We start from the raw sequence: 54,128 nt of genomic DNA, 5'->3' as shown, positions 1-54,128 counted from the left end.
CGGGTGGGTCAGGTCGAGTCCCATTCCTGGCTGGACTTCCAGCTGATTCGCAATGTGCCGACCCGGGTTACCCTGATCTTCCAGCAAAGTAACAACAAAATGAGCAGAACCCCGGCCATCAAGCTGGTATTTCGTGATGGCAACAATGACCCGCTGACCCTTAAGTTCAGCGACGTGACCATGCAGTAAATCGACCTCGACCAACCAGCCGGTGCCTGAACACTCGATAAATCAGGAACCGTCAGCGGAGCCCCGGATGAATACCTCGCACCTGGACACCTTGCGTCGCACCATCGCTCAATGCCCCATCAGCCCGCCTCCGGAACCTTGGAAGCTGGTCACTGAGCGAGCCGCGGGCAGCCTGCTGGAAGTCGGTTTCGATCGTGAGTCTGAGCTGTTGCTGGTGACCTCCAGTTCAGGACGAAGTGTCATCGACTGCCTGACGGGTGAAAAAATTGCCCGGGACTATACGCAGGACGTCGAAAGCAACCGTTACCTCGAGGCCCAGGGGATTGGGCCTCTAGCGGGCAAGTCCATTGCCATGTCGGGTATCAATGGCGGCAGTCTGCCCCTGGGTAGCAACGACGGCTGGCAGGTCGAGAGCGTCTCCCTGGCATGGCCCGAACATCACCTGCTGCTAGTGGAGCCTGGATCTTGGCTGTATGGCACCCAGATCAATCGACCGGTGGTTTTCCACAAGCTGGCCATTGAAGCCGGATACAGAGCTTTTGGCTTTTCCTACAGCGGCCGCACGCTGATTATTGCGTCGTCCTGCGATCTGAGGGTGTATCAGCGCAATGCCTTCTAAGCGCTACTGACAATTGCCAACCTAGCGCGACACTTGCAGTCCCAAAACCGCCCAGACGCAGCCTGGAAATTTTGGCTTACAGCCTGGTGCTGCCCCCTATAGAATCGAACCCCCTTTTTCTGCAAGACGAGTCCGAACCATGGATGCTCACTCGATATTGACCTACACCCTGGTGGCGGCAATCGCCATCGCCAGCCCCGGCCCTGCCACCCTGGTGGCGCTGCACAACAGTGTGGCCTACGGTGCCAAATCGACCCTGTGGTCATCCCTGGGCAATATCAGCGGGCTGTTCTGCATGTCTGCCGCGGCCATGCTCGGCCTGGGTGCGCTGATCGCCAGTTCCGAGTGGGTCTTCAACGCGGTGAAAATCGTCGGCGCCGGCTATCTGTTCTACCTCGGTGCCAAGCAGCTGTTCAGTAAAAGCCAGCTACTGAGCGCGAGCAGCACCGACAACGGCAAGCTTGCGCCCCCGCCGCGTCTGAAGTTGTTCAAGTCGGCCTTCCTGACCGCCGCCACCAACCCCAAGGCGACGATCTTCTTCACCGCGCTGTTCCCGCAGTTCATCGACCAGCACGCGGCGCTGCTGCCGCAGTTCTTCATCCTGACCCTGATCTTCATGGCCCTGTCGCTGATCTCCCTCAGCGTCTATGCCGTGCTCGCTTCCCGGGCCAAGGGCGTACTGACCCGGCCGGCACTGTCCAAATGGGTCAATCGCGTGGTGGGTTCCACATTCATCTTCTTCGGCACCACCATCCTGGCGATGCGTCGGCAAACGGTCTGATCAAGCGTCTGACCTGCCTTGCGGGGAGTGTAGCGGTCCTCAGCCCTTCTTTTTCTGCAAGGCCTTGAGCCGCGCACTGGCCCGCTGCACGGCGGCCATTTTTTCCGGGCGCTTCATGCGCTTCCATTTGCGGATGTCCTCCTTGGTCCGTCCGCAACTCACGCACAGGTCGCCGCTGAGCTGGCACAGGGCGATGCAGGGATTGTCGATTTCCTTGGCCATGGCTCAACCCCGTCCCGGACGCAGGCGCTTGAGGCGTTGCCCCCAGTCTCCGGCGCTGACCCTGCGGCACTGCTCCTCGCTGTCGAAGAACACATGGGCGGCCAATGAGTCCAGGCACACCTGGGCCTCGTTCAACGCCCGGGCCGTCAACTCGATCATCAGCGTGCCCTGGCCCGCGGCCAGAGCACGCTCCTTGTGCGCCTGGGTGTCGAAGACCCAGACCACCACCAGGCTGGCGGGAAAGGCCGCGTAATCCGCCTCGTGGGTCAGCCAGGCAAACCCCTCGATCTGCGCCTTGGCGCTTTCGCAAGCCTCGGTCAGGGTGACGGCCAGCAGACGCTCCATGGCGGCCTGTTGGCGTTTGTTCAATGGCATGACGACCCTCGAGAGGCAAAAAAGGCCGCACACGATACCTCAAGCTTTTCGCTCAGGGCGCATCTTTGCGTCTAGGCTTGAGCCCTCCTCCATACCTTCAAGGAAGAAAGGTCATGTCACGACCCTCACTCACGCTGCTCCTGGCCGCCATCCAGCTCGCCTGCGGCACCGCCATGGCCGCCACAGGCGCCCCGGAGGCGGATGCCATCTGGTTCAACGGCCCGATCATCACCCTCGACGACAAACACCCCAATGCCCAGGCCGTAGCGGTGAAGGACGGCAAGATCCTCGCCGTGGGCGAGCGCAAACAGATACTGCAGAACCAGGGCCCGACCACGCAGATGCTCGACCTCAAGGGCTCCACCCTGCTGCCGGGCTTTATCGACCCCCACGGCCATGTATCGATGGTGGGTTTCCAGGCCGCCAGCGCCAACCTGCTGCCACCGCCGGACGGTGCCAACAACACCATTCCCAAGCTTCAGGAAACCCTGCGCAACTTTGAACAGCAGTCGCCGATCCCCAAGCAGTTCGGCGTGCTGTTCGGTTTTGGCTATGACGACTCCCAACTCCAGGAGCAGCGTCACCCGACCAAGGACGACCTGGACGCCGTGTCCAGGGACGTGCCCATTGCCATCGTCCACCAGTCCTCGCACCTGGGGGTGCTCAACAGCAAGGCCCTGGAACTGGCGAAGATCGACGCCTCGACCCCCAACCCGGAAGGCGGGGTGATCCGCCGGGTCGAGGGCAGCCAGGAGCCCAACGGCGTGCTGGAGGAAAACGCCTTCTTCAACGCCTTGATCAAGATCTTCCCCAAGCTCACGGCCGACCAGGCGGTGGACATGCTCAGCGCCGGGCAACAGCTGTACATCAGCTATGGCTACACCACCCTGCAGGACGGCCGCTCCTCGCCGGACCAGGTCAGGACCGCGATCAAGGCCGCCGGCGACGGCAAGCTACTGGCGGATATCGTTTCCTACCCCGACATCCTCACCCCGGGCACCAAGGAACTGCTGGTCGCGCCCTGGTATCACCCGAGCAACCAGCCGGTGAGCTACGACCGGCACTTTCGCATCGGCGGGGTCAAGCTGACTCTGGACGGCTCGCCCCAGGGCAAGACCGCCTGGCTCAGCCAACCCTACTTCAAGCCGCCCCAAGGCCAGGATGCCAGCTATGCCGGCTACGGCGTGGTCAAGGACGACCAGGCACTGGCCATTTACAAGGAGGCCCTGGCCAATCGCTGGCAAATCCTCTCCCATACCAACGGCGACCGGGCCATCGACCAGTTACTGACCTCGATGCGCGCCGCAGAAAAAGCCTACCCCGGGGTCGATGTACGTCCGGTGATGATCCATGGCCAGACCCTGCGCCAGGATCAGGTGGCCGAGCTCAAGCAGTTGAAGATCTTCCCCTCGCTGTTCCCCATGCACACCTACTACTGGGGCGACTGGCACCGCCAATCGGTGCTGGGCCCGCAGCGTGCAGAAAACATCTCACCCACTCAATGGGTGCTCAAGGCCGGTCTGAAGTTCACCACCCACCACGATGCCCCGGTGGCGCTGCCGGACTCCATGCGGGTGCTGGCGGCCACGGTCAATCGCACCACGCGCAGCGACTATGTGCTGGGGCCGGATCAGCGAGTGACGCCTCTGCAAGCGCTCAAGGCCATGACCCTGTGGTCGGCGTACCAGCACTTCGAGGAGGACCGCAAAGGCTCCATCACCCTCGGCAAACTGGCGGACTTCGCCGTGCTCTCGGCCAACCCGCTGACCGAAGCGCCGGAAACCCTGAGCGAAATCAAGGTGCTGAAGACGGTCAAGGAAGGCCGGGTGATCTATGAGCGGCCGGCCAAGGTGGCGCTATTGCCGCCGCCGCTGGGCATGCATGGCGATCCGTCGCTGCCGGTGCCCCAGGGCATCAAGGCGGTCGCCCAGGGTGATGGCGACCTTGGACCGGCACTGGATGTGATCTACGACCAGCTGGCACCCGCGCAGCCTTGAAGCCACTGCGAGACGGCCCCTTGTAGGCACACGCGTGCTCGAGGAGCTGCGCGTGCCGGTTGAATCCACTGCTCTCGGGTTCATCGCGAGCAAGCTCGCTCCTACAGGAGCTTGCTGCCCAGGGCGCTGGACAGGACTTCGTCGTGTCCATAGATATCCGGCGCATAGAGCAGCTGCCCATGGCTGTCGGCCTGCACCGTCCAGTAGCTGAGCAGGATCGGCACCGGCCTGGCCAGGCGGAATTCATGGGTCAGGCCGGTGGCCAGCAAGTCGTTGGTGCGCAACCGCTCCGCCGGGCTCAGCAACCAGTCCCGCAGTTGCAGCGCCTGTTCGACCCGCACGCAGCCGGAACTGAAGGCGCGAGGCCCCTTGCTGAACAGCGCCTGGCTCGGCGTGTCGTGCAGATACACGGAGAACGGATTGGGAAAGCGGATGGCGATGCGCCCCAAGGGGTTGCGCGGGCCCGCCCCCTGGCGCAGGAGGATATTGCCCGGGCGCTCCCAGTCGACGTCCTCGGGCGCCAGGGGCTGGCCATTGGCATCCAGCACCTGCAGGTTCTGCCGATTGAGGAAGCCCTGGTCACGGCGGATTTCCGGCAGTTTGTCTTCCTTGAGAATGGTCGGCGGCACGGTCCAGGTGGGGTTCAGGGTCAGGCGCGTGACCTGGGACTTCAACAACGGCGTCTGGCGCTCGGCACGCCCGACCTGGGTGCGGGTCTGCCACACCACCGCATCGTCCTGATAGAAGGTCAGTTGCGCGGCCGCGACGTTCACCAACACGATGTTGGGTTCGAAATCCTGGGCCAGCCAGCGCAGGCGCTCGAGGTTGATGCGCAGTTGCTCGCGGCGCTGGGCCGGACTGATGTTCAGCTCCTTGAGGGTGCCCGCGCCAATCACGCCATCAGCCTGCAGGGAATGACTGAGCTGGAAATTTTTCACCGCGCTCACCAGGTCACTGCTGTAGGTATTATCGGCACTGACCTCGGGGTTTGGCAGAAAGCCGCCCAGGTACAGGCGCTGGGCCAGCTCCGGAACTCGCTTGTCCTGCATGTCCGGACGCAGCAGCGGGCCACCGGCCACCGCCTGCCAACTGGGTAATGGCTGCTGGCGTTCCCGGACATACACCTGGCGCAGGTTGCGGTATTGCTCAAGGTTCGGACGGGCCTGATCGAAAGCGCCGGCGAGATTTTCCAGCCCGGGGACGGCCATCGCCAGCAACGCCGCCTGGCGATCGTCCGCCAGCGGCTGGGCTCGCCACAAGGGCTCGAAGCGGCTCTGTGACAAGCGACCGTAGTGCAGGTCCTGCAGGGCTTGCAGGTACTGATGACTGATCGCGATATCGGTGCACAGCCCATCCCCTGCGGTGCTGCTCACCGGCAGCCGGTAGCGCCCCGGGTCCAGGCCGTCATCGATCACTTGGGCCAACTGCGCCTGCAGGCCGGCCAGCCGGTGCTCGGCAGACCACACTGGCTGTTCGCCGGTCTGGCGGTAGAACGCCTGCAACAGCAGTTGCGCGGAAGCATCCAGGCGCGGACTCAGTGCCGGGCAAGCCACCGCCAACTGGGTCAGCGTCAGTTGCATCGGACTGGCCGTCGCCAGCGCAGGGTCCTCGGCCAGCGCGACCAATGGCGCAGCGAGCAGGCACAGGCTCAAGTAACATGCGGTTTTTTTGAACAACTGCTTTACTCCAATCCGTGGCCTTCAGTGCGTTGGCCAACCGTTACGGCAGATGGGGAACAATCAGGCCTGGGATCTAAACATATAGACCAGACTGCCGGGGGAACGACAGGACGTCAGGAGCCAAAGTGATCATGGGGACGCTTTATACATGTTGAACTTCTTGTGCCGACTCTGCCTGGCGACTATCGCTCTGGGCGCCCTTTGCAGTCCTTCCTTCGCCGCCAGCAAACCCGCCCCCGCGCTGTACAGCAGCCTCGCTCACGCCGCACCGGAACTCAATCCCCAAGCCTTGAAAAGTGCCCTGAATGCGATGCAATGCGCGGTCAACAGTGGCGCCCGGCAAGCCCGGCACCTGGCGGTGATCGACTACTCGCAACCGTCCACCGCCCGGCGCCTGTGGATCTTCGACCTGCGCAGCAAAAAACTGGTCCTGCGGGATCTGGTGGCCCACGGACAGAAGTCCGGGGAAAACTTCGCCACCCAGTTCTCCAATCGCCTGGGCAGCTATCAATCCAGCCTGGGCCTGTTCCGCACCCAGGAAAGCTACGAGGGCAGCCACGGCTACTCCTTGCGCATGGACGGCCTGGAGCCCGGCTTCAATGACCGGGCCCGGGACCGGGATATCGTGATCCATGCCGCCGACTACGTGAATCCCTTGTGGAGCCAGCGCCAGGGCCGCATCGGCCGCAGCCAGGGCTGCCCGGCGGTGCGTCCCCAGGTGGCGCGCCAGGTGATAGACAAGCTCAAGGATGGCCAGTTCATGTTTTCCTGGTATCCGGACCAGCGCTGGCTCAAATCCTCGGCCTACCTCAACTGCCAGCCGCGACAAGTGGCGAGCATCCTCGGCAGTAACGGCGGCTGAGGGCTCAAGGGCGGTGGTGCAATGCCGATCAGCGAGAGCGCCCGTAACCGGGTTAGACTCGCTGCTCGTCTCTCTACCACCTGAAGCCGCCCCATGACGCCACCCGCAATCGATCTATTCCCTGACTTCATCCCGGCCCCCGACGCCCTGTTCCATCACCTCAAGGACAGTGTGCTCTGGGATGAACGCATGCGCGCGCGCAAGACCGCCAGCTTCGGCGCGCCCTACGACTACTCGCAGATCACCTACCCGGCGGTGCCGATGCCCGAGGCCCTGGAACAACTGTGCGAGCCCATCGAGCAACGGCTGGGCTTTCGTCCCAACAACTGCCTGCTCAACTTCTATCCGGACGGTCAGTCCTCCATGGGTTTCCACTCCGATGCCAACGAGCAACTGGTGGAAGGCACCGGGGTGGTGATCGTCTCCCTGGGCCATCCGCGATCCATGGTCTTTCGTCATAAGGAAACCGGCGTCACCTTCGACTACAGCCTGGCCAGCGGCTCGCTGTTGCACATGTCGGACGAGTTGCAAAAGCACTGGCTGCACGCGATTCCAAAAGCTGCGGACGCCGGCGAAAGAATCAGCCTGTCGTTTCGACTGCTCAAGGTGCAATAGTGCTGGACGCGGTCAGGATCGACCCTTGACTCGCGTCCCGCCCCATCGACAATGCCCCCCTTGTGCTAATCGCTCTCCAAGAGGCCCCATGCAGTTGCTTCCCTGGTCCTACCCGTGCCCCGAAGGTTTTACCCTGCGCGGCCTGCGCTCCGAACCCTCGGGCAAACCGCTGCTGCACTTTCTCCACGGCAACGGTTTCTGCTCCATGGCCTATCGCCCCCTGCTGGTGTTGCTGGCCGACTCGTTCGACCTGTGGCTCAGCGACGTCCAGGGCCATGGCGACAGCGATCATGGCGGCCCGTTCCTGGGTTGGAACCGCACCGCGGAGCTGGCAGCCGAGGCCTTCGAGGCCGGGCTCAAGGCCTACGGTGACGTGCCCCGCTACGCCGTAGGCCACAGCTTTGGCGGCGTGCTCACCAGCCTGATCGTCGCCGAACGACCCCAGTTGTTTCGCAAGGCGGTGATGCTCGACCCGGTGATCTTCAGCCCGTCGATGATCAGCTCACTGAGGCTGCTCTCGGCCCTGGGCCTCAACCGTCGCCATACCCTGGCACGCAAAGCCGCTGCCCGCCGCCAGCATTGGCCGGACCGCGCATCGGCCAAGGCCGCCCTGGCCAATCGAGGCATCTTCAAGGGGTGGAGCGACGAGGCCCTGAGCGCCTACGTCGAGCACGGTCTGAAAGACGACGGCCAAGGCGTGGCGCTCAAATGCTCCCCGGAACGCGAGGTGGACATCTTCAGCACCTTCCCGCGGCGCCTGTGGCGATCCCTGCGCCGGGTGCAGACCCCGAGCCTGGTGATCCACGGCCGCGACAGCTACCCCTACGTGGCCCGGTCGATCAAGCGCTGGACGGCCATCAACCAGCATCTGAGCAGCCAGGTGATCGACGGCCAGCATTGCTTCATGCAGGTGGACCCTGCAGCCAGCGCACGCGCTATCCAGGGTTTTCTCCAGAACGAAAGCCGCTGAAACCCGGGTTCCTGCCGACCCGGTGACATGTCATCGTGCTATCATCGCCCGGTTTTCCAGACCGGGCCGTGCATCCCGTCACCTCTGGAAACCCTGGATAAGGCGCCGCCCAGACGCGCCTGCCACCCGCCTTGTGTGCAAAAGACCGTCGGCGCCCTGGAGCCCTGCTCCACTGTGCGCCGCACCGATGCAAACCGCGATGCCTGTCGCCGGTTGTACTTTTTGCCGCCACAAGGAACACAGTCATGCTCTTGAGAACGATGAACATTTCCCGCCGCGCAGGGTTCAGCTTTGCCCTGATCGCCCTGCTGGCACTGGGTCTGGGAGGCTTCTCCCTGCTGGAAATGCAACGCATGAACCAGCAATCCCTTGAGGTCGACCAGAACTGGCAGCCTTCGATCGTTGCCGCCAACGCCGTAGCCCTGACCAGCACCCAGATCCGTACCCTGACCCTGCGCATGCTGGTGGTACGTGATAGCAACGCCATCCAGGCGTTGCTATCGCGTATCACCGAGCTCGACGAACAACTCGACGCGCAACAGAAAGTCTATGAACAGCTGATCAACGTGGAGCAGGAACAGGCGGCCTACGAGCGTTTTGTCAGTGCCAAGGCGCTGTACATCAAGGACCAGCACCGGGTTGTCGAACTGATGCGCCAGGGTCACAAGGAAGCGGCGATCGACATCGTCGACGGCGGCCCGTTCCTGGCCAATGCCGACACCATGCTCAAAGAGCTGCTGACCATCATCGACGTCAACACCCGGGGTGGCATTGCCGCTGCGGCGCAAAGCAACCAGGTGTTCCAGGGCGCCGTGGGCATGGTCCTGCTGATCATGCTGATCGTGGTGGCCCTGACTATCGCCCTGGCCCTGCTGCTGACCCGCAGCATCGTGCGTCCCCTGGGCCAGGCCGTGGCCGTGGCGGAAACCATCGCCAGCGGCGACCTCGGCCAAAGCATCCAGGTCAGCGGCAAGGACGAACCGGCGCGCCTGCTGCAGGCCCTGCAAACCATGCAGGCCAGTCTGCGGGGCACCCTGCAGCGGATCGCCGACTCCTCCAACCAGCTGGCCTCCGCCGCCGAGGAACTGCATGCGGTCACCGAACACTCCAGCCAGACCCTGCACCAGCAAAGCAATGAAGTGGAACAGGCCGCCACGGCAGTCAACGAGATGACGGCCGCCGTGGAAGAAGTGGCGCGCAATGCGGTGAGCACCTCCGAAGCCTCCCAGGAAACCGACCGCACCGCCCATCACGGCCGCGAACAGGTGCAGCACACCGTGGACTCCATCGGCCAACTGGCGGCAGACGTGACCCAGACCTGCGAACGGGTCGAACACCTGGCAGTGGACGTGCGCAATATCGGCCAAGTGCTGGAAGTGATCCGCTCGATTGCCGAGCAGACCAACCTGCTGGCCCTGAACGCGGCCATCGAAGCGGCCCGGGCCGGGGATGCCGGACGGGGGTTTGCCGTGGTCGCCGACGAGGTGCGGGCCCTGGCCCATCGCACCCAGCAGTCGACCCAGGAAATCGAAAGCATGATCAACACCATCGAGGAAGGCACCGAGGGTGCCGTCAGCGCCATGCGCACCAGCAACGAGCGGGCGCACCTGACCCTGGAAGCCGCCCGCGCCTCGGGGCTGGCCCTGGACCAGATCACCCAGGCCATCACCGCGATCAACGAACGCAACCTGGTGATCGCCAGCGCCAGCGAGGAGCAGGCCCAGGTGGCTCGGGAAGTGGACCGCAACCTGATCAACATCCGCGACCTGTCGACCCAGACCTCGGCCGGGGCCAACCAGAGCAACGCCGCCAGTCAGGAACTGTCGCGGCTGGCGGTGGACCTGAACGGGCTGGTGACCCAGTTCAAGCTCTAAAAAAAGCAGCGGCAAGCTTCAAGTTCAAAGCTTGGAACTTGCGGCTTGCGGTTTGCGGCTTTAGAACGCGTAACGGCTAATCACTTGCCGGACCTTGGCCAACGCCTCGGGCAAATCGGCCAGGTCCACCGAACCCAGGGCCAGGCGAATGGCGTGGGGCACCGGCCCGGCGCAGACAAAGGGCTCGGCGGTGGACACCGAGACGTTCTCGCGCAGCAACGCCATGGCCACCTGATCGGCGCGCACTTCCTCGGGCAAAGGCAGCCAGAGGAAGTACGAGTTGGGGTGGCCGATATGCTCCAGTCCTGCCAACAGTTCCCGAGCCAGACGCTGACGGGCCTGGGCGTCCTGACGTTTTTCCTGCTCCAGGCGCGCCACGGTGCCGTCCTCGATCCAGGCACAAGCCATGGCGGTCATCACCCCGGGGGTGTTCCAGGTGGTGGCGCGGATCGCGCGTTCGAGCAAGGGCGCCCGGTCTGCGGCGGCCACCACGTAGCCGACCCGTAGCCCGGCGGCCACGCTCTTGGAAAACCCCGAGATATAGACCGTGCTTTCCGGAGCCAGGGCCGCCAGCGGCGGCGGTGGATCGTCCGCCAGATAGGCGTAGGCCGCGTCCTCGATGATCAGCAACCCATGCTGACGGGCCAGGGCCACCAGACGCTGGCGCCAGGCCAGATCAAGCACCCAGCCCATGGGGTTGTGCAAGGTCGGCATGGCGTACACCGCCCTCACCCGCCGGCGCTGGCACAAGCGCTCTAAGGCATCGAGGTCCGGGCCATCTGCCGTCAATGGGATGGCCAGCAACTCCAGTCCATGGGCATCCGCCACCACCTTGAACCCCGGGTAGGTCAGGGCATCGGTGGCCACCACGTCGCCGGGCTTGAGCAGGGCCATGACCGTGGTCGCCAGGCCGTGCTGGGCACCGCTGACGATCAGCACCTGTTCGCCCTTGACCGCCAGCCCGCGACCCGCCAGGTGCTGCGCCACCGTGGCCCGCTCATGGCTGCGGCCGGCGTGGGGCTGATAACGCAGCAGGGCCTCCAGGTCCCCGCAGGACGCCAGCTGACGCAAGGCTGCGCGCAGCAACTCTGCCTGCCCGGGCAAGGACGGGTAGTTGAAGTTCAGGTCCAGGGTTCCGGCCGCCGTGGCCTGCTGATCCACGCCCTGCCCGGGCGGTAGAGCGGTTTCCCGGACAAAGGTGCCACGCCCGGTTTCGCCGCTGATCAAGCCCATGGCTTCCAGCTCGGCATACACCCGCGAGGCGGTCACCAGCGCCAGCCCTTCGCTGGCCGCCAGCTCTCGATGAGTGGGCAGGCGCGTGCCTGGGGCCAGCACACCGCGACGGATATCGGCGGCAAAGACATCGACTAACTGCTTGTAGCGGGCGCGGGCCATTGACGCTGTATCCATGACAATTTTTTGATTGTGCTGATTTTCAATCCTAGGATGAGCTGGACGCAAGCCCCAGCCCGGGCCTGCCCCTGCCAACCGTAGTGAGCACTTGTTGAATGGAACGCACATCGCACCTGCAATCCCCGCCGCTGGAAAAAACCGCCGGCGGCTGGCTGAACGGCTTTATCGGGGTGCTGATCTTCAGTGGCTCGCTACCGGCGACCCGGGTCGCGGTGCTGGAGTTCGATCCGCTGTTCCTCACCTTTGCCCGCGCCACCATCGCCGCGGTCCTGGCCCTGTGCATCCTGCTGCTGTTCAAGGAGCGACGTCCGAGCAGGCAGCAATTGCTGCCCCTGACCATCGTCGCCCTGGGCGTGGTGCTGGGCTTTCCCTTGCTGACCGCCCTGGCCCTGCAGTACGTGACTTCGGCTCACTCCATCGTGTTTCTCGGCCTGCTGCCCCTGGCCACCGCGGTATTCGGCGTATTGCGCGGCGGTGAGCGACCGCGTCCGGTGTTCTGGCTGTTCTCGGTGCTGGGCAGCCTGCTGGTGGTGGGCTATGCCCTGTCCCAGGGTCTGTCGGCGTCGCCCAAGGGCGATCTGCTCATGCTCCTGGCGGTGCTGGTGTGCGGCCTGGGTTACGCCGAGGGCGCCCAACTGTCCCGAACCCTGGGGGGCTGGCAGGTGATCTCCTGGGCCCTGGTGCTGTCGTTGCCGGTCATGGCGCTCCTGACCCTGTTCAGCGCCCCGCCCTCCTTCAACGGCATCAGCCTGCCCGCCTGGTTCAGCCTGGGTTATGTCTCTTTGTTCAGCATGTTCATCGGTTTTGTCTTCTGGTACCGCGGGCTGGCCCAGGGCGGGATCGCCGCCGTCGGCCAACTGCAGTTATTACAGCCGTTCTTCGGCCTGGCCCTGGCCGCCGGCCTGCTGCATGAACAGGTCAGCCTGGGCATGCTCGGGGTCACAGTGGCGGTGATCCTGTGCGTGGCCGGGGCGAAGAAGTTTTCCAGATAGAAGCCAGGTATCAGTGGCAGTGGCTGAGCTGCCCTGCCACTGATGGCGAAGGGAAATGAAACCGGAGCCGCGAACGGCCCCGTTTATGTCGGAGAGATAGTGGCAAGCGCACCGATAGCGATGGTCAAGGCTAAAAATCCAAACAAGAAAAACGCCATCTTAGTCATCAGGCCTCCTGAACATTAGGTTTGCGGTGCAGCGGACCGGGTCTCCAGCCAGGAGACCAAGTGGGCGCGCCATTTTCGAACCTTGGCTGTTCTGATAACAGATGCAGATGAGCGAGAAAAATACGGATCAGAGCCTGCGCTCCCGTCGCGCAACACTCAGGCTTGAGCCTGTAACAGCCACTATCGACGGGCCAGTTTGTAGCGCACACAGTCGTCGTAAAAGCTTTTGCGCAAGGCTTCGGGCCGGATCCGCGATGAGCTGTCGTAGGTCTGTTCGGTGATCCCCAGGGCCAGCATGCGCATCCAGCCCTTGCTGAACTTGTAGGCCTGGATCTTCTGCCGCGCCGCGTACAGCGACACCCCGGACAACTTCAGCTCCTGAGCCCTGGCGGCGGTACCCGCGCCCCAGCTGCAGACATAACGGTCATTGGCCTGCAGCTTCCCGGCCTGGGCCATCCCGGCCCCGCCCAGCAGGGCGCAGGAAGTCAGCATTATCAACACATGGCGCATTTATCGGTCACCTAACCATCTGAAAATAAAGTGATTTTGCCGATACCTCGGCCAGTGCGGGGCCAGCAGATTGCCTTATCGATCAAGGCAAAGTGCCTGCCACTGCTGGCCAGTCATGCGGGACAGGCGCACCGCACTATGCCAGCGGCTCGCCGCTGGGGGGCGCACGCCCGGCTTCGGCCAGCAGCCACTGGCGCAACAGCGCGACATTGGGTCGCTCCAGGGCCGCTGCCGGATAGACCAGATAGTAAGCCAGATCACTGGCCACACCCTGGGCAAGCGGCGCCAGCAGGCAGCCCTCGGCCAGTTCCCGGCGCACCAGCGAGCGGCGCACCAGGGCAACCCCCAGACCCGCCTTGGCAGCTTCTATGGCGCCATTGCTGTCGACGAACACCCGGCCCCGGCTGCCGTCGATCTGCCCGGCTCCGGCCGCCGCCAGCCACAGCGGCCAGTCGTGACGATGCTCATCGTGCAACAACGGCAGCCCTGCCAGCTCGGCGACCGTCAGGCCGGCGTCCTGCCCCAGCAGCTGCGGGCTGCACACCGGGGTCAACTGGTCATCGAGCAAGCGTTCGCTGAGCAGCCCCTCATAGCGGCCAAAGCCGTGGCGCACCGCCAGATCGACGCCATCGCGGGCCAGGTCCACCTGGCGGTTGCAGGCGCTGATCCGTACATCCACCCCAGGTGCCTGCGCTTCGAATCCCGAGAGCCGCGGCACCAGCCACTGTGTAGCGAAACTCGGCGTGCAACTGAGCACCAGTACCTCCAGACGCCCACGCCCGACTATCTGCGCCGTGGCCTCGCGCATCATCCGAAAGGCCGTGCGCAAGGTCGCGAAGTACTCCTCACCGGCCGCGGTCAGGATCAAGCGCCGGGGGCGGCGCAAAAACAGCGCGAGCCCCAGCACCGCCTCCAGTTCCTTGACCTGCAAGCTGACAGCCCCCGGGGTGACATTCAGCTCCCTGGCCGCCAGGGTCACGCTCAGATGACGCGCTGTGGCTTCAAATGCGCGCAGTGCCGCAAGGGGCGGCAAGGCCATGCTCATGATTTAGCCCTCCTCAACCATGGAGCGAAAAACGCTCGTTTGTCCGCGGTCGCAACTCGCAGAATAATTCGACACGGCAGTCATTCAAATAGCCACGGCGTCCGTGCATCGACGAGCAGGACTCAATCATTGAAACACGCGGGAGTAAGCGGCATGACCAGGCAAAAAGTCATGGGAGTGATGGAATGGGGGCAATTGCTGGTGCTATCGATCCTCTGGGGTGGCTCGTTCTTTTTTGTCGCGATTGCCGTCAAGGAGCTGCCGCCACTGACCATCGTCATGCTGCGGGTGAGCCTGGCCGCCCTCGCCCTGCTGACGCTGATCCGTATCCTCGGCCTGTCACTGCCCCGGGACCGACGAGTGTGGCTGGCGTTCTTCGGCATGGGGCTGCTCAACAACCTGCTGCCCTTTTGCCTGATTGTCTGGGGCCAGACCCATATCGCCAGCAGCCTGGCCGCCATTCTCAATGCCACCACGCCCCTGTTCGCGGTACTGGTGGCCCACGCCCTGACCACCGATGAAAAAATCAGCGGCAACAAACTGGCAGGGGTACTGGTCGGCTTTGTCGGGGTGGCGATGATGATCGGCCCCGACGCCCTGGCGGGCCTCGGGGATCATCTCGGGGCACAGTTGGCGGTACTGGGTGCAGCACTGTCCTATGCCTTTGCCGGAGTCTTCGGCCGGCGCTTCAAGGCCATGGGCGTCGCCCCACTGCTCAGCGCCAGCGGTCAGATCTGCGCCTCCAGCCTGCTGCTGATCCCCCTGGCGCTGCTGCTGGAGCGGCCCTGGAACGTGCCACTACCGAGCCTGGCCACCTGGGGCGCGCTACTGGGAATCGCCCTGTTGTCCACCGCACTGGCCTATGTGCTGTTCTTTCGGATTCTCTCCAGCGCCGGCGCCACCAACTTGATGCTGGTGACCTTCCTGATTCCCATCAGCGCCATTGTCCTGGGCTGCCTGGTGCTGGGCGAGCAGTTGCACACCAGGCACCTGCTGGGCATGGGCATGATCGCCCTGGGCCTGGCAGCCATCGACGGCCGGCTGCTCAGGCGCTTTAGGGCACGCAAGCAGGCACCGTTGGACAGCGACAGTTTTCTCGGCAAGGACATTTGATAGCGGCCGGTATTCCGGCGAGGAATGCACGGATAAAAATCGCGCATTTTATTTATCGCCCGGGATCTCTTAGCGTGTGCACTCCCCTCCTGGAGATCCCACCGTGACCGCCTCCCCCCGCCCTCGCTTGTACGTCGATGCCCAGTTCACCAGCCCCTACGCCCTGTCAGTGTTCGTGGTGTTGCGGGAAAAGGGCATCGACTTCGAACTCATCCCCCTTGACCTCGATGCCTGTGAAAATCGCGCCCCGGACTATGCCCGGCTGTCCCAGACCCAGCGGGTGCCGACCCTGGTACATGACGGCTTTGCCCTGTCCGAATCCTCGGCCATTGCTGAATACCTGGAGGAGCTGTTCCCCCAGATACCCGTCTATCCCCACGACCGACAACAGCGAGCCAAGGCCCGCCAGGTCCAGGCCTGGCTGCGCAGTGATTTGCTGCCGATCCGCCAGGAGCGCTCGACCCTGGTGGTGTTCTATGGCTGCAAGGGCGAGCCCCTGTCGCCGTCCGCCGAAGCGGCGGTGGGCAAGCTGATCGATGCCGCGCAAGGGCTGTTGGCCGATGGCCGTGAATGTCTGTTCGGCCAATGGTCGATTGCCGATGTCGATCTGGCACTGATGCTCAACCGCCTGATCCTCAACGGTGACCCGATGCCCGCGAACCTGATGGAATATGCCCGGCGCCAATGGCAACGGCCGGCGGTCCAGGAGTGGCTGCAGTTGCTGCGGCCGGCGCGGTGACGTTCATTCCGGCTGACGCAGATAGGCAAACATGTGCTGGGCATAATCGGCCTTGCCCAAGGGCACGCCGTGATGCCGCAGGATGTTGTAGGCCGTGACCAGATGGAAATAGAACTGCGGCGTCGCCCAGTTGCGCGCGAATTCCTCGCCGGTCATATCGAAGGCGATGCCAGTGTGCAGCTCGATGGCCACGGCCCGTTGTCCGCTGCTGTCGATCAACTCACGATCCACTGCCGCCAGAAACGCCAGGGTGTCTTCGATCAGCGCCTTGGCCTCGGCCATGGTGGCCGGTGCCTGCAGCACGGTCACCGGTTGTCCGCCAAGGCGCTGCACCGCTTCCCGGGCCTGGGTGCAGGCGAAACGCACCTGGGCCGCCAGGTCATGCATGTCCGGGGCCAAGCGCGATTCCAGCAGGACCTGAGGATCGAAACCCAGCTCCCGAGCACGTTCCTCGCCCTTGGCCAGCAGACCGCTCAGCGCCCGCAGCATCTGGGCGAAACAGGGAACGGTGATGGTGTAGATCGACATGCAGCTTCCTCGCAGAGTAATGGGCCCCCAACGGCACCCCTGGCAAAACCGACTGAATCCTAGCAGATCGCCGCCCCGCCTCCGGGGCCGGACAACGCCAGAAAAGTACCCGTGCGCCGATCCGGCTGGTATGGTGCGCCCCTTGGAAATACACCGCCCGACCCTGAGGAACCTGACCTTGAGCAGTGAAGCAAAAATGACCGGTGACCTGTTCGAAGTCGACAAGCGCCTGGCCCTCAAGCCCATCGTCGACTTCAACAGTTACCTGCGCGCCGCCTTCGCCGACGGCCCCTGCACCTGTGGCCGCTGCGTCGCCAGCCAGGGTGACGAAACCGGCTACGCGTACCAGCACAGCTTCAACTTCGCCGGCCGGATCGCCCACCGCCGCTTCGCCTCCACCGCTGGCAGCGACGTGCTGCTAGCCCTGAAGAAGGCCTGGCTGTCCTACACCAAGGCCGAGCTGCAAACCAGCGGCAACCTGGACCTGGCGACCGTGAAGGAATTGGTCGAGCCCGAGCTGCACAAACTGCTGGTGCCGCTGTTCGTGGCCAGCGGCTTGACCCGTGACGTGGATGGCCAGTTGCAGATTCAGGCGCAAGTGGCCGCCTGAGCCTCGCGCCTTTGCGCTGATCGTCCACCACCGCCCTTGCGGCGATGGCGGACGTTACCCGTAAAACGCTCAGCACCTGGCTGCCAAGGGCTCATGGGCAAGGACGGTTCAAGCCCTCTGAACCCCTGCCCCGTTCGCCCCTGTTCCGTGCGGCTAACCCGGCGAATCCGCAGTATCGAGCGCCACCCGGCGCGGCCGACAAATGCGCAACGTACTGGCCAGGGTTCCAAACTGGGGACAGGCACTCCAGTCCTGAATGCTGCCAATCACATAGACCCGCGCCTTGGCACGGGTCAGCGCAACATTCAGCAAGTTGGGTTTCGACGATGCCCAGTGGCGACTGCCACCGCCTGCATCTCCTGGCGCAGACCCCAGGACAATCAGCACGATGTCCGCTTCCTTGCCCTGGAACCGATGCACGGTTCCCCAATCCACTGGCCAGTCTTTCTTGCTCATGTGAACACGCTTGAAGACACTGGCGCACTCTTGGGCGACTTTCTTGAAGGGTGAAATGACGAACACGCTGGCCAGCTTGCCATCGCCGTTGGTGGGCCAGTTGGCGCGCATCTTGAGCAGCACGGCCTCGAGAAAGTCCATTTCCTCGGCGACCACTTGCCCATCACTCGAGCTGCCCTGCACATCCAGCCAGGCACTGTCGCCCAACAGGCAATTGATCGATGCAGGATGTGTATTGGCCTGCACCATCTGCCCGGCGTAGGCGATATCGTTGGCGACCTTGAACATCGGATCGATACAGCGTCGGTGGGCCCTTAGGGGCAAGCCTGTCCAAACGGCTGTCTCCTGAGAATCGGGGCGACCGATCCAGGCGCCAAGGGCCATGGTTTGATCCGCCAGGGTCTGGGCCGACTCGGTGGCAGGCGACCACTTTACGTCCACCCCATGACGCCGACGCAGCTCGGCGACAATGGCACCGGGCACCGTCATGACCGGTTCGATTTGCAGCGGATCACCAATGATGACCGCGCGTTGACTGCGCCATAACGCCCCGGCTACCGATTGCACAGTGGCCTGCCCGGCCTCGTCGATCAACAGCCAGCCAATCGACTCTCGCCCAAACCCGGCGAACAGCCGATCAAAGGAAGCCAAGGTACTGGAGACCACTGGCACGGTAAAAAACAGGATGTTCCAGAGGATGCTCAATTGGTGTTCCTGAACCGGCTCCGGGGTCTCGCGCATGAGCATTTTCTTGAACGCTCGAAGGTTGGCAATGGCCTTGCCATGACTCGCCAACAAGGTGGTCTCGTGCAAACGCAGTGCGGCCAGAAACAGCTGGGCGCGCAGGGCATCGAATTCAGGGTTCACCCAGACACTGGCCAAGTGACGCGAAGCAGCGTCCTGCTTGAAGAACTCGCTATCAGGCACCTTGGCCCCGGTCGCCTTGAACTCACCAACCAAGCGCTCCAACTCATGCCGGCGCTGCTCGTATTGCCGGAGCTCCTGCTGCCATTGGGCCTGGGTACTCTCCAGAGTGGCACGCTCGCGTTCAAAGCCGGCGCGGCAGACCTCAAGCTGACACTGCGCCTGGATGAACGCCTGCTTGCAGCGTGCTGATTGCTCAATCGCGTCTTGCCATGCCTGCGCGGCATCAGCCCTGGCTGTGCGCAGGCGACGACTCGACTCGGCCCAGTCCCGACAACGCTGAGTGACGAAACCCAAGGCTCGCAAGCAGCGATCCCACAGAGGCAAGAGGCTGTCGCCCTGCTCCGCCTGCAAGCGATCATTGGCAATCTGCTCCTGCAAGCGTGCCCGCTGCTCCTGGTCCTCGGCCTGCTCCAGTCGGACACGAGACTGGGACAACCCGGCATCCGCTGTCGACAATCGCCCCTGCCATTGAGCCGGCAACTGCTGCAGACGCACCCGCCCCTCATCGATCTGGCGTTGCTTCGCCGCTTCCTGCTGACGCAGCATCGCCGAGTTGGCCAGCGCCTCCAGTACCTTGGAAAAGGTTGCCTGTTGCGCCTCGACCAGCCCACGCAACCGCAGGAACTCCTGCTTGGCCGCCCGCCACTGTTGCTCCGCATCGGCCGGTGGCGTCTCCAGCAGCGTCTTGATATCGGTGGGCTGGCCCGGCGTGTAAGGCTCCTTGTGATAGTCACGGAAAAAAGCATTGGCAAACTTGCGCCGGTTGTCACTGTTGCCCAACGCTGCAGCAACCAGCCCCCAGGCCTGTGTCTTGATGTCGGCCGCGGCGAATACCTGGGCCGCGACCTCCTGGAAGTACCCGGCGTCCAGGTGTTCATCCTTGGCCAGCTTGGACCGCGCAGGCAGCTCCCGGGTGATGTTCTCAACCGCCGTGTTGTTGTTGCTGGTCACCACGATTGCTGTGCCGTCGACAATCGATGGCAAGAGCGGGTAAACGCTCATGCCGCCAACGGTGGTTTTTTTCTCGAACGCGCTCCAGGGGTGATCGAGCCGGGCCAGCGCAGAAGCGCGCTGGACCACGATGTCCGCAACCACATCGCAAAGCAGGGTGGTCTTGCCGGTTCCCGGCGGGCCGTTGACCGCGATCAGTCCCCGGTCCTTGTGCAACTGAGCGCTGATCTGACCCACAGCCGCCTGCTGCGCCAACATCAGATGGTGCTGGCTGGAGGCAGGCCAGCGTCCCAAGGTCAGCTTGTCGGGGGTAATGCAACTGACCATCGCCCCATGCCGCGTCAGGATGTCCTGGCGCTGATCGCTTGCAGAGCAAGGCCCCAGATACTGGTTCAGGGTCTTCCCCAGGGACTGGCCGCTGTCGGCGGCTTTGATCAGGCGATCAAGATCGTTCAGGTAAAACGAATTGAGGAAGTCGATGTCGCTCTCTGCCTTGTCCGGCTCATTGCCCTTGCGCCGCCGACGCAAAGTCGACTTGATCACCACCTTCAGAGGAAAGTCCAGAGACACCGCCCTGAACAATGCCAATGCAAGGTTCAGTTCTTCGTTCAATTCGTCCCAGGCCAATGGCCGGGTCAAGGTTGCATCGCTGGCTGCACCGCCCGTATCGCCGCCCTGTACGCCCTCAATCTCTGGCTCGACAACCGCCACCGCCGTCACTTCCGGGCAACGTTCCTTGAAGGCTGCGGCCTGTTCCTGAATGTCGTCGTGCAAACCATCCAGTGTTTGCCGCCTCAGCAGACGACGCATACCCAGGGTGAAGCCCGCCGGCACATAGGAGTCCGCCAATCGTTGCCCCGAGCCATTGACCACAAAGGCGGCAATCCAGCCTTTGCCATTGAGTTGCTGAAGATCACCTTCACTGAGGCGAGTCTCGGGGGTCACTGCTTGCAACAGGACCCTGGCCCAGTCGCGCGCCTCTGCGACACCGAGAAAAACCGCATGACTCCACTCTTCACTGTCGCTGGACAGCAACGAGTCGCGGTGGCCCTGCTCCCAGGGCAGCCTTTGACCGGGCTGGAAATAGGCCACCTTGTTGCGGGGTTTGGACTCTCTGTCGGGAGGACTGGGAATATTGAAGATTTCCACGTCCCGCCAAAAACGCAGTACATCGATGGCACTGTTGTTACTCATTGCATTCCCTCGCACAGCTGTGCATTCCATTGTCTGTCTCATTCCTATCCGCTCGGGGAGCCTGGCGCTCTCCAACCGACACGCCCTGGCGCAGCGCCTCGCTATAGCCGGACGCCCTGATTGCCAGTGGGGAAGCGTGGGGAAATACGCCGGCGAAAATAAAGGCACAATAATATCATCTAGCGTCGCAACGGCTTTCGCCGATCAGCCAATGCCTCACCCGCCACTCCCCGCTTGAGCATCAGCGCGCATTTGTACATCCTCCAGGTTTCGACCTGATAGCCCAGCCCCCCTTGAGCACCCGACGGAACAGGCTGTCGCACCGCAGGCCCTGAAACTTTGGAAACCCTCACCATGCAAACTCCCTATCAAGGCAGCTGCCTGTGCGGCGCAGTCACTTACCGAGTGTCCAGCGCATTGAAAGCCGTCACCCACTGCCACTGCCGCAAATGCCAGAAAGGCCACGGCGCAGCCTTTGCCTCCTATGCCAGCGCGCCACATTCTTCGATCGATATCCACAACCCGGCAGCCAGCCTCAAAAGCTATGAGTCCTCTCCGGGCGTTCTGCGCCAGTTCTGCTCCCAGTGCGGCGCCTCATTGTTCTGGCGCGATACCCAGGGCGATTTTTCCGAGTGGATGTCGATTGCCATCGCCACCCTGGATACCCCCTTTACCGCGCCCAAACAGAAACACCTCTGCGTGGCCATGAAAGCCCCTTGGCACGAGATCTGCGATCAGTACCCGCAAGTGCCGTGACCGCTCGATCCACCACTAGCGCGCCGCCACATTCTTGGGTTTGTAAAACCTGAAGCTGCCGATCTCGGTGGTCTTGATGTAGGCCCTGGACCAATCCGGCGAGACGCTGCGATCGTGAAAGTACAGGGCGCCACCGGTACGGTCCTGGAGCTGCTGGTTCAACGCCTTGCGCGCGATCTCCTTGGCGATGGTGTAGCGCCCCTCCTCTTCCACTTGGTCCGGGCGACCGTCGCACCACCAGGAAAACTGGCATGGGCTCTTTTCCGAACCCTGCTTGACCACTTCACACACCGTCCCGGGAAAACCCTCATGGCCCAGACGGTTCAGGACTACATTGGCCACCGCTTCCATATCGGCAGACTCCCCTCCTTTGGCCTCCCAATAAATGGTTCGTGACAGGCAGGTAATGGCGTCGTCCACCGGGGCCTGGCCTGCGGGGTCCACCGCCTGGACTTCGGTTTTGGTGATGGGCGCGACCTGGGGCTCGGCCTTCGGACTCTCTTTGTCCGCAGCCTTCTGTTCCAGGACCTGGGCCTTGTCCTCGGCGGCGGCCTGGGCAGCAGGTTGCGGGTCGCCGGCCCAGGCCTGGGCGGCGCACAGTATCAAGGTGAAACAGATAACCCGTGCAATGAGGCGCATGATCGATCCTTCCAGCTAAATACAAAGGGCCCCCATACCAGCACTGCCCCTGGCCGAACGGCGCGGCGGCGCATTTCAATCATCTGACCGGGCCCGGTACGTTGACGCGTCGATGGGGGCGAACGGGTCATGGGGCCCATATTGAATCGACCATGGGCCATGGGAATCATTCCCTGTGGCCAGCCACGCCCGGAAAAGCGCCGATGAAGCCAGAATGGAAATGTGCTGGTAATGATAAGAATTCTCATTAGAATGCCCACCCATTCACGCTGAGCCGTATCAGGTAGTGGGGACAGTGGGCGATGGAAATCGGAGACGACCAGCAACAACTCAGCGCGCTGTTCATTGCGCAGCGCGGGGGGCTGATCCGCATGCTTGCGCGGGTGGTGGGGTGCGCCAACCTGGCGGAGGATCTGGCCCAGGAAACCTACCTGCGCGTGGCCAAGGCGCTCAAGGCCCGTCCCATCGAGCACTTGCAGCCGTTCCTCTACCAGACCGCCCAGTACCTGGCTTTCGATCACCTGCGCAGCCAGCGCAGCAAAAGGCGCTTCGAGTACCAGCCCACAGACGGCAGCCAGCTCAGTGAAGTGCCCACCGGCGCCCCCGGCCCGGAAAGCCACGTCCAGGGGCAACAGCAGTTGCACTTGCTGCAACAGGTACTGGCGACCCTGCCCAAGCGCCAGCAACAAATCCTGGTTTTGCATAAACTGCACGATCTTTCGCAAAGCGAGATTGCCCAGCGCTTGCAGGTTTCCCTGAGCACGGTGGAAAAAGACCTGCGCCATGCACTCAATGCCTGCATCAAAGCCACCGACCGGCAGAACCCTGATGACTGAACACCTCACAGCCCTTCCCGGCGACGCCGTACGCGAGCAGGCGAGCGACTGGTTCACCCAGCGTGAGGCCATGACCCACAACGTGCTGCTACGCCAGCGTTTCGAACAGTGGCGCAACGCCGATGAGCAGCACGCCCAAGCCTACCGGGCCCTGGAGAACCTGTGGAACGCCAGCGCCTTCGAGCAGGCGCTGGAACACCTGGCGCTGAACCTGGACCTGCCGCCCGCCCCGGCCCCGGCACGCAGGCAACGTCGCCCCCAGCGCTGGCTGGCCACAGCTGCTGTGTTGCTGGTGATGCTCGGCGCCGGTTGGGTCGGCGACCTGCCCATGCGCCTGCAAGCCGATCACCTGAGCGCCGTCGGCCAGGTCGAGCGCTTCGATCTGGCCGACGGTTCCCACGTTGTCCTGGGCAGCCACAGCGCCATCAGCAGCGACTTCAGTGCCGCTCACCGGCGCATCCGCCTGCTGCGGGGTGAACTCTATGTCGAGGCTTTCCATGACCCGTCCCGGCCACTGACCATCGAGGCCGGCAGTGCCACGGTGACCGTGGTCGGCACCCGGTTCAGTGTCAGTCGTCACGCCGATGGCGTGACCGTGGCCGTGCGTGAAGGCCGGGTGCGGCTGGCCGACGACCAGGGCGAGCAGAGCCTGCTGCAGGCCGGCAACTGGCAGCAACTGCAGGACCATCACCTGCGCCCCTTGAACCCCGAGGGCGGTGAGCGGCAAATGGCCTGGGTCGACGGCCGCCTGTCCTTCCAGGACGCGCCCCTGGCCCAGGTGCTGGGGGAACTGCGGCGCTACTACCGGGCACCGATCCTGCTGTTCAACGCCAGCGCAGCGCAGCAGAACGTCAGCGGCAACTACCGGCTCGACGACCCCCACGCCATCGTCCAGGCCCTGAGCAAAGTCACCAACACCGAGCTCACCCGCCTGCCGGGAGGCGTCCTGGTCCTGCGTTGAACACCCGACCGAGGGAAGCTGAAAAAAGTTTTACGGCTTTCCCGAAGTCAACCCGTCAGGGTGTTTGCTTTTGCAAATCATTCCTATTTCGTACGGGACTTCCATGCACCTGACAACACTCACCCCTGCCCGCAGCCTCCTGGCGCTGGCCATCTGCCTGGCCTGCAGCCCGGTGGCGGCCGTCGAGCCCGCTGCCGCCCCCGGTCATCAAGCGCCGAGCGCCCACAATTTTTCCATCGCCCGCCAGTCCCTGGCCAATGCCCTGGATCAACTGAGCACCCAGAGCGGATTGCAGATCGCCTACTCCTCGGCGATGGCTCAAGGGATCGAATCGGCGGGGGTCAGTGGTCGTATGAGCGCGGAACAGGCACTGAGCACACTGCTGGTGGGCACCGGCCTGGGCTTCGAACGCAATGGCGCCAACGCGGTGCTGTTGACCCGCCTGCCCCAGAGCAGCCAGGCCGTGGAACTGGAAGCCACCCAGATCGTCAGCAACCAGCTGGGCACCGTCACCGAAGGCAGCGGTTCCTACACCCCCGGCACTATCGCCACCGCGACCCGGATGGTGCTGACCCCACGGCAGACCCCGCAGTCGATCACCGTGGTCACCCGGCAGCACATGGAAGACTTCGGCCTCAACAACGTCGACGACGTGATGCGCCATACCCCCGGGATCACCGTCTCGGCCTACGACACCGACCGCACCAACTACTACGCCCGCGGTTTCTCGATCAACAACTTCCAGTACGACGGCATTCCCTCCACCGTGCGCAACGTTGCCTACTCGGCCGGCAACACCCTCAGCGACATGGCGATCTACGACCGGGTCGAAGTGCTCAAGGGCGCCACCGGCCTGCTCACCGGCGCCGGCTCCCTGGGCGCCACCATCAATCTGGTGCGCAAGAAGCCCACGGCCCAGTTCCAGGGCCACGCCTCCCTGGGCATGGGTTCCTGGGACAACTACCGCAGCGAGCTGGATGTCAGCGGCCCCCTGACCGAAACCGGCAATGTCCGCGGCCGTGCGGTCGCGGCCTATCAGGACAAGCAATCGTTCCTCGACCACTACTCGCGCAAGACCTCGACCTACTACGGCATCCTCGAATTCGACCTGTCCCCCGATACCCTGCTGACCGTGGGCGGCGACTACCAGGACAATATCCCCAAGGGCTCCAGCTGGTCCGGGACCTTCCCGCTGATCAACGCCACCGGTGGGCACAACAGCATGTCGCGCTCCTACAACAACGGCGCGACCTGGAGCGGCTGGGAGCAATACACCCGCACCGCTTTTGCCATGCTCGAGCACGACCTGGGGAACGGTTGGGTCACCAAGCTGCAACTGGACCACAAGATCAACAGCTACCACGCCGAACTCGGCTCGATCCAGTTCGACGAACCGCAGACCAATGGCACGGCCAAGGTCAACGCGCAGAAATACACCGGCGACACCACCAGCGACTCCGCCGACCTGTATCTCAGCGGCCCCTTCAATCTGTTCGGCCGCGAGCATGAACTGGTGCTGGGTGGCTCCATTGCCAACTCGCGCTGGACCGGCAAGGGCTACTGGTCCCCGGACTTCCTCGGGGCCAACGGCAATGTGGTGGACTTCTACAACTGGCACGGCAAGATCGAGCGGCCCATCTGGGGGCTGCCGGCCCAGCGCACCGACGATACCGTACGCCAGACCGGCACTTACATGACCACCCGCCTCAACCTGATGGACGACCTGAACCTGTTCCTCGGCGGGCGGGTGGTCAACTATCACCTGACCGGGCTGACGCCGTCCTACAAGGAAAGCGGACGCTTCGTGCCTTACGTCGGCGCGATCTACGACCTCGACGAGCACTTCTCGGTCTACGCCAGCTACACCGACATCTTCATGCCCCAGGAAAGCTGGAACAAGGACCGGGACAGCAAGCTGCTCAACCCGGACGAAGGCCAGAACTATGAACTGGGACTCAAGGGCGAGTTCTTCGAAGGCCGCCTGAACAGCAGCCTGGCCTACTTCGAAGTGCACGAGACCAACCGCTCAGTGCCGGACGATGCCTACAACAACCAGACCCCGACGCCGGACAACTACGCCTTCAAGGGCGCCAAGGCGGTCACCAAGGGCTACGAGCTGGAGATTTCCGGTGAGCTGAGCCCCGGCTGGCAAGTGCAAGCCGGCTACACCCACAAGATCGTGCGCGATGATGAGGGCGACAAGATCTCCACTTTCGAACCGGAGAATCAGGTCAACCTCTACACCAGCTACAAGCTCAAGGGCGACCTGGACAAGCTGACCGTCGGTGGCGGCCTGCGCTGGCAGAGCGTGGGTTGGTACTCGGTCTACAACGCGCCGCGCAAGATCAACGAAGACATCTCCCAGGATGCCTACTGGCTGGTGGACCTGATGACCCGCTACCAGATCACCCAGAACCTGTCGGCGACCCTCAACGTCAACAACCTCTTCGACAAGTCCTACTACACCAACGTCGGTTTCTATAACTCGGCGGCCTACGGCGAACCGCGCAACTTCATGCTCAGCACCCGCTGGGACTTCTGAAACCGTGGCCATGCCGGGCGACAGGGCCCGGCATGGCCCGATTCGATCCGGGCTTGAGGGTATTGCACAACCGGGTCCGGACGCTTAGAACCGGTACCCCAAGCCCAGCATGTACACGAATGGATCAACGTCCACATTGACCTTGGAGCGGACCCCGAGGTTGCCATTGCTCACATAGGCATCGGTTTCAATGTCGATATAGCGCATCTGCGCGTTGCGCATCAGCCGGTCGCTGAGCATGTAGTCCATGCCCACCTGGGCCGCCCAGCCCCAGGAGTTGCTGGCGTGGAAATTGTCGAAGCCTGCGGCTGAGGCCCATCGCGACCGAGGCCCGGTCAGTCCAGCAAACCGGCGTTCTTCAGCAGTTCGCCCAGCCCCTGGGGAACCAGGGGCGTGTGCTCAGTGAAACTGGCGCTGCCATGCCAGCGGGCCACAAAGGGCGCGCCGTCGCTTTCCTGAGCGTCGAGTTGGGCGCGCTGGTAGAGCGCCGAATCCTCGAAGCGGGCGTCGTACACCTGGACGATTTCATGGCCGGGTTTGCCGTCGTACACAAACAGACTTTCCAGGGTGCCGATCAGCCGCAGATTGTTGATCGACTGCCCCAGCTCCTCCTGCACTTCGCGAACAATGGCCTGGGCACTGTGCTCACCAAAATCGATCCCGCCGCCCAGAGGCCGGAACAGCATCTGTTGCTTGTCCGCATCCTGGAATTGATTGACCAGGATCTTGCCCTGGTGGTGGAAGACACAAAGCGCCAGGGCGCGGATACGGGGTTCAGCCAAGGGATGAAGTCCATTCAAGGGGGGCAAGGCGCGGCATTGGAGCATGGCGCGAGGAGCATCAGCCAGCGTAGAAATACTTTACCGCCAGCGTCGGCACCTCCTCCATCGCCGACCACAACTGCTCGTCCAGCTCGCCACCGATCAGCTCATATTGCTCGTCACCGAGCAGCTCGGGAATGTCCCACAGCCGCTGCAGTTGCGGGTGATCTTCAAGAGGCCCGACCAACTGCCGCTGGCGGCTGACCACGGCGTGGGTGCTACGCGCGCCAATGGCAACCAGCGCCTTGAGCGCCAGCTCGCAACTGCGCTCGCCCCAGTTGCAGAAGAACTGCAGGAAGCCCCCGTTGTAACCGTCCGCTTCCAGGCGCCACAGCGCCACGATGGACTGATCGTCCTCTGGCAATTGCTCCAGTTGCCACTCCAGAGCCTGCAGCCGCCCCATGGATTCCCGGCACAGGTGCTCCCAGATCCAGTCGAAGGCATCGACGTGCAGATCCGCGTCTCCCAGGTGCGGCCAAGACACCGAGATCCCATGAGGGTGGATCCGAAAGTCCGCGCGCTGCTCGGGCGTGGCGGTTTGCAGCCGACTGTACCGGCTCAGGGGTTGACGCAGGACCAGGCCGTCGGCCCAGCCCAGGCAGAGCGCATCATCTTCAAAGCCGACCTGGAGGATGGGAGGGAATTTCAAAACACTACCTATTTTTTCCTGAAGGTCTTGGCCTTGGCGTTTTTCATCTGCTCGTGTTTGGCGATGCGGGATTTTTCAAGCAATGAAAAGACCGTGCTGAACACCACAATGGCCAGGATCAGGAAAAACAGCCCTATTACCACAATCGCCATCAAGGAGTTCCCCGGTTCTGTTTGTCCGTTGCCATCTTGGCTTCCATCTTGTGCAAGGTTTCATCGAGCCGGCTTCTGCGCTTGCGCTCTCGATAGTCGGAGGCGAGCTTGCCCATCAGCCCCGACGTACAACTGACGACGATGGCACCCGCGGCAATGAACAGGCCCCGGACGACTTTATCCGACATAGCCGTAAGCCTTGTTCAGCGCCTTGTAGAAGGCTTTTTCCAACTTGCCGTTGTCGAACGGCTCGCGACGGTGATGCTCAATCAGCTCGTTGCGCAGCCGCTGAATATCCCTGCCATGCTCGGCAAGACTTTGCCCGCTGTGGGCAAAGTCGTAACGAAGGCGCTCCAGGTGCACGATGGTCGCCAACTGAGCCAGATCGGCCGCAGTCAGGCTCATGCTCTGCTTCAGCGCCTGGGCAACCTGCTCCACGAGATCGGGAGAGCAGTACTCGTCCGACGACTCGAAGTGGTATTCGGTATCGGCATTTTCGGCATGATCGATCATTGGCATTGAACTCTGATCCAGTCATCGAAGGTGGTGGTTTTGTCGTCAAGCAGGCGGATGGAGCGCTCGTAGTCCATCACCACCCGCTGGTGCTGACGATGGGTAATCAAGGTCGACTTGCCGGCATTCCAGAGAAAAGGCCCGGCAATCAGGTAGTTCATCTTGCCCGTGCGCCCCCCTGCCCCGGCGACCAGCAGCAACATCTGGATCATCAACCCCGTGCCATAGGCAATGGTGCTCATCAGTGCCAGGTGCAGGTCCTTGTCCTCCGGGGACACCTCGGACTTGTAGAAAGCGATGGCGTGCCGTCCGCTCAACAGCAGCTTGATGGTGGCGTAGGAGCTGATATCCGCCGCGTTGATGGTACCGAACTCCCTGCCCAGGGCATCCATCAGCGGGTTCGAGGCGCTGTAGCCGGAGGCCTTGCTTTCATCCTTTACCCACTGGGTGAACAGGGAACTGAACGGCAGGGGCAGACCATCCTTGGTGGGAAGGTCGCTGAGGCAATGGGTCAGGATATGGGCAATCGCCTTGAGGTGCTTGAGCACCGGGCCCGCCCCCGGGTATCCCGCCTCGATGTAATCGACGACCAGAGAATAGAGGGTCTTGCCGCCTACGGACTCGCCACCGAAGGTGTAGTCGTCAGGCAGCTTCTGGAACACATTGAGGTCATGACCGAAGATGTAGCGATGCTTGGCGCCGGGGCGATAATCGAGGGGGCTGGTGGTGCCTTCCGGCTTGAAATACCCATGCAACTTGAGGAACAGCTCCTCCAGCTTGTCGGCGTGCAGGTTGGTCATGTACGCCGAGACCACCCCCGCAATACCGATGCCCACCGCACCGCTGATCTGCGCCGCCGTCAACGTGCTGTAGCCGGTATCGACCTCCAGCTCAGCCAGCAGCTCGGTAAAGTTCACCGGCCCCACGGCGGCGATGGCACGCTCTTGAAGGCTCTGGCCCGGGCGGCTCTGCTCTAGCTCCAGCTCGCCACGATGAAGTTTGCCCAAATAGGTCAACTCCGTGGCTTTCTGGTCCCAGTACTCATCCGAGGGTCCGGCAAACACGGTTGATAAGCGACTGAGCAATCGACGCACGAAAAATCCCTTGATCGGCAGGGTAAAAGTGGCGCAACGCTATCATATTTGCCCCCTCGAAGTATCTAGAAGACCGCAGGGGCATCAAATTCAACCGGGGCCCGCGTTCTTGCGCTGGAGCAGGCGGTTGCAGGCCGTCAGCAGCATCCCGCTCAACAGTCCGATCAGCAGGAACGGAAAGAGACCATGGGTCAGCAGCGGCACCCAGAAACCCAGCCCTGAGGATTGACCTTCAAGCCCTGTGCCCCGGACAGCAACCAGACCACCAGGCCGCTGAGACCGCCACCGATCACGTAGCGCCAAGGGGTGACCAGCACCCGCTCCACCAGCCACAGCATCGGCCAACAAACCAGCACGCTCAGCCACGCGCCGATCAACCCGCCGAAGAAAAACATCGGCAGGCTTTCCTCGCCCTTGGGATAGAGCGCCGTAGCGATGCTGCCCAGGGTCAATGCACCTGACAGAGGAACCATCAACACCCGTGACCATCCCTGGCGCTCTGGCCCTTCACCGGTAACCGGCAATGCCTCGATCCCGCGCACCACCAGAGTAAAAAGCCCCCCCAGCGCCAGCCCGCCCAGCACCGCCAACAGCAAGTGCCTCGTTGAAGCCCCCAGCAGAACCGCGGCCGCCAAGGCCTGCACCAGGCTGCTGAAAAAATGTCGACCGGGCAGCGCCGGGCAACGTCGGTCGCCCCATAGCAACAGAGGAATGCCCAGGACAATGGCGATGAGACTGCCATACAGAAACCCGGAGAACAGCTGCGAAGCGTGCCAGCCATTGACCAACCCCTTGGTGACGGCATAGACCAGCCCACCGCACAGGGGTACTGCAAACAACCGGAGTTCGGCATTGGGCTTCATTGGCTTGCACCTGGAAAATTGGCAGGGTCACGGAGCTGAACAAGCGAGGGCTTTTACACAACGGTGGTGTAGTAATCCACCATAGGATAAGGGTTGACCGGCATTCGCAGCGCAGGTGGCGCATAGAACAGCAACGAGGTATACAGCAGGACGAAAACTCAGCACCACACTCACTGTCGAAGATCACGGACCGATGCTATCCGCACAACAAGCCTGCAATGCCGTACTTGCCCTCCATGACGGCACCCTCAGGGATGGAAAGCCCGAACGCTTTGCCATTCAATCCTGCGAGCTGTCCGCGAAGGGTGATTACTGGGCGGTGTGCAGCAACAGCGAGGACTATGTGGTGCACGGCATGACGCAATACTGCTATGTCGGCGTCACCGCCCATCTGGTCAATGTACTCAGCGGAGAAATCGAGACGGTCGCCAACTGCTTCAGTGTTGAAGAGTATCTGCAAGACAAGTACGACCTGCGAGCCGCAGCAGGCCAGTGCTATGTCCTGACCCCGGCATTCGATCGTGCCGATAAACCTGCAATGATCACTCTTCGACAAAAGCTGGGCTGCTCCTATCCCGAGGTCATCCGGTTGCTCTCCGATGAGCAGCGTCACTGGTTCACCGGCATACGCCGGCACCTTGAGGTGGCACAGCAACTGCTCGCACAACAGAACATCGCGACCTGTGTCGAGAGGGTTCCTCAAGCGGCCGGGGCGGTTGCCATTGGGGTCGAAACCTGGCACCGGGATGCCGCCCTCAAGGCATTACGCGACAGGCTGCATTGATCGACCACTTCCAACTCCTGAAAAGCCGCTTCTAACGCCCATGAAAATCTACCTCGACGACGAACGCCAAACCCCGCAAGGCTGGATTCGCACCTACTGGCCGGACGAAGTCATCGCGCGGCTGAAAGCCGGCGGTGTCGAAGAGATCAGCCTCGACCACGACCTCGGAGATGACCAGCGCGGTACCGGTTACGACGTGATCCTGTGGATCGAAGAGGCCGTGGCCCTGAATGGCTTTCGTCCACCGCGCATTCACATCCACTCGGCCAATGCCAGCGCCGTGGAAAAGATGCGCGCCGGCGTGCAAGCGATCGATCGACTGGCCCGCAACAACGGATGCCGCCAATCAACCGACAACGCAGGCATCTGACCCCATGAGCGGCAACCTGTATGGCTACATCCACTGCTTTGACCCTTCGCCGGCTGCCGAAGCGCACAATCGCGCGGTGCTGCAAAGCCTGCCACTGACGGGGGCGCAGATCACCAGGGCGCTTTTCAGCGTGCTGCCAAACAACCAGGGGCATTGTTACTACGGGCACATGCTGCACTTCGCCACCTCCCCCAAAGCCAGTTACATCTTCGATGATTCGTGGCTAGACGAGTACGAAGCCCTGCTGCAGCGCCTGTTCTGGGACAACTCGGAGGTGGTGCATACCTATTGCGGCGAACGTCGGACCTGGGACTCGAGTAAAACCCACGGGCTCGCGCAACCCACAGGCTTGAAGATCAGCAACAGGAAGGTCTTTCCCTCCTACCACGACCTGCAAGCCGTCGAAGACCGCGATGTACCGGAGCCCGGCAACCGCTGAAAGGCCGCCCGCCATGCCCCCATGACTACACAAGGAGCACGTGATGCCACTGAGTCCTCAACAAGCGAAAACACTGGCCGATGCGGTAGCAGGCTATGCCTTCCCCACTGCACATTTTGACTTCGCCAGCCAGACGCCGGTTGTTCGGCTGTCGATGTCCGAACTGGAAACCCGGATTCGCCAACAACTGCTTAGCGACTCACCGGACACCGTCAAGGACGGGCTATCGAATGTTCTCTACTGGGGATTCACCCAAATGGGTGGTTTGGCCAATGTCCGGGTTGGCCGCTTCCGCTCCGGGGTCGAAGACGTGCAGATCGAACAGGCAGCGGCGCTGTTCAAGGAACAACCGCGTCCGGCACTTTACGAGATCGCCAGCCTGAAGATGCCCGAGTTTTCCAGTGTTTCGTTTGTCAGCAAGATCCGCATGTTTCTCGACCCGATCCAGTCGGCCACCCTGGACCTGCAGATCATGAAAATCCAGCAGGTCCACAGCGATACCGTCCTGGCGGCAATCAAACAGGACCCGACCCGGATTCGTATCAGCAAAGCCAATTCGAACGCTTACGAAGGCTGGTGCGAACGCCTGGCCGACATCGCTCGGACCTACTTGCCCAATGCCCGTGTCGCCGATGTGGAGCGTGGTTTCTTTCAGATGATTCAAGACAACAAGGTCGCGGCTGCCGCCGCCATCCTGAGAGAAGCCTGAAGCTCGGGCCAGCTGTCGACGACTGGAGCCGCCCTGCACTTGGCCAAGTGCAGGGCGGCAGTTCACCGCACGCTACGCTCCGCCCACAATAACGAGCACTGCTGCAGATCATGATGGGCCCCCAGCCAATACCCCGCCTGCCGTGAAAGCCCTTCGCGAACAAACCCCATCCGTTCCAGCAACCTGAGGCTCGCCAGGTTCTGCGGGTGCACCTGGGCCTCGATCCGATTCAACGCCATGTGGGCAAAGCCCCAGTCGAGGATGGCCTCCAGCGCCTCGGTCATCAGCCCCTGCCCTTGCGCCGCACGCCCCAGCTCGAAACCGACGGCGCAGCTGCGCCACGGGCGGTTCCATTTGAACAGGCCGCAGGTGCCCAGCAGGCCGGGTTCGGACTGGCGCTCGATGCCCCAGCGAACCCCGGGGTTGGGCAAGGTCCGCCAACTGGCGAACTGCGCCAGCAGTTGCTCGGCCTGCCGGTAATCAGTCATGGGGTCGGTGCCGAACCACTGCATGGCATCGGCATCGCTGTGAATGGCGAACAGTGCAGGGACATCGGCCGGGCACAGTTCGCGGAGAATCAAGCGCGGGGTACGGATAACGGGAAAGTCGCTCATATCGCCCCCCGCCCTAGCCTGCCAACGGCTTGCGCAGGATGTGCGCATACTCGCCCTTGATCTGCTCGAAGCCGTACTTGTGCTCCAGGCGCTTCACGGTGAAGTGCCCCCGGGCCATGTCCTGGTAGAAATCGGTGAACAGCGCATTGATGGTGGCCCCGGTAAAGGCGCCGATCACCGGCACCGCCTGGGCCGCGAACTTGCTGGAGATGGTCACGCCGTAACGGCTAGCGACCTTCTCGATCAACAGCGCCAGCCACTTGCCCACCTGCCCCGGCGACAACCTGCCGGCCGCGCCCACCCCCTGCTTGGCGGCAATCGCCGCCAGCTCCTTGGACAGTTGCTGCATGGCCTGGGTGGTGAAACTGCGGGTGAGGTAGTAGCCGGTCTCCGTGGCGTCATCGGCCTGGCTGTTGCCGCCCATGGCGAACACCTCGATGCAGGCCTGCTTAGTGGCCAGGTCGTTGAGGTCGAAGCCTTCGCTGCGGGCCACATCGGCCACCGAGCGCATCATGATGGTGGTGGAGATGGGCAACTCGACAAACAGCGCGGCAAAACCAAAAGCGCCGCCCACCGCGCCGGAAGTGGCGGCATAGACTTTGTGCAACAGCGTCGACGCCTGTTTTTTCGGCGTGTTTTCCAGGCTCCACAGTGCCGCGTCGGCGGAGGTACGCAGCGCGGCCACCACCGCATCGTTGATTTTTCCGGACACCCAGTTGGGCAAAGCCTTGACCGCGCTTTCAATGGGCGAGCCCAGCACGCCGGACAGGCGCGCCGTCAGCGAGGGTGACTCCAGCAAGCCAACGGCACGCTTGAGGTCCCTATAGTCCTGCGGATTGTCTTTGATATTCACCTACTTCTCCTGCCAATAAATCGCCCACGACATGCACGGTAATGGGTTTGCAACGCTCGGGAAAGTGAGGACGGGCCCAGCCTGCTCGCGAAAGGACGGCAACGTCCTCTCGCGGGCAGGCCCCGGGGCATAGCAGTCAATCCTGCAACCAGACCCGCACTTCCCGTACCGCGCCTTCAATGAACACCAGGTTGGCGACCTGCCCGGCCTCGATCAGGTCCTGGCGAGCCCATTGCAGGGACTCCAGCAGCGGCCCGCGCTCCACCAGTTCGACCCGTTCCACCGCGGCCTTCATCGACTGCCGGGCATCGGACTTGGCCTTGCGAATGGCGGCCAGCGCGGCACTGACCGCCTCCAGCAGCGGCTCGACAAAGCCCTCGGCCACCTGCGCCTCGGGCCACTGGGCACGGTGCACCGAACCCGGCTGCCAGCAACGCCAGACCTCCTCACAGACAAAGGGCAGAAAAGGCGCAAACAAACGTTGCAGCACACTCAAGGCCGTGGCCAGGGCATTGCGCGCCGAGTGCCCTTCGGGCCGATAGGCACGACGCTTGACCAGTTCCACATAGTCATCGCAGAACCACCAGAAGAAGCCCTCGATGCCCATCAGCGCACTGCTGTAGTCGTAGCCCTCCAGCGCCGCCTGGGCCTCGCCAGTCACCGCCCCCAGGCGTTGCAGCATGGCCCGATCCAGTGGCTGATCGATGAGGCCTTCGGGGTCTCCCGGAACCGCGAAGACCAACTTCGACAGGTTGAACAACTTGAGCGCCAGACGCCGGCCGATCTTCATCTGCTGCTCTTCAAAGGCGGTGTCGCTGCCAGGACGCCCGAGGGCCGCCCAATAGCGCACACCATCGCTGCCGTATTGCTCCAGCAAGGCTTGCGGGGTGACCACATTGCCCCGGGACTTGGACATCTTCTTGCGGTCCGGATCGAGGATCCAGCCCGACAGCGCCACGTGCCGCCAGGGCACGACGGCCTGTTCGAAATGGCTGCGCACCAGGGTCGAGAACAGCCAGGTACGGATGATGTCGTGGCCCTGGGGTCGCAGATCCATGGGGTAGACGCGCTGCAACAGATCCTCGTCCTCCTCCCAGCCGGCGGCGATCTGCGGGGTCAGGGAACTGGTGGCCCAGGTGTCCATGATGTCGCGCTCGCCGATAAAGCCATGGGGCTGGCCGCGCTGCGCGGGCTGATATCCCGGTGGCGTGTCCAGGGTCGGGTCCACTGGCAGTGAGGTTTCCTCCGCCAGGATCGGTCTGGCGTAGTCCGCTGCGCCCTGGGCATCCAGGGGATACCAGAACGGAATCGGCACGCCGAAGACCCGCTGCCGGCTGATCAGCCAGTCGCCATTGAGGCCGCCGACCCAATGCTCGTAACGGCTGCGCATGAACGGCGGGTGCCAGTCCAGCCCCTGACCGCGCTCGAGCAACTGCCGGCGCAGCACCTCGCTGCGCCCACCATTGCGCAGGTACCACTGGCGCGTGGCGACAATCTCCAGGGGCTGGTCGCCCTTCTCGAAGAACTTCACGCCGTGACGGATCGGTCGCGGCTCGCCGAGCAAAGCGCCGCATTCGCGCAGCTGCGCCAGCAACAGCTTGCGCGCCTGGGGCAGGCTGCGCCCCGCCAGGGCTGCATAGGCCTGGCGCGCGAGCGGCGTGGACAGCCAATCGGGCGCCTGGGCCAGCAGCCGACCGTCCGGCTCGATGATCGAGCGGGTGGGCAACTGCAGCTCGCGCCACCAGAGCACATCGGTCAGATCGCCAAAGGTACAGACCATCGCCAGTCCGCTGCCCTTCTGCGGGTCGGCCAGGGCGTGGGCCAGCAACGGCACCTCGACCTCGAACAACGGCGAGCGCAGGTGTTGGCCGAAGCGTCCCTGGTAACGCGGGTCATCCGGATGCGCCACCAGCGCCACACAGGCCGCCAGCAACTCGGGCCGGGTAGTGGCTATGGGCAAATCCTCACCCTCGATGCCCTGGAACAGCAGGTCGTGATAAGCCCCCGACACCTCCCGTTCCTCCAGCTCGGCCTGGGCTACGGCGGTCTGGAAGGTCAGATCCCACAGGCAAGGTGCCTGCTGGCTGTAGAGCTCGCCGCGCCGGTAATTGCGCAGCAAGGCGCGCTGGCTGATCCGCTGCGCACGCTCATCGATGGTGGCGTAGGTCAGGCTCCAGTCCACCGACAGTCCCAGTTGCCTGAACAAGCTGCGAAAGGCCTGCTCGTCGATGGCGGTCAGCTGGTGGCACAGCTCGACAAAGTTGCGCCGGCTGATCGCCGCATAGTCGGCGCGCCGCTCGGCGACCCGGACCGGTGGCTGGAACTGCGACTGGTAAGGCGCCTGGGGATCGCAGCGCACGCCGTAGTAGTTCTCGACCCGGCGCTCGGTGGGCAAACCGTTGTCGTCCCAGCCCATGGGGTAGAACACGGCCTTGCCGCGCATGCGTTGGAAGCGCGCGATGATGTCGGTGTGGGTGTAGCTGAACACATGGCCGACGTGCAATGAGCCCGAGGCTGTGGGTGGCGGTGTGTCGATGGAGTAGACAGCATCCCGAGAGGCACTGCGATCGAAGGCGTAGGTGCCTTCGTCCAGCCAGCGCTGGGACCAGCGTGTTTCGAGGTATTCAAGCGAGGGTGTGGCGATGGGGCAAAGCGTTGGGGTTACACGTTTAACGGTGACATAGCATCCTCCTGTTATCACCCGGTGGCGCCGCAAGGGTGGGCGCCAAGGGGAAATTTATAGAGGATCGCGCCGGATTAGTAAATTGCCCGAGCGCCGTTTTTTTGCAACTGCGCTCAATCGAACTGCAGGTCCGCGGCCCATGCCGGGTACTGGGTTTGCAAGCGCAGCAGGCATTGTTCCATCTGTCGCGCATCGTCCGGCAAGCGCCGGCAGAGGCTGTGCCAGCCCCTGATCCGCAGCTGCAGCGGCATGTCCACCAGACCGGAAATCGCATCCCAGAAGGCATCCCAATTACAGCCATACCACTGGGGAAAACCCAAGGCATCGCGCAAGGCCAGGTGCAGTTCACGGGCCGTGCCCAGCTCACGCACATCAATTTCCAGCCACTGCAGGCGCGTCATGTTCTGTGCCTCTGCTCCGGTTCATGGGCCGCCAGCATAACCGATGCCATCGCCTGAGGACGCTTGCGCAAGCGGTTCAGCCAACCCAGCACGACAGCGTTCACGGCAATCCCTTGCCAGCTTCGGCCAGCCCCTGCCACTGCCCTGCCCCGGCAACGCCACGGACACCGCATGGAACTGCACAGGACAAGGCTGCTGGACCATGGCCCGACTTTTGCTCCGCTTGCCGCTACCAACCAGGGAGTCGTCACATGACAGGAAGCATCTCAAGTACCACGTCACTCGTCGCTATGGGCCTCAAGGGAATCACCCGGGCTTTGGAGAGTGGCACCATGAAGTCCATGAAGATTCAAGTCGAAAATGCAACGCCGCAAATCCAGGCGCAGATCGACGCCAACTTTCGTGAATCGCAGGCTTCGGACGCAAAGCTGATAGCCCAATACAGAACCACCCCGACCTGGGCGACCTTCGACGACAAGAGCAACAGCGTCGAACTGCCCGATGTGGCATCGCTCGACAAGAGCGACGCCACCCACGTGCTCAAGGGCCTGCAATACCTGATGGAAATCGGCCGCCTGGACGGCAAGACCCTCATCGCCAGGAACGCGGGGCAGTCCACGGACAGCCCCTTGCTCTACCAGGATTGGCTGCAGGCCAGGATCGGCGTTGATGCCCATGCCTGAGTAGCACAAGCCGCTCAGCGGCCGGCCTCGCTGAAGCCACGGCGCAACCTAGTGACTGATGTACTGCTGGGTCTTGCTGTCATAGACATAGGTGAGGTTGTCGGCCGCCACCAGCGGACGGACTTTTTCCGGCCCCTGGAAGGTGGTGCCGCTGACCTTGACCTGCACCTGCGGCAGCGACTCCTGGCCAGCGACGAAACTCAGCTCACCGTCGCTGCCGATGCAAGGCATCACCGCGCCGTCGTCGCAGGCCGCCGAATTGTCCTCGCCGGTGCGCACCTGGCCGACATGGGCCCAGATCCAGCCGTCGTCTTCGGGTTTCTTGTTCGGATTGAACACGAACAACGTATAGCCCTTGGTGACGATGCCGTCCTCAAAGGTGGCCGTGGGCACCGCCAACAGCAGGCGCCCATCGGCAGTGCGGTGTTCCAGGGCCTGGCGCCTGGTGTCCACTTCCTCGGGCTTTTCCCGACCGCCAAAGAAGCCGATCTTGCGCTCGATACTGAGTATGGAATAGGCCGGCGTCTGGCCTGGATGGGTAAGTTCGAAGGTGGCATCGGCCAGCCGTACCTGGACGTCGGGCGCGGCAAAATCCTCGCCCTGGCGGGCGGCGCTGTCCCGGGTGTGCCAGACAAATGCCGCGTAATAATGCTTGCCGTCGAAGTCCAGCTCCTTGCCGTACCAGAACGTGGCGGTGACACCGTCCTCCAGCTCCACCTCCTCATTCGCGGCGGGAACCTCGACGTTCTGCATCACCGCCAGCACCGCGCCAGGGGGAATCGGAGCATCCTTGGCCTGGACCAGCGCTGGCGCCGCCAGGGTAAATGTGGCCAACACCAGACCTGCCAGGCCTTTGCCCAAGCAGCCTTGCATGAGCGAACCGGCCTTGATCGTGATTTTCATCGCTTGAACATCCCTGTGAGCCTGTAGAGAACCGCGGACCATGTCGGCGGCGTCGTGCATGACGCGACGATCATAAAGGCAGGCTTTCGGCACCGACAAGATGCTGGCAAATGGCAAGTGTGGGCGGGCATTCCAGGCCTGGATTGCGCGGTGACCCACAACACGCATTAGACCTTCCACGACTTGCATAAAACATATGGATTTCCGTATATTCGTTTTTCCATATATTCAAGCCGCCACCATGATGACGCCTTCCGAAGTATTCAAGAGCCTTGCCGACGAAACCCGCGCCCGCGCCACCCTGCTAATCGCGCATCAGGGCGAACTGTGCGTCTGCGAGCTGATGTGCGCCCTGGACGACAGCCAACCGAAGATCAGCCGCCATCTGGGCCACCTGCGCAGCAGCGGCCTGCTGCTGGATCGCCGCCAGGGGCAGTGGGTTTATTACCGCCTCAATCCTGACCTTCCCGCCTGGGTGCACCAGATCCTGCAAGTGACCCTGCACGCCAACGCCGACTGGCTCCAGGACAACGCTGCCCGCCTGCAGAACATGGATGGACGCCCGATCCGCGCCGCGGCCTGCTGCTGAATCGGCAAACGAGTGAACCTTTGATATCCGCCGCAGCGGAAGGAGCAATCCATGCGAGTGCTGTTCATGTGCACGGCCAATAGCTGCCGCAGCATCCTCTGTGAAGCCCTGTTCAACCATCTGGCGCCCGAGGGATTTGCGGCCCTGAGTTCCGGCAGTTTTCCCAAGGGCCAGGTGCTGCCTCGCAGCCTAGCCACCCTGGAGCGGGCCGGCATCACCACCGCCGGCCTGTACAGCAAGGGCAACGACGCTTTCGCCGACAACCCGCCCGATATCGTGATTACCGTGTGTGACAAAGCGGCGGGCGAAACCTGCCCGGTGTACTTCGGTCCCGCGCTCAAAGCCCACTGGAACCTGGAAGACCCCTCCGACGTCCGCGGTGACGAAGCCAGCGTCGACGCCGCCTTCCGCGCCACCCTGGCGCACATTGAGCAGCGCTGCCAAGCCTTCCTCAACCTGCCCTTCAACCACCTCAGCCGTGAGCAACTGCAGCACGAACTGAACCGTATCGGCACACTCTGAGCCGGAGGACACATGTCAGAACACCTGTCAGAACAACTGCCCAACCTCGACCTCTCCCTGTTCGATGGCGAGCACGCCAGGCCCGAGCACAAACCTCGCATCCTGCTGCTGTACGGCTCGACCCGGGAGCGCTCGTTCAGCCGCCTGCTGGTCGAAGAAGCCGCGCGCCTGCTGCAGCACTTTGGCGCCGAAACCCGGATCTTCGATCCGTCCGGATTGCCGCTGCCCGACGACGCTCCCGTGGACCATCCCAAGGTTCAGCAACTGCGGGATCTGGTGCAATGGTCCGAAGGCCAGGTCTGGTGCTCGCCGGAGCGCCACGGCGCAATGTCGGCGGTGTTCAAGGCACAGATCGACTGGATTCCCCTGGAGCTCGGTGCCGTGCGCCCAACCCAGGGCAAGACCCTGGCAGTGATGCAAGTGTGCGGCGGCTCGCAGTCGTTCAACGTGGTCAATCAGCTGCGGGTACTGGGCCGCTGGATGCGCATGTTCACCATCCCCAATCAATCCTCGGTGCCGAAGGCCTACCTGGAATTCGACGAATCCGGACGGATGAAACCCTCGGCCTACTACGACCGGGTCGTCGACGTGATGGAGGAGCTGGTGAAGTTCACCCTTGTGCTACGGGACCAGCACGCGTTCCTGGTGGATCGCTACTCGGAACGCAAGGAAAGCGCCGAGCAACTCATGGCCCGGGTCAACCAGCGTTCGATCTGAGAGCACGATCCCCGGGCCCTATCGCTGGGTCCCAGACGTTGCGGCCCACTTGAAGCGCCGGCTCAAGCCAGCAACTCGCTGATCCATTGCGTCTGGCGGACGATCTCTTGCACCTTTTCCTCGGGCACTGCCTGAGCCTGGGCGAAGTTGGCCAGAGTACGCTGCTTCAGCCGCAGCAGGCGCTGCCACTTGGCCAGGAACGCCGGGCTGCGGGCCTGCATCTGCAACGGGCCGAAGTACAGTTCCCGGGCGCTGTACTGCACCGGCCCGAGGCGCTCGGCGACGATGATTTCGTAGTCGAAGCGGTTCTCTCGCAGCACTTCCTCGGCCAGGATGCGGTAGTCATGTTCCATCAGCCATTGGCGCAATGGCTGCTCGCCGCCGTTGGGCTGCAGGATCAGACGCTCCTCACCGCTCAAGCACGCCTGGCCGCCGTCGAGGATGTCACGGATGGTCTCGCCGCCCATGCCACAGAGGCTGATCGCCGTGATCCCATCTGCCGGTTCGATTGCGGCCAGACCGTTGGCCAGGCGCACGTCGATCTGCTGCTCCATGCCGCTCTCGCGCACCGCGCGCTGGGCCGAGCGGAACGGCGTCAACGCCACCTCCCCGGCCACCGCCGCAACGATGGTGCCGCGGCTGACCAAGGCCAACGGCAAGTAGCCGTGATCCGAGCCGATATCGGCCAGGCGCGCACCGGCCGGCACATGCGCCGCCACACGCGCCAGGCGCATGGACAATGTCTGTTGCTTCAACTGCTGCCCCTTTTCACCACCAAGGTCCGGCACCTTGGGCCGGATCGGGGGGCGATTCTGGCGAGCAATGTCGTGCTTTTCAAATTTATGCGACCGGAACCTGGGATGCAGTGCAGAAAAGGCCCGCTCCGGACGGGGTCGAGAGCGCCGTCCTCCATGGCGGGTGTCTGAGCAGGAGCAGACCTTGGTTGCTGGCTGCATGCACCCTGGTCAGTGATAGACTCCCTGCCCATTTGGAAGCTGAAAAAATGCTCTGTCCAGAATGTGAACAAGGCGAAGTGACCAAGGTTAAAGTGCGGGCAACGCAGGAGATTCTGTACGTTTGCCAAGAGTGCGAGTCGCTGTGGCTCACTGCCGAAGTCATTGGCACCGAGCCGTTCAACAGTTTCACTTCCTACATGGAGGAACTGGGTTTACCGCCGCTTTGGAGCTCGCTGTATGTCCTTGAGCCAGAAAAGATCACCGGCCGTCAGGCACGAAAATACCTGCGCTCGGTCGGCTCGATCTAGGTTGGTCGAGCCAAAACGACGATAGCCTCCCCCACACTCAGAAGCGCAAGAGATGAACTACCAACTCTGGATGGAACCGGATGACTGCCAGACCTTCTGTCTGAGCGGCCCACAGGGAAACACCGCACGCAAACTGCTTCACCCCGACGCCCAGCTTGTGTGGGAAGTTGAAGCCCACAGCCACTTCGAAGCAATGACCCAGTACTACGCGTACATGGAGTGGGGCGAATACAAGACCGACCTTGCCGAACAAGAGCAAACGTAGTGGGCGGCATGCTTTGGCCCAGGAGCGTCAGGCGGACTGAGCGTCGGCCCAGGCCTGGTTGCTTCGATGGCGACCCAGCCCCAACGCATCGAACTCATCCTCACCGACCTTGGCCACGACCCCAATCCGGCGCAAGGCGCGACTGATCGGAGAGTCCGGCCAGGGGCTCATGTCGTCCTCCTCGTCGCCGATGTTCAGCACCACCTCGCCTTCAAGCCAGACAACGGCGTCTTGCCCGCCTGTACCGCCATGGAAGTAGGTCGCGGCATAAACAATAGGACCTCGATCCGAGAGCTGCGCCGCCAGCTCGGCAACACCGCACGCCAGCTCATCCGAGAAGGGGCGTACGGCGGACAGCCGCCCCTGTGCTCGTCCCTGGAGTTGCACCTCGAGCGCCTCGGTCACCGGGATCAACGCCAACCCTTGGCACAGCGGACACAGCACCGCGGACGGCAGCTCAGCCCGCACTTCGGCCAGTACCTCGAGCGGCCCGATCAGGGCCTGAATCCAATGCATGTTGTCCGTTCCCTTCTCTTGTGGTCGGCCCCTGGAGGGTCAATGCCATCGATTCGGTATCGACCTTCGCGTTACAGCCTTCGATGATGTCGTCGCGAGGAGCGAAGTCGACGATATAGCGCTGGGCCGGGCGCAACTCTACATCACGGGCCGCAAAGCCGCACGGGGCGGCACCGGTGTCCGGGGCCGGATAATCCGCAGCTTTTTTGCTCGTTTTCGAAGAGCACAGGTTTTTCGTGCCATTGGTGACTGCTGGGCTTGGCGGTTTTTCAGCAGGGACTGGCTCATGCAGCGCATCGTGATTCTGGGTAATGCGGGAAGTGGCAAATCGACCCTGGCCCGTGAACTGGGTCGCCGCCTTCAGTTGCCGGTCGTACACCTGGACAGGCTGTTCTGGGAGCCCGGCTGGGTGGAGGCGGACAATGAGGTTTTCCGCAGCCGAGTCCGGCAGGCCGTCTGCGGGGATGCCTGGATCTGTGAAGGAGTTCCTGAAATTCCTGAGTTTCGTGTGGAATTTCGATAGGGTAAACCGCCCGGGCATCGAGGCTGTACGCCTGGCTATCGGGCCACAGGTTCCTGTCGTTCACCTGCGCAGTGCCCAAGCGGTTGGGGCATTTGTGCAGGACTTGTCCGCCACGGCCCAAGGCAGCTTCAAGTTGCAAGGATAATGCTCGCCGCAGTTGCGAGTTGTTGTGTCTTCACCCACCACCAGGAAAATCATGGACATTCGATTGACGCAAACCAGGGACTGGATGCTGTTGAAGCGCGTTCGTCTCGCGGCACTTCAGGACACCCCTACTGCCTTTGGCGTGAGTTACCAGACTGCCGCCCAATACAGTGACCAGCAGTGGCAGGACCGCGCCTCGTCAACCGGTAGCCAATTCTGGCTGGCCTTCAAGGACCAGCAGCCGGTGGGAATGATCGGTGCCGCAGTCAGTGCCGAGAACCGCTACAACTTGATTGGCATGTGGGTAGCCCCCGACGCACGGGGCAGCGGCGTGGCCGCAAAGCTGGTGGACGCGGTGAAATCCCGTGGACGAGACCAGGGCCATGAGTGCGTGTATCTGGACGTCGCCCCCGAGAACGCAAGAGCCGCACACTTCTATCTGAAGCAGGGATTCGCCTTCATCGATGAATGGGAACCCCTGGAAAGCCATCCCCAGATCAAGGTGCAGACCATGCTCTGCCCCCTGTAGAACTGACCCGGCCACGCCTCTACTGGCCAGAAGCGTGCTCCGCCCGAGAAAAGATAGCGTCGCGCAGGTCGGCCAGATAAGGATCCATCGGGCTTCAAGCGGACGGATCAGCTCTCAGTGACAACCACAGCGTCGTCATTGGACTCGGTGGCCAGCTTCGCCCGATCAGCCTTGCTGATGTACTTGGACTTTTTTTGTGGAGCCAGTTTGGCACTGGCCTTCTTGGCGTGGGCCTTCAATAGCTGCTGGATTTTTTTACGGCGATTCATGTGGGGCTACCCGGCTTTTTAAGTGCCGACATGATATCAGCCGCCACTCGGTGGGGCTGGTAACTCTTCGCCAATCCAGTCAATGATCCTCTGCGCCCTTTCACTGCGTGGGCGGGTTCAAGCTGCGGATAGCAAAAAGCCGTCGTATATTGCTTAGTCCAAAGGTACGCAGTGATAGCTCAACGGCAAGGCAAACTTGCTCTGCAGTAGATGTAAATACTTCACATCGTCACCGTGCAAACACGCTCGCCCCACAGCAACCAAGCTGATCTTTTTTTTGCGCTCCTGCGTATGGTATGCATATTCGAGTAACTGCCCAATAGCCTGCCGCAGTACAGTACGAGGCAACAGATCTGACTTAATCTCATAGAGGATAAGTGCATCCTGAGTCTCGACAGTTACATCGATGTATTCACGCTCAGCAATAACAGTGTCGGCTGGATAATCTCTCTTCAGCTGTTCGAGTAACTTCTTCTGCATCCTTGCATGTTCAGCTGTTCGCTGATACGTCACCGTCCTAGTGGTAGGTTTGATCTTTGGAATAGTTATCCAGTCCTTGCCATTTGGTTTTCGTCGTCCTCCAAGTATCTGGTCACCCTGAACGACCACAGAATAGAGTTGATAACGCTTGCACCGTTCTATGATTGGATCGTCGGGCTTCGAATACTCATCAGCGTTGTAAAGCGTGACGTTATCCAATCGAAATCGAATGTTGAATATGTATGGGGCATACTCGCCATGCCCTAAGTCGTCTGGATTGCGACCAAGTTCGGCAATCTCTTCACACATTTCTTGAAACCAGCCATTTCTTTGGAACAATGCAAGCGCATCTTGCGCTTGACGGTCGGTAAGGCATTCAACCTCTCTAATTTCACCGACGTACCGACGTTTAGCTTTTGGCTCAATGCTGAAGAGGTGCAGGTCGAATGGCTGCGCCTCCTTAAGCAATCGATTGCGGCTTTTGTTCACACCTTGCACGAAGGCGTAACGCCAACCATCAACGACCCAATCATCTCTAAACAGCCACTCCTCATGACCGAACCCGAATTTGCTTGTATAGGAGCTTTTGACCTCTTTGGCCGGCGCTACGCCCGAAGGCTTCCTCCAGTTGTCCGTGTTGTAACAAAGTCTCGTTAGATACTTCATCTCTGCTTCCTGCATGATTGGCATCAGATTGATATCAATTTTTAGCTCGCAGAGATTGTAGTCAGCGATAAGCCGCATTACCGAAATTTCATGCCTGACTCAACCGCTCATGTTTTTTAGACGTTGTCGCCGGCTGCTGTGGGTTGAAAGCTGACCCGCCTGTCCCGTACCACTACCCTTTGCCAAGGCAAACCTGGAGCAGCAAAAACATGACCTTCACCAATGAAATGGCCGGCGCCTTTGCTGCCAGCAATCCGCTGCCGGCCCTGCTGCAGCAAACCCTTCAATGGCTGGAAGATCACGGTTGCGTGCGGACTCGGCGTGACGGGGTGCGCTATATGACCCTGCACCCCGAACCTGAATACAGCGCTATCGCCACTACAGCTTTCTACCTGCCAGAACCTGCCCGAAGCGCCTATTGGACCGCCAGCGATAATCCCGAGGTGAACCAGCGCCTGGTGATATTCCTGCGAACTGGCGCAGACGGTTCCTGGGCCGGGCTGTGGCGGGACGACAATGACCGGCAACGCATGGTCCACCTGGGCTCGGGTTCAGGTTCGCTAATGCTCTGCGTGCTGACGGACACCACGCAAGACCTCTTGCGCCTGCTGGCCATTGGTTACAACGAGCTGTGCTGGCCAGAGCAATTTGAGTGCACGCCGGAACAGGTACGTGAGGATGAATACGCCGATGACGACTACCCGCCTCCTCCCCAGCTGTTGCGAAGCTATGTTGAACAGCGATTGGGGCTGAGCATTCCGCCGCGGGCATCGGCGATAGTCCCCACCACCGTCAGCATGGACGCCGCGGAATCGGACGATCCGTTCTGGAACTGGCTCAAGCGTGTCAGAGGGGAGTGATCGACTCCCCTCCTACCCCTCTCAGAACTTCGCCTGCATCCCCACCCGCAGCGTGCGCCCCGGCGCCGGCATGAAGCTCTGCGCCAGCGGGTCCAGGTAGTAGCGATCCGTGAGGTTTTGCAGCGACACATTGAGGCTGGCGTCTTCCTTCAACTTGTAATTGAGGAACAGATCGAACAGCGCCACTTCGCGGTAGTTCAGCTGTGGCGTGGTGGGGCCGGTCTGCCAGGGCTTGTCGGCGGTGACGGTGGGCCCCGAGGTGTAGGTAATGCGCGTGCCCAGGGTCAGGCTCTGGTCGAAGAAGCGCAGGCCGGTGGTCAGGTTGCCGGCAAAGCGCGGCGGGTTCTGGGTGTTGGTGTAGGAGCCCATGAAGCTGCCCGGGGTGCAGTCCGGGGTGGCGGCGGTTTTCTGGTAGGGGTTGCTGGTGGCTCGCAGGGTGGCGGCGAAGGCCGCATCACAGGTTTCAGTCTTCAGGTAGTAGGTGGACGACAGGTCGGCAAACATCCGTCCGGCATCGTAGTGGGTTTGCAGTTCCAGGCCACGGGTGGTGTAGCTGTCGGTATTGCTGAAGCGCATCAAGCCCCACAGGCCCGGGCTCGGATCGTAGTAGCGGGTGATGTAGTTCTTGATGCTGTTGTTGAAGTAGGCGAGCTTGATCGCCGCCGAATCGTCCTCTACGAACAGCCCCTTGTGCAAGGTGCTGGCACCGATCTCCCAGTTGCTCGAACGCTCGGGCTTGAGCCCCTTGCCCGGCGTGGTCTGCTGCACACCGCGACCGGTCTCGAACAGCGAAGGCATGCGAAAACCCTGAGTGTAGGAGGCATAGACGAAGGTGTCTGGCAGCACTTCGAGATTGATCCCGAAGGCCGGAGCAAAGGCACCACCGCGGTTGCTGTCCTTGCCCGAATAGTTGAACCCGGTGACCACCCGCCCCACTTGCGAGTCGCCAACCTCCGTCTCGGTCGCGCCGTATTGGTTATAGGGCGTGCCCTCGAACGGGAAGTTGGTGTTGTTGAAGACAATCGCGTTATTCAAGCGTGGGTCGGTCGCATCGGTGTACAGCCCGTTCTGGTCCGGGAACCACATCAGGTAGCCATAGTCACCCGGCTTTGAGACGGTCACGTACTTGTGTTCTCGCTCCTCTTTGCGCGCAGTCGAATAGGCGACGTGGTCCTTGCTGTGAAAGTGGGTGTAGCGACCGCCGCCCCACAGCGTCAGGCTGTCCACCGGTTTGTATTCCAGCTTGCCGTTGAAGCTGAACTCTTGCCGGGAACCCTCGCGCAAGCTGCGGTTGGCGTTGATGTCGTCCTGGGTGGTGACCACGCCTTTTTGCGGGCGCAGTTCCTCCAGCTGAAACGAGCCGCCCAGGTCCAGTTTCAAGTCGCCGTAGTCGGTGGTAAAGCGCGACGTGTTGGCCAGCCCCCCACCCGTGCGGCGGTTGGCCTGGCGGCTCCAGGAGCGGTCCGTGCGATAGGCCTGGGAGGCCGGTGCCGACCATGCGCTCAGTTGGCTGGTCTGCGCATCGGTCATCCACAGGTCGGCAGTCAGGTCCACCAGCGGGTTGTCCGAGGGCAGGTAGTTGTAGCGCGCGGTGTAGGTGTCGATCTGGGTGTGGCCCAGGGGGTACTGGTAGATGCCACCGGTGCCGAAACGGAAGATGTCCGAGGGCATGATCTCGCCGATGCGCCCGTCATAGCGGCGATAGCCGAGGTCGAAGGTGTGGCCGTCCGCCGGACGCAAGGTGGTCTTGAGCAGCCACGATTCGGTCTTCGACGAGGAGTTGAGCACCTCTTCCCCGGCGTTGTAGGTGGTGGCCACGCTGGTCTCTTCATCACCGTAGCGGTCAAAGGTGCGGTAGCGATCCTGGCCCTTCTTGCCGGCGAAATAGTTGCCCTGGTTGCGATGGGCGTACGCCGCCACCACATCGAAAAACTCATGGGTATAGGCGAACGCGGCGCTGCCGGCCTCCGCGTCCGAGCCGAACAGCCCGCCGCGGCTCTGGTGCGGTTCCGAGTACAGGTCCTCGGTCTTGGAATGGGGGTCGCGACGGGCCGGAGCCACGCCGTTGTTCCAGACATCGCCCTTGAGCCGCAGGCCGACATTCTGACCGTCCTTGAGGATGTCACCGACGCCAAGAGTGCGCATCTTTACTGTGCCGCCGATAGCGCTGGAAGTCAGGCTCGGGCCCTTGTCGATGAGGATGTCGCTGATCATGTCCGGGTCGATGTAGCTGCGTTGCTGGGTGCCGGCATAACCGCGATAGACATCCAGCGCCTGTTGCGAACCGTCCACCGTCACCGCCACCCGGCTCTGGCCCTGGATGCCGCGAATGTTCACATCCAGGCCGCCGCCATTGCGGCTGTCGCCGACCTGCACCCCAGGCTGGCCCTTGAGCACGTCGCCCACCGACACCACGCCGAAGCGCTGCATGTCGTCGGCGGAGATGTACACCGACGAACGCGGCGCCCGGTACACCTCCTCCTCGTCAGGGTTCTCGCCCTTGATCTTCTGCGTCGGCAACGACACCGCATCAGAGCGCAGGCGCAAGGCATAGCCGCCGTCGGCCTGGCGCACGTAGCCCAGGCCGGTGCCCGACAACAATTTGTTCAAGCCCGCTTCGGTATTGAAATCCCCTTGCAGGCCCTGGCTGGTCTTGCCCGCCGTGAGCAGCGCACTGCCCGCCATGCTGATCCCCGCTTCGGCGCCAAAACGCGACAGCACCTGGTCCAGGGGACCGGCGCCGATGCTGTAGTGACGCTCGCCGGCAGCCAGCACCGTCTCGCTGTAGAGCGGTTGCAGGCTGAGCAACAGCAGGCCGAAGGTATGGGTACGCAAGACACGAGCGGGGAAAATCATGCAAGGCTCCTAGGGATCGAAACCCACCTGTGCCGGTGGGTAATACCTGAAGGCCAAGCCAGATCGAAAAAACTATCGCGCGAGTGAAAAAAAATTTTCAGGCCGGCACCACAGTCACCCAATAACGGGTTCTGCGCTCGATGCGCACCGGCAGGGTATTGGCCACCAGGGCCAGGGCGGCATCGGTGTCGTCCAGTTGAAAACTGCCGGTCACCCGTAAAGCGGCAACAGCTTCGCTGCAACGTAAAAAACCCGGGCGATAGCGCGCCAACTCAGCCAGCAACTGATCCAGGCGCATGCGCTCGGCGGGCAGGATGCCGCGCATCCAGGCCTGGGCCAGAAACACATCGATGGCACTGGGCCGCCCTGCTCCCCGGCCATCGACTCGGGTTTGCCAGCCAGCCTGCAATGGCAGCGGGGTCGACTGCTGCCGGGCACTGACCTGCACCAGCCCGCGCAGCACGGTCACCTGAGTGCCCTGGCGATCATGGCGCACCAGCAAATGGGCGCCGCGGCTGTACAACAGCGCATCCGGCGTTTGCAGTTGCAGGGAGGCCGATCCGGCCGGGGTATCCAGCGCCAACTCGCCCTCGATCAACTGCACGCTGCGCTGCCCCGCACTCAAGTCCAGGTTCACCGCACTGGCGGTGTTCAGCCACAACGACCCGCCGTCCGCCAGGGCCCAACGTCGCCGTTCACCGATACCGGTGCGATAACGGGCCAAGGCTGAACGCACCAGGGTGGAGTCCGCCCCCTGCCAGGAAATGCCGCCCAGCAGTCCCAGCGCCAACAGGCACTTGAGCACTTGCCGCCGCCGTTGTGGATCGGCACCCGCCGACTGCAAGGCCCGGCGCGCCGTGGCATCGGCCAGCAGATGAGCCCCCGGCTGCAACATCAGCGGCAAACGGCTGACCCGCTGCCAGGCGTACTCATGCTCGGCACTGGCCTCGCGCCACTGCTGCAAGGCCTGGTGGTCCGCAGCACTCATCAGCCCGGACTGCATCTGCACCAGCCAATCGATGGCGCTGTCCCGCACCCGGGGATCGACCGCCGCGCCGCTCATTCAAACAGGCTCGCATAGCAGACGCTGAACGCCCTGCCCATGTCCCGCTGCACCTGGGCCACGGTCAAGCCCAACTGCACGGCGATCTGCGCATAGGTCAAGCCATCGAGCTGGGACAGAAAGAAAATCTGCCGCACCCGCGACGACAAGCCCACCAGCAGCGAATCCAACTGCAGCAGGGTCTCGATCATCAGATGCCGCTCCTCCGGCGAAGGCTCCTCCCCCATCGGCCGCGCCGCCAACGCCTCCAGATAGGCCCGCTCGATGGCCTGACGGCGCCAGCGATTGATCAGCAAGCCATTGGCGATGGTGGCCAGAAACGCCATGGGCTGGCGCAGCTCACGCACATCCTCCTGGGAGCGCAACACGCGGATAAAGGTGTCGTGAGCCAGGTCCTCGGCATCGGCGCTGTGCCCCAAGCGCCGATGCAACCAGCCGCGCAGCCAGCCGTGATGGTTCGCATACAACTGGGCGACAGGCGAGGAAAGGCTGTGGTTGTGCATGGGAGATTCGCATTAATGATAATGCTTCTCATTTTATGGTTTGCGAATGGGAGTTGTACAGCGCGGCACGTTGCGATTGCCGTAAAGGGCCAGGCCCGACTCCACAGATCAGGCCACTGGGATCAGGCGCCAAGCGTGCATTGCAGAGCGTTTGAGGGCTTGTCCGGCATTTCCCGCAGGCAAGCTCCATCAAGTCTTGCCGCCGCGGCGGATCAGGATGTCTGTCGATCGATATCGCGACGAAGAACCACAGCCGTGGTGATGTCCTCGACGGATTCGTGACTGGCTACGGCATCCCGGACTCGGTTCAGATCATCAATGGTGCGTGATTCAGTCTCAATCACCAGGTCGAGCTGGCCACTGACAGAGGAGATGCGGCGCACCTGCGAGTGCTGGGCCAGAAGGTCCAGCAGGCTGATGGCCGGCGTGCGTTTCAGGCACACCAGAAACATGGCGCGAATCACATTGGCGTCGATTTCGCCGATATCCGCACGATAGCCTCTGATCACCCCATTGCGTTCAAGGTTGAGGACGCGCTCGCTGGTGGCACTTCTGGACAGTCCGATTCTCGCGGCCAGGGCCTTCAGGGCAATCCGCGCCTCTTTAGACAGAATGTCCAGTATTTCGCGATCTTTCGCGTCCAGGTCGCGCATTGAAACTCCTCAAATTGACTGCCGAGTTTGTGCCGGTCGATTCCGACAATATGCAGGCCAAAGCCGACCGCATACCTACTGCCCTCGAAGATTTCGCATGCCAAGCTAACTGAAAAAAATAACTTGGAAAACCATTACCATGACCGACCTTTGCCACCCCGCCCCGCAGTTCTCGCCACGCGATGCCGAACACTTGGCTGAGCAGCTTTTCAATGTCATCGCTACGGCTTCGCCTCTGGACGGCGAGCGAGACTGCAACTTCCGGTTGAACACAGCAAGCGATGCGGGATGGATTCTGAAAGTCGTCAACTCCAGCGAACCGCCCATTGAAAGCGCGCTGCAGACCGCCATCCTCAGCCATCTGGCCCATCACAGCCCCGAGCTTGGCGTGCCGCAGTTGAAGAAAAGCCTGACCGGCGACTGGCTCGCCTCGGCAATGGCGCCCTCTGGCGAAACCCACGCGGTGCGCCTGGTGAGCTGGTTGCACGGTACTCCGCTGGCCGAAGTCCAGCGCACGTTCGAACTCATGCGCAGCCTGGGTCAATCATTCGCCGACATGGATCATGCACTTCAGGGCTTCATGCATCCCGGCGCGGTCCGCGATCTGGAGTGGGATCTGCGACACGCCGCACGTTCCCGAGCCCGCCTGCATTTCGTCAAAGACCCCGACAGACGTGCCATTCTGGAGCGCTTCATCGATGATTTCGAAACCCGGGTCGAACCCAGGCTTGCGCGCTTGCGCACCCAGGTCATTCACAACGACGGCAATGACTGGAACATCCTCGTCGACCCGCAGAACCACCAGCAGGTCTCGGGCATCATCGATTTTGGCGATGCCGTGCACACGGTGCTGATTGCCGAAGTCGCCATCACTTGCGCCTACGCCATTCTCGACATGCAAGACCCCATCGGCGCGGCCGCCGCTCTCACCGGCGGCTTCCATGAGCGCTACCCACTGCAGCCGCAAGAGCTGGACGTGCTGTTCAATCTGATCGCCATGCGCCTGGTCATCAGCGTCACCTTGTCGGCCTCGCGCCACGAGCAGACCCAGGACAATCCCTACCTGGCCATCAGCGAAGCCCCGGCCTGGCGCCTGCTGGAAAAGATGGATCGCATGAACCCGCGCCTGGCGACGGCGATCCTGCGCAAAGCCTGTGGTTTTGACGCGATAGAAGGTGCCGGGGCCATTCGCCGCTGGGTGGATGAAAACCGCCAGTCCTTTGCGGATATCGTGCATCCATCGGCGGCGACCCTGAACAAGGCCATTGTGCCGTTCGCCGATGCTGCCCATGAAATGACCATCGCCTCAGCCGAGCAGCGCCCGGCAGAGGCCACCCGGTGGTGGAATGATTTCTCTGCTGAACATCAGGTGCCGCTGGGCATCGGGCCATGGGGCGAAGCCAGGACCATCTACACCGACAGCGCCTTTGAATCTCGATTCATTGAAGGAGAGCGTCGGATCATGCACCTGGGTGTCGACTTGATCATGCCGGCCGGAACGCCTCTGTACACACCGCTTGCCGGTGTGGTGCAGAGCGTCGAGGTCGAGCCTGAACCACTGGGCTATGGCGGTTTGATCATGCTCAAGCACTCGCCGGCAGGCTGTCCGCCCTTTCTGACCCTGTGGGGGCACATGGCCCACGAAGCGCTGACCCGCCTCAAGCCCGGGGACCGTCTTGAGGCCGGCGCGCTGGTGGGTCACATGGGCGCGGATACGGAAAATGGTGGCTGGCTGCCCCATGTGCATTTCCAGATGTCCACCGACACCCAGTTGCAAGCGAGCGAGTTCATCGGCGTCGGTGAGCGCGCCTATCTTGAGGTGTGGGCCGACCTGTTCCCGGATGCATCGACGCTGGCCGGAATCCCCGCGGAAACCTACCACCAGGAAGGACGAACCAAAGCGCAGATCGTGGCCAAGCGTAAGGAAATGCTGCTTCCCAACTTGTCGATTTCCTACTCGGACCCGATCAAGTTCGTACGCGGTGATGGGGTCTGGTTGATCGACAACTTTGGCCGCGCCTATCTCGACTGCTTCAACAACGTCTGCCATCTCGGCCACTCCCATCCCGATGTGGTGCAAGCCCTTTCGCGCCAGGCTTCACGCCTGAACACCAATACCCGTTACCTGCACGACAACATCGTGGAGTACGCCGAGCGACTCACCGCAACCTTGCCCGAAGGCCTGGCGGTCGCCTCCTTTGGCTGTTCAGGCAGCGAAGCCAACAGCCTGATGCTGCGCATGGCACGCAATCACACCGGGCGCAACGATGCCATCGTGCTGGATTGGGCTTATCACGGCACGACCCAGGAGCTGATTGACCTCAGCCCCTACAAGTACAAGCGCAAGGCCGGCAAGGGGCGTGCAGCGCATGTATTCGAGGCGGCCGTGCCGGATGCCTACCGCGCAGCGGATGACTGGCCATTCGAAGAGCTGGGCAAGCGTTTCGCGCAAAGTGTCGCCGAGCAGATCGACAGCATGCGCAAGCAGGGCCGAGCCCCGGCGTTCTTTTTGGCGGAGTCCATTCCCAGTGTCGCCGGGCAACTGTTCTTTCCGGAAAACTACTTGCAGGAAGTCTATGCAATGGTTCGTGCCGAAGGCGGTCTGTGCCTGGCCGA

Annotated in this window: 58 protein-coding genes and 3 pseudogenes (2 of these 61 running past the window's edge); 31 read left to right on the top strand and 30 right to left on the bottom strand. The window is 62.4% G+C overall.

Annotated elements, in window-relative coordinates; genetic code table 11:
• From ACSSVC_RS16230 to ACSSVC_RS16220, 3 genes are all read left to right on the top strand, one after another.
• Positions 1-189 carry the 3' portion of a hypothetical protein gene (locus ACSSVC_RS16230; RefSeq protein ID WP_446440019.1) on the top strand. 570 nt of this gene lie to the left of the window's left edge, so 189 of the gene's 759 nt are visible here — the last part of the coding sequence; the start codon falls outside the window, past its left edge; its stop codon occupies positions 187-189.
• 67 nt (positions 190-256) lie between these two features.
• Positions 257-808, top strand: coding sequence for a hypothetical protein (locus ACSSVC_RS16225; RefSeq protein WP_492612544.1), 552 nt, complete (start codon positions 257-259; stop codon positions 806-808).
• Between the two features lie 139 nt (positions 809-947).
• Positions 948-1,589 carry a LysE family translocator gene (locus ACSSVC_RS16220; protein WP_346636102.1) on the top strand — a complete coding sequence of 214 codons (642 nt, stop codon included), beginning with the start codon at positions 948-950 and terminating at the stop codon, positions 1,587-1,589.
• A 39-nt stretch (positions 1,590-1,628) separates the two neighbouring features.
• On the opposite strand, the gene ACSSVC_RS16215 is transcribed toward ACSSVC_RS16220, so the two are convergent.
• Together ACSSVC_RS16215 and ACSSVC_RS16210 are read right to left on the bottom strand one after the other, a co-directional pair.
• A complete protein-coding gene (locus tag ACSSVC_RS16215; RefSeq protein ID WP_102879910.1) occupies positions 1,629-1,811 on the bottom strand; it encodes a DUF1289 domain-containing protein in 183 nt (60 codons plus the stop codon).
• Positions 1,812-1,814: 3 nt separating this feature from the next.
• On the bottom strand, positions 1,815-2,186 hold the full coding sequence (locus ACSSVC_RS16210; RefSeq protein WP_346636101.1) for a hypothetical protein: 372 nt from the start codon (positions 2,184-2,186) through the stop codon (positions 1,815-1,817).
• Positions 2,187-2,299: 113 nt separating this feature from the next.
• On the opposite strand from ACSSVC_RS16210, the gene ACSSVC_RS16205 reads away from it, so the two are divergent.
• Positions 2,300-4,183 (top strand): amidohydrolase, encoded by a 1,884-nt coding sequence (locus ACSSVC_RS16205; RefSeq protein ID WP_492612543.1) that lies wholly within the window; start codon positions 2,300-2,302, stop codon positions 4,181-4,183.
• Between the two features lie 101 nt (positions 4,184-4,284).
• On the opposite strand, the gene ACSSVC_RS16200 is transcribed toward ACSSVC_RS16205, so the two are convergent.
• Positions 4,285-5,859: a L,D-transpeptidase family protein gene (locus ACSSVC_RS16200; RefSeq protein ID WP_346636099.1), complete on the bottom strand. Its 1,575-nt coding sequence runs from the start codon at positions 5,857-5,859 to the stop codon at positions 4,285-4,287.
• A 151-nt stretch (positions 5,860-6,010) separates the two neighbouring features.
• On the opposite strand from ACSSVC_RS16200, the gene ACSSVC_RS16195 reads away from it, so the two are divergent.
• The 5 genes and pseudogenes from ACSSVC_RS16195 (at position 6,011) to ACSSVC_RS16175 (ending at position 10,183) form a co-directional block, all read left to right on the top strand.
• A complete protein-coding gene (locus tag ACSSVC_RS16195; protein WP_346636098.1) occupies positions 6,011-6,724 on the top strand; it encodes a murein L,D-transpeptidase catalytic domain family protein in 714 nt (237 codons plus the stop codon).
• A 93-nt stretch (positions 6,725-6,817) separates the two neighbouring features.
• On the top strand, positions 6,818-7,339 hold the full coding sequence (locus ACSSVC_RS16190) for an alpha-ketoglutarate-dependent dioxygenase AlkB family protein (protein ID WP_404939363.1): 522 nt from the start codon (positions 6,818-6,820) through the stop codon (positions 7,337-7,339).
• A gap of 88 nt (positions 7,340-7,427) precedes the next feature.
• Positions 7,428-8,309: an alpha/beta fold hydrolase gene (locus tag ACSSVC_RS16185; RefSeq protein WP_492612542.1), complete on the top strand. Its 882-nt coding sequence runs from the start codon at positions 7,428-7,430 to the stop codon at positions 8,307-8,309.
• A 245-nt stretch (positions 8,310-8,554) separates the two neighbouring features.
• Positions 8,555-9,325: pseudogene (locus ACSSVC_RS16180) on the top strand (MCP four helix bundle domain-containing protein); the annotation flags it as partial.
• Positions 9,320-10,183 (top strand): methyl-accepting chemotaxis protein, encoded by an 864-nt coding sequence (locus tag ACSSVC_RS16175; protein WP_404939976.1) that lies wholly within the window; start codon positions 9,320-9,322, stop codon positions 10,181-10,183. The pseudogene ACSSVC_RS16180 and the gene ACSSVC_RS16175, both read left to right, overlap by 6 nt.
• Positions 10,184-10,243: 60 nt before the next feature.
• Here ACSSVC_RS16175 and ACSSVC_RS16170 read toward each other — a convergent pair whose 3' ends face one another.
• Positions 10,244-11,578, bottom strand: coding sequence for an aminotransferase-like domain-containing protein (locus ACSSVC_RS16170; RefSeq protein ID WP_492612541.1), 1,335 nt, complete (start codon positions 11,576-11,578; stop codon positions 10,244-10,246).
• A gap of 113 nt (positions 11,579-11,691) precedes the next feature.
• On the opposite strand from ACSSVC_RS16170, the gene ACSSVC_RS16165 reads away from it, so the two are divergent.
• Complete coding sequence (locus ACSSVC_RS16165; RefSeq protein WP_492612540.1) at positions 11,692-12,588, top strand: DMT family transporter; 897 nt, start codon at positions 11,692-11,694, stop codon at positions 12,586-12,588.
• A gap of 347 nt (positions 12,589-12,935) precedes the next feature.
• On the opposite strand, the gene ACSSVC_RS16160 is transcribed toward ACSSVC_RS16165, so the two are convergent.
• Together ACSSVC_RS16160 and gcvA are read right to left on the bottom strand one after the other, a co-directional pair.
• Positions 12,936-13,265, bottom strand: a complete 330-nt coding sequence (locus tag ACSSVC_RS16160) for a hypothetical protein (RefSeq protein ID WP_346636092.1) — start codon at positions 13,263-13,265, stop codon at positions 12,936-12,938.
• Positions 13,266-13,401: 136 nt separating this feature from the next.
• Entirely contained in the window at positions 13,402-14,310 is a 909-nt protein-coding gene (gcvA, locus tag ACSSVC_RS16155; RefSeq protein WP_492612539.1) for a transcriptional regulator GcvA, read from the bottom strand.
• Between the two features lie 153 nt (positions 14,311-14,463).
• On the opposite strand from gcvA, the gene ACSSVC_RS16150 reads away from it, so the two are divergent.
• Together ACSSVC_RS16150 and yfcF are read left to right on the top strand one after the other, a co-directional pair.
• The gene (locus ACSSVC_RS16150) at positions 14,464-15,423 is read left to right on the top strand and encodes a DMT family transporter (protein ID WP_492612538.1); all 960 of its coding nucleotides are present in this window, start codon (positions 14,464-14,466) and stop codon (positions 15,421-15,423) included.
• A 103-nt stretch (positions 15,424-15,526) separates the two neighbouring features.
• Positions 15,527-16,162, top strand: coding sequence for a glutathione transferase (yfcF, locus tag ACSSVC_RS16145; RefSeq protein ID WP_446440012.1), 636 nt, complete (start codon positions 15,527-15,529; stop codon positions 16,160-16,162).
• Positions 16,163-16,165: 3 nt separating this feature from the next.
• On the opposite strand, the gene ACSSVC_RS16140 is transcribed toward yfcF, so the two are convergent.
• Positions 16,166-16,690 carry a DUF1993 domain-containing protein gene (locus ACSSVC_RS16140; protein WP_446440011.1) on the bottom strand — a complete coding sequence of 175 codons (525 nt, stop codon included), beginning with the start codon at positions 16,688-16,690 and terminating at the stop codon, positions 16,166-16,168.
• 130 nt (positions 16,691-16,820) lie between these two features.
• On the opposite strand from ACSSVC_RS16140, the gene ACSSVC_RS16135 reads away from it, so the two are divergent.
• A complete protein-coding gene (locus ACSSVC_RS16135) occupies positions 16,821-17,300 on the top strand; it encodes a hypothetical protein (RefSeq protein ID WP_446440010.1) in 480 nt (159 codons plus the stop codon).
• A 153-nt stretch (positions 17,301-17,453) separates the two neighbouring features.
• Here the strand turns inward: ACSSVC_RS16135 and ACSSVC_RS16130 are convergent, their stop codons facing one another.
• Complete coding sequence (locus ACSSVC_RS16130; RefSeq protein ID WP_492612537.1) at positions 17,454-20,828, bottom strand: DEAD/DEAH box helicase; 3,375 nt, start codon at positions 20,826-20,828, stop codon at positions 17,454-17,456.
• A gap of 354 nt (positions 20,829-21,182) precedes the next feature.
• Between ACSSVC_RS16130 and ACSSVC_RS16125 the strand changes: the two genes are divergently transcribed.
• On the top strand, positions 21,183-21,584 hold the full coding sequence (locus ACSSVC_RS16125) for a GFA family protein (protein ID WP_446440008.1): 402 nt from the start codon (positions 21,183-21,185) through the stop codon (positions 21,582-21,584).
• Between the two features lie 15 nt (positions 21,585-21,599).
• Here the strand turns inward: ACSSVC_RS16125 and ACSSVC_RS16120 are convergent, their stop codons facing one another.
• Positions 21,600-22,223, bottom strand: a complete 624-nt coding sequence (locus tag ACSSVC_RS16120) for a cell wall hydrolase (protein WP_446440007.1) — start codon at positions 22,221-22,223, stop codon at positions 21,600-21,602.
• A gap of 302 nt (positions 22,224-22,525) precedes the next feature.
• Between ACSSVC_RS16120 and ACSSVC_RS16115 the strand changes: the two genes are divergently transcribed.
• From ACSSVC_RS16115 to ACSSVC_RS16105, 3 genes are all read left to right on the top strand, one after another.
• Positions 22,526-23,059: an RNA polymerase sigma factor gene (locus tag ACSSVC_RS16115; protein WP_346636085.1), complete on the top strand. Its 534-nt coding sequence runs from the start codon at positions 22,526-22,528 to the stop codon at positions 23,057-23,059.
• Positions 23,052-24,020 carry a FecR family protein gene (locus ACSSVC_RS16110; protein WP_446440006.1) on the top strand — a complete coding sequence of 323 codons (969 nt, stop codon included), beginning with the start codon at positions 23,052-23,054 and terminating at the stop codon, positions 24,018-24,020. The genes ACSSVC_RS16115 and ACSSVC_RS16110 overlap by 8 nt, the downstream gene beginning before the upstream one ends.
• A gap of 103 nt (positions 24,021-24,123) precedes the next feature.
• A complete protein-coding gene (locus ACSSVC_RS16105; protein WP_492612536.1) occupies positions 24,124-26,562 on the top strand; it encodes a TonB-dependent siderophore receptor in 2,439 nt (812 codons plus the stop codon).
• A gap of 84 nt (positions 26,563-26,646) precedes the next feature.
• Here ACSSVC_RS16105 and ACSSVC_RS16100 read toward each other — a convergent pair.
• The 8 genes and pseudogenes from ACSSVC_RS16100 to ACSSVC_RS16065 form a co-directional block, all read right to left on the bottom strand.
• Positions 26,647-26,877: pseudogene (locus ACSSVC_RS16100) on the bottom strand (OmpW/AlkL family protein); the annotation flags it as partial.
• A 20-nt stretch (positions 26,878-26,897) separates the two neighbouring features.
• On the bottom strand, positions 26,898-27,344 hold the full coding sequence (locus ACSSVC_RS16095) for an NUDIX hydrolase (RefSeq protein ID WP_492612535.1): 447 nt from the start codon (positions 27,342-27,344) through the stop codon (positions 26,898-26,900).
• A gap of 58 nt (positions 27,345-27,402) precedes the next feature.
• The gene (locus ACSSVC_RS16090; protein ID WP_404939343.1) at positions 27,403-28,032 is read right to left on the bottom strand and encodes a DMP19 family protein; all 630 of its coding nucleotides are present in this window, start codon (positions 28,030-28,032) and stop codon (positions 27,403-27,405) included.
• Positions 28,033-28,040: 8 nt separating this feature from the next.
• Positions 28,041-28,184: a hypothetical protein gene (locus ACSSVC_RS16085; protein ID WP_446440002.1), complete on the bottom strand. Its 144-nt coding sequence runs from the start codon at positions 28,182-28,184 to the stop codon at positions 28,041-28,043.
• Positions 28,184-28,372, bottom strand: coding sequence for a hypothetical protein (locus tag ACSSVC_RS16080; protein WP_346636079.1), 189 nt, complete (start codon positions 28,370-28,372; stop codon positions 28,184-28,186). The genes ACSSVC_RS16085 and ACSSVC_RS16080 overlap by 1 nt, the downstream gene beginning before the upstream one ends.
• Positions 28,362-28,703, bottom strand: a complete 342-nt coding sequence (locus ACSSVC_RS16075; protein ID WP_446440001.1) for a hypothetical protein — start codon at positions 28,701-28,703, stop codon at positions 28,362-28,364. Before ACSSVC_RS16075 ends, ACSSVC_RS16080 begins: the two co-directional genes overlap by 11 nt.
• Complete coding sequence (locus tag ACSSVC_RS16070; RefSeq protein ID WP_346636077.1) at positions 28,694-29,704, bottom strand: hypothetical protein; 1,011 nt, start codon at positions 29,702-29,704, stop codon at positions 28,694-28,696. The genes ACSSVC_RS16075 and ACSSVC_RS16070 overlap by 10 nt, the downstream gene beginning before the upstream one ends.
• 278 nt (positions 29,705-29,982) lie before the next feature.
• Positions 29,983-30,654 (bottom strand): hypothetical protein, encoded by a 672-nt coding sequence (locus ACSSVC_RS16065; protein WP_492612534.1) that lies wholly within the window; start codon positions 30,652-30,654, stop codon positions 29,983-29,985.
• A gap of 193 nt (positions 30,655-30,847) precedes the next feature.
• Between ACSSVC_RS16065 and ACSSVC_RS16060 the strand changes: the two genes are divergently transcribed.
• The 4 genes from ACSSVC_RS16060 to ACSSVC_RS16045 are packed head-to-tail and all read left to right on the top strand — an operon-like array spanning position 30,848 to position 32,956.
• Positions 30,848-31,438, top strand: a complete 591-nt coding sequence (locus ACSSVC_RS16060; RefSeq protein WP_346636075.1) for a hypothetical protein — start codon at positions 30,848-30,850, stop codon at positions 31,436-31,438.
• Between the two features lie 40 nt (positions 31,439-31,478).
• Entirely contained in the window at positions 31,479-31,808 is a 330-nt protein-coding gene (locus ACSSVC_RS16055) for a cyclic-phosphate processing receiver domain-containing protein (RefSeq protein WP_492612533.1), read from the top strand.
• A 4-nt stretch (positions 31,809-31,812) separates the two neighbouring features.
• Positions 31,813-32,247, top strand: a complete 435-nt coding sequence (locus ACSSVC_RS16050) for a hypothetical protein (protein WP_492612532.1) — start codon at positions 31,813-31,815, stop codon at positions 32,245-32,247.
• Positions 32,248-32,290: 43 nt separating this feature from the next.
• Positions 32,291-32,956, top strand: a complete 666-nt coding sequence (locus tag ACSSVC_RS16045; RefSeq protein WP_404939331.1) for a hypothetical protein — start codon at positions 32,291-32,293, stop codon at positions 32,954-32,956.
• A gap of 62 nt (positions 32,957-33,018) precedes the next feature.
• On the opposite strand, the gene ACSSVC_RS16040 is transcribed toward ACSSVC_RS16045, so the two are convergent.
• The 4 genes from ACSSVC_RS16040 to ACSSVC_RS16025 all read right to left on the bottom strand — a co-directional run bounded on the left by ACSSVC_RS16040 (position 33,019) and on the right by ACSSVC_RS16025 (position 37,507).
• The gene (locus ACSSVC_RS16040; protein WP_404939329.1) at positions 33,019-33,570 is read right to left on the bottom strand and encodes a GNAT family N-acetyltransferase; all 552 of its coding nucleotides are present in this window, start codon (positions 33,568-33,570) and stop codon (positions 33,019-33,021) included.
• Between the two features lie 13 nt (positions 33,571-33,583).
• A complete protein-coding gene (locus ACSSVC_RS16035) occupies positions 33,584-34,423 on the bottom strand; it encodes an EcsC family protein (protein WP_123724551.1) in 840 nt (279 codons plus the stop codon).
• Positions 34,424-34,559: 136 nt separating this feature from the next.
• Positions 34,560-37,124: a valine--tRNA ligase gene (gene valS, locus ACSSVC_RS16030; protein ID WP_492612531.1), complete on the bottom strand. Its 2,565-nt coding sequence runs from the start codon at positions 37,122-37,124 to the stop codon at positions 34,560-34,562.
• 95 nt (positions 37,125-37,219) lie between these two features.
• Positions 37,220-37,507, bottom strand: coding sequence for a barstar family protein (locus ACSSVC_RS16025; RefSeq protein WP_346636069.1), 288 nt, complete (start codon positions 37,505-37,507; stop codon positions 37,220-37,222).
• A 332-nt stretch (positions 37,508-37,839) separates the two neighbouring features.
• On the opposite strand from ACSSVC_RS16025, the gene ACSSVC_RS16020 reads away from it, so the two are divergent.
• Positions 37,840-38,190, top strand: a complete 351-nt coding sequence (locus tag ACSSVC_RS16020; RefSeq protein WP_346636068.1) for a hypothetical protein — start codon at positions 37,840-37,842, stop codon at positions 38,188-38,190.
• 48 nt (positions 38,191-38,238) lie between these two features.
• Here the strand turns inward: ACSSVC_RS16020 and ACSSVC_RS16015 are convergent, their stop codons facing one another.
• A complete protein-coding gene (locus ACSSVC_RS16015) occupies positions 38,239-39,093 on the bottom strand; it encodes a hypothetical protein (protein ID WP_404939323.1) in 855 nt (284 codons plus the stop codon).
• 241 nt (positions 39,094-39,334) lie between these two features.
• On the opposite strand from ACSSVC_RS16015, the gene ACSSVC_RS16010 reads away from it, so the two are divergent.
• From ACSSVC_RS16010 to arsH, 3 genes are read left to right on the top strand one after another with little or no spacing between them, the layout of a single operon-like run.
• Complete coding sequence (locus tag ACSSVC_RS16010; RefSeq protein ID WP_492612530.1) at positions 39,335-39,682, top strand: metalloregulator ArsR/SmtB family transcription factor; 348 nt, start codon at positions 39,335-39,337, stop codon at positions 39,680-39,682.
• Positions 39,683-39,733: 51 nt separating this feature from the next.
• A complete protein-coding gene (locus tag ACSSVC_RS16005; RefSeq protein WP_346636065.1) occupies positions 39,734-40,204 on the top strand; it encodes an arsenate reductase ArsC in 471 nt (156 codons plus the stop codon).
• A gap of 24 nt (positions 40,205-40,228) precedes the next feature.
• Entirely contained in the window at positions 40,229-40,921 is a 693-nt protein-coding gene (gene arsH, locus ACSSVC_RS16000; RefSeq protein ID WP_346636129.1) for an arsenical resistance protein ArsH, read from the top strand.
• 62 nt (positions 40,922-40,983) lie between these two features.
• Here the strand turns inward: arsH and ACSSVC_RS15995 are convergent, their stop codons facing one another.
• Positions 40,984-41,676 (bottom strand): tRNA (adenine(22)-N(1))-methyltransferase, encoded by a 693-nt coding sequence (locus ACSSVC_RS15995; RefSeq protein WP_492612529.1) that lies wholly within the window; start codon positions 41,674-41,676, stop codon positions 40,984-40,986.
• A 188-nt stretch (positions 41,677-41,864) separates the two neighbouring features.
• Here ACSSVC_RS15995 and ACSSVC_RS15990 point away from each other — a divergent pair, with 188 nt between their 5' ends.
• Complete coding sequence (locus tag ACSSVC_RS15990; protein WP_492612528.1) at positions 41,865-42,185, top strand: hypothetical protein; 321 nt, start codon at positions 41,865-41,867, stop codon at positions 42,183-42,185.
• 52 nt (positions 42,186-42,237) lie between these two features.
• On the top strand, positions 42,238-42,450 hold the full coding sequence (locus ACSSVC_RS15985; protein ID WP_159897905.1) for a hypothetical protein: 213 nt from the start codon (positions 42,238-42,240) through the stop codon (positions 42,448-42,450).
• A gap of 27 nt (positions 42,451-42,477) precedes the next feature.
• Here the strand turns inward: ACSSVC_RS15985 and ACSSVC_RS15980 are convergent, their stop codons facing one another.
• The gene (locus ACSSVC_RS15980) at positions 42,478-42,966 is read right to left on the bottom strand and encodes a hypothetical protein (RefSeq protein ID WP_492612527.1); all 489 of its coding nucleotides are present in this window, start codon (positions 42,964-42,966) and stop codon (positions 42,478-42,480) included.
• 286 nt (positions 42,967-43,252) lie between these two features.
• Here ACSSVC_RS15980 and ACSSVC_RS15975 point away from each other — a divergent pair.
• Together ACSSVC_RS15975 and ACSSVC_RS15970 are read left to right on the top strand one after the other, a co-directional pair.
• Positions 43,253-43,634 (top strand): annotated as a pseudogene (locus ACSSVC_RS15975) (AAA family ATPase).
• A gap of 51 nt (positions 43,635-43,685) precedes the next feature.
• Positions 43,686-44,162: a GNAT family N-acetyltransferase gene (locus ACSSVC_RS15970; protein WP_492612526.1), complete on the top strand. Its 477-nt coding sequence runs from the start codon at positions 43,686-43,688 to the stop codon at positions 44,160-44,162.
• Positions 44,163-44,269: 107 nt separating this feature from the next.
• On the opposite strand, the gene ACSSVC_RS15965 is transcribed toward ACSSVC_RS15970, so the two are convergent.
• Together ACSSVC_RS15965 and ACSSVC_RS15960 are read right to left on the bottom strand one after the other, a co-directional pair.
• Positions 44,270-44,431: a DUF2986 domain-containing protein gene (locus tag ACSSVC_RS15965; protein ID WP_123724540.1), complete on the bottom strand. Its 162-nt coding sequence runs from the start codon at positions 44,429-44,431 to the stop codon at positions 44,270-44,272.
• 153 nt (positions 44,432-44,584) lie between these two features.
• Positions 44,585-45,655, bottom strand: coding sequence for a hypothetical protein (locus tag ACSSVC_RS15960; protein ID WP_492612525.1), 1,071 nt, complete (start codon positions 45,653-45,655; stop codon positions 44,585-44,587).
• A gap of 131 nt (positions 45,656-45,786) precedes the next feature.
• Between ACSSVC_RS15960 and ACSSVC_RS15955 the strand changes: the two genes are divergently transcribed.
• Complete coding sequence (locus ACSSVC_RS15955) at positions 45,787-46,437, top strand: hypothetical protein (protein WP_492612524.1); 651 nt, start codon at positions 45,787-45,789, stop codon at positions 46,435-46,437.
• 21 nt (positions 46,438-46,458) lie between these two features.
• Here the strand turns inward: ACSSVC_RS15955 and ACSSVC_RS15950 are convergent, their stop codons facing one another.
• The 4 genes from ACSSVC_RS15950 to ACSSVC_RS15935 form a co-directional block, all read right to left on the bottom strand.
• Positions 46,459-49,293 (bottom strand): TonB-dependent receptor, encoded by a 2,835-nt coding sequence (locus ACSSVC_RS15950; RefSeq protein WP_492612523.1) that lies wholly within the window; start codon positions 49,291-49,293, stop codon positions 46,459-46,461.
• Positions 49,294-49,390: 97 nt separating this feature from the next.
• Positions 49,391-50,356, bottom strand: coding sequence for a FecR domain-containing protein (locus tag ACSSVC_RS15945; RefSeq protein ID WP_404939307.1), 966 nt, complete (start codon positions 50,354-50,356; stop codon positions 49,391-49,393).
• Positions 50,353-50,859: a sigma-70 family RNA polymerase sigma factor gene (locus ACSSVC_RS15940; RefSeq protein ID WP_346636056.1), complete on the bottom strand. Its 507-nt coding sequence runs from the start codon at positions 50,857-50,859 to the stop codon at positions 50,353-50,355. The genes ACSSVC_RS15945 and ACSSVC_RS15940 overlap by 4 nt, the downstream gene beginning before the upstream one ends.
• Before the next feature lie 212 nt (positions 50,860-51,071).
• Positions 51,072-51,512: an Lrp/AsnC family transcriptional regulator gene (locus tag ACSSVC_RS15935; protein ID WP_404939305.1), complete on the bottom strand. Its 441-nt coding sequence runs from the start codon at positions 51,510-51,512 to the stop codon at positions 51,072-51,074.
• A 139-nt stretch (positions 51,513-51,651) separates the two neighbouring features.
• Here ACSSVC_RS15935 and ACSSVC_RS15930 point away from each other — a divergent pair, with 139 nt between their 5' ends.
• Positions 51,652-54,128: the 5' portion of an aminotransferase class III-fold pyridoxal phosphate-dependent enzyme gene (locus ACSSVC_RS15930; protein ID WP_492612522.1), read on the top strand. Its footprint extends 571 nt past the window's final position; 2,477 of the gene's 3,048 nt are visible here — the first part of the coding sequence; it begins with the start codon at positions 51,652-51,654; its stop codon lies off the right edge, out of view.

The organism is Pseudomonas sp. E1BtOHC1, from assembly GCF_058744285.1.
The sequence above is the reverse complement of the archived record's forward strand: the minus strand, read 5'-3'. Positions and strand labels throughout refer to the sequence as shown.

Excerpts from the sequence above, each read along its gene's own strand:
- ACSSVC_RS16225 (WP_492612544.1), top strand. The coding sequence starts at position 257 with ATGAATACCTCGCACCTGGACACCTTGCGTCGCACCATCGCTCAATGC.
- ACSSVC_RS16220 (WP_346636102.1), top strand. The coding sequence starts at position 948 with ATGGATGCTCACTCGATATTGACCTACACCCTGGTGGCGGCAATCGCC.
- ACSSVC_RS16215 (WP_102879910.1), bottom strand. The coding sequence starts at position 1,811 with ATGGCCAAGGAAATCGACAATCCCTGCATCGCCCTGTGCCAGCTCAGC.
- ACSSVC_RS16210 (WP_346636101.1), bottom strand. The coding sequence starts at position 2,186 with ATGCCATTGAACAAACGCCAACAGGCCGCCATGGAGCGTCTGCTGGCC.
- ACSSVC_RS16205 (WP_492612543.1), top strand. The coding sequence starts at position 2,300 with ATGTCACGACCCTCACTCACGCTGCTCCTGGCCGCCATCCAGCTCGCC.
- ACSSVC_RS16195 (WP_346636098.1), top strand. The coding sequence starts at position 6,011 with ATGTTGAACTTCTTGTGCCGACTCTGCCTGGCGACTATCGCTCTGGGC.
- ACSSVC_RS16190 (WP_404939363.1), top strand. The coding sequence starts at position 6,818 with ATGACGCCACCCGCAATCGATCTATTCCCTGACTTCATCCCGGCCCCC.
- ACSSVC_RS16185 (WP_492612542.1), top strand. The coding sequence starts at position 7,428 with ATGCAGTTGCTTCCCTGGTCCTACCCGTGCCCCGAAGGTTTTACCCTG.
- ACSSVC_RS16175 (WP_404939976.1), top strand. The coding sequence starts at position 9,320 with ATGCAGGCCAGTCTGCGGGGCACCCTGCAGCGGATCGCCGACTCCTCC.
- ACSSVC_RS16170 (WP_492612541.1), bottom strand. The coding sequence starts at position 11,578 with ATGGCCCGCGCCCGCTACAAGCAGTTAGTCGATGTCTTTGCCGCCGAT.
- ACSSVC_RS16165 (WP_492612540.1), top strand. The coding sequence starts at position 11,692 with ATGGAACGCACATCGCACCTGCAATCCCCGCCGCTGGAAAAAACCGCC.
- ACSSVC_RS16160 (WP_346636092.1), bottom strand. The coding sequence starts at position 13,265 with ATGCGCCATGTGTTGATAATGCTGACTTCCTGCGCCCTGCTGGGCGGG.
- gcvA (WP_492612539.1), bottom strand. The coding sequence starts at position 14,310 with ATGAGCATGGCCTTGCCGCCCCTTGCGGCACTGCGCGCATTTGAAGCC.
- ACSSVC_RS16150 (WP_492612538.1), top strand. The coding sequence starts at position 14,464 with ATGACCAGGCAAAAAGTCATGGGAGTGATGGAATGGGGGCAATTGCTG.
- ACSSVC_RS16140 (WP_446440011.1), bottom strand. The coding sequence starts at position 16,690 with ATGTCGATCTACACCATCACCGTTCCCTGTTTCGCCCAGATGCTGCGG.
- ACSSVC_RS16135 (WP_446440010.1), top strand. The coding sequence starts at position 16,821 with ATGGTGCGCCCCTTGGAAATACACCGCCCGACCCTGAGGAACCTGACC.
- ACSSVC_RS16130 (WP_492612537.1), bottom strand. The coding sequence starts at position 20,828 with ATGAGTAACAACAGTGCCATCGATGTACTGCGTTTTTGGCGGGACGTG.
- ACSSVC_RS16125 (WP_446440008.1), top strand. The coding sequence starts at position 21,183 with ATGCAAACTCCCTATCAAGGCAGCTGCCTGTGCGGCGCAGTCACTTAC.
- ACSSVC_RS16120 (WP_446440007.1), bottom strand. The coding sequence starts at position 22,223 with ATGCGCCTCATTGCACGGGTTATCTGTTTCACCTTGATACTGTGCGCC.
- ACSSVC_RS16115 (WP_346636085.1), top strand. The coding sequence starts at position 22,526 with ATGGAAATCGGAGACGACCAGCAACAACTCAGCGCGCTGTTCATTGCG.
- ACSSVC_RS16110 (WP_446440006.1), top strand. The coding sequence starts at position 23,052 with ATGACTGAACACCTCACAGCCCTTCCCGGCGACGCCGTACGCGAGCAG.
- ACSSVC_RS16105 (WP_492612536.1), top strand. The coding sequence starts at position 24,124 with ATGCACCTGACAACACTCACCCCTGCCCGCAGCCTCCTGGCGCTGGCC.
- ACSSVC_RS16085 (WP_446440002.1), bottom strand. The coding sequence starts at position 28,184 with ATGGCGATTGTGGTAATAGGGCTGTTTTTCCTGATCCTGGCCATTGTG.
- ACSSVC_RS16080 (WP_346636079.1), bottom strand. The coding sequence starts at position 28,372 with ATGTCGGATAAAGTCGTCCGGGGCCTGTTCATTGCCGCGGGTGCCATC.
- ACSSVC_RS16075 (WP_446440001.1), bottom strand. The coding sequence starts at position 28,703 with ATGCCAATGATCGATCATGCCGAAAATGCCGATACCGAATACCACTTC.
- ACSSVC_RS16065 (WP_492612534.1), bottom strand. The coding sequence starts at position 30,654 with ATGAAGCCCAATGCCGAACTCCGGTTGTTTGCAGTACCCCTGTGCGGT.
- ACSSVC_RS16060 (WP_346636075.1), top strand. The coding sequence starts at position 30,848 with ATGCTATCCGCACAACAAGCCTGCAATGCCGTACTTGCCCTCCATGAC.
- ACSSVC_RS16055 (WP_492612533.1), top strand. The coding sequence starts at position 31,479 with ATGAAAATCTACCTCGACGACGAACGCCAAACCCCGCAAGGCTGGATT.
- ACSSVC_RS16050 (WP_492612532.1), top strand. The coding sequence starts at position 31,813 with ATGAGCGGCAACCTGTATGGCTACATCCACTGCTTTGACCCTTCGCCG.
- ACSSVC_RS16045 (WP_404939331.1), top strand. The coding sequence starts at position 32,291 with ATGCCACTGAGTCCTCAACAAGCGAAAACACTGGCCGATGCGGTAGCA.
- ACSSVC_RS16040 (WP_404939329.1), bottom strand. The coding sequence starts at position 33,570 with ATGAGCGACTTTCCCGTTATCCGTACCCCGCGCTTGATTCTCCGCGAA.
- ACSSVC_RS16025 (WP_346636069.1), bottom strand. The coding sequence starts at position 37,507 with ATGACGCGCCTGCAGTGGCTGGAAATTGATGTGCGTGAGCTGGGCACG.
- ACSSVC_RS16020 (WP_346636068.1), top strand. The coding sequence starts at position 37,840 with ATGAAGTCCATGAAGATTCAAGTCGAAAATGCAACGCCGCAAATCCAG.
- ACSSVC_RS16015 (WP_404939323.1), bottom strand. The coding sequence starts at position 39,093 with ATGAAAATCACGATCAAGGCCGGTTCGCTCATGCAAGGCTGCTTGGGC.
- ACSSVC_RS16010 (WP_492612530.1), top strand. The coding sequence starts at position 39,335 with ATGATGACGCCTTCCGAAGTATTCAAGAGCCTTGCCGACGAAACCCGC.
- ACSSVC_RS16005 (WP_346636065.1), top strand. The coding sequence starts at position 39,734 with ATGCGAGTGCTGTTCATGTGCACGGCCAATAGCTGCCGCAGCATCCTC.
- ACSSVC_RS15985 (WP_159897905.1), top strand. The coding sequence starts at position 42,238 with ATGAACTACCAACTCTGGATGGAACCGGATGACTGCCAGACCTTCTGT.
- ACSSVC_RS15980 (WP_492612527.1), bottom strand. The coding sequence starts at position 42,966 with ATGCATTGGATTCAGGCCCTGATCGGGCCGCTCGAGGTACTGGCCGAA.
- ACSSVC_RS15970 (WP_492612526.1), top strand. The coding sequence starts at position 43,686 with ATGGACATTCGATTGACGCAAACCAGGGACTGGATGCTGTTGAAGCGC.
- ACSSVC_RS15965 (WP_123724540.1), bottom strand. The coding sequence starts at position 44,431 with ATGAATCGCCGTAAAAAAATCCAGCAGCTATTGAAGGCCCACGCCAAG.
- ACSSVC_RS15960 (WP_492612525.1), bottom strand. The coding sequence starts at position 45,655 with ATGCGGCTTATCGCTGACTACAATCTCTGCGAGCTAAAAATTGATATC.
- ACSSVC_RS15955 (WP_492612524.1), top strand. The coding sequence starts at position 45,787 with ATGACCTTCACCAATGAAATGGCCGGCGCCTTTGCTGCCAGCAATCCG.
- ACSSVC_RS15950 (WP_492612523.1), bottom strand. The coding sequence starts at position 49,293 with ATGATTTTCCCCGCTCGTGTCTTGCGTACCCATACCTTCGGCCTGCTG.
- ACSSVC_RS15945 (WP_404939307.1), bottom strand. The coding sequence starts at position 50,356 with ATGAGCGGCGCGGCGGTCGATCCCCGGGTGCGGGACAGCGCCATCGAT.
- ACSSVC_RS15940 (WP_346636056.1), bottom strand. The coding sequence starts at position 50,859 with ATGCACAACCACAGCCTTTCCTCGCCTGTCGCCCAGTTGTATGCGAAC.
- ACSSVC_RS15935 (WP_404939305.1), bottom strand. The coding sequence starts at position 51,512 with ATGCGCGACCTGGACGCGAAAGATCGCGAAATACTGGACATTCTGTCT.